Raw genomic sequence first — 56258 nt, forward strand, 5'->3', positions numbered from 1 at the left:
TTCCCATACCGAACACGGAAGTTAAGCTCTCTAGCGCCGATGGTAGTTGGGACCTTGTCCCTGTGAGAGTAGGACGTTGCCAAGCAACTAAAACACGAGTCAAATGACTCGTGTTTTTTTGTGTTTTATTTTATAATCCATAGTAATAAAAAAATGTGTTTAAAGTATTAATATTTTGATTAAATACAGGAGAATGTGGCTAGGATAGTGAATAAGCAAAAGAGTTGCAAATTTTATTAATACGTATATAATTAAAGTCAAAGATAGTCAAAGTCAATAAAGGTGGCGGATAAATGAGAAATATATCTGATATCATTGAGCAATATCTAAAGCAAGTTATTGACTTAAGCAATAATAATGTGATTGAAATTAAGAGAAATGAGATTGCGGATCGGTTCGAGTGCGTACCATCTCAAATCAATTATGTAATCAATACCCGTTTTACGTTAGAAAGAGGATTTGTAGTAGAAAGTAAACGTGGTGGAGGAGGTTACATTCGCATTATAAAAGTCAAACTGCATGACGATATAGACATTATTGATCAAATGCTTCATATGATTGATCATAGTGTTGCGCAAGGGAATGCAGAAAGCATGATTATACGTTTAATAGAAGAGGGAATCATAACAAATCGTGAAGCGAAACTGATGTTAAGCGTAATAGATCGTTCTGTATTATCAATGGATGTTCCTTCTCGAGATGAACTTAGGGCTCGAATATTATGCGCAATGTTAAGAACACTGAAATATAAATAAATATAGCTTTTGTAAAAGAATGATGACTAAGATAAAGCAGTTAAATGTTGTGGAAGTTTTGAAAAAGAACATGCACTTTTATTTAAACGGATTCAGGAAAGCGAACAATCTAGTAATGTATGAAAAGTATCATGAGATAGAGCGTTCCTGTTGTAAAGGTGGGGATAGTGATGACTTGTCAAAACTGTAATATAAGACCAGCGACTTTACATTATACAAAAGTAATTAACGAGAAGAAGGCGGAAGTTCATCTTTGTGAGCAATGTGCAGAGCAAAGTGGCTATACGTCTTTCTTTCAATCATCGCAGTCTAACTTTTCATTTCATGATTTATTTGCTGGTTTATTACACGGTGAATCAACAATGTTTGAAGAAGGAAAAAATGGATTTTCAAATGCAAATATAGTAAGATGTCCAGATTGTAAGATGACATATGAACAATTTACAAAAGTGGGACGTTTTGGCTGTTCTTCTTGCTACGATACATTTAAGGAGCATTTAAAGCCACTATTAAAACGTCTTCATGGTGGGCATACAGATCATTGTGGAAAAATTCCGGAACGTATAGAAGGAAATATCCACTTAAAGAAAGAATTAGATGAACTAAAACTCATTCTGAAACAATGCGTACAGAAAGAGGAATTTGAGAAAGCTGCAGAGGTAAGGGATAAGATTCGAGGTCTTGAAATACATCTTAGTGAGCATAGAGAGGGGGAATAGTTCTATGTCACTGGACAAAATTATGAATGAAGCGATTAGTCCATGGATGAAGGGGGATGGCCCTGATTCTGATATTGTTTTAAGTAGTCGAATTCGTTTGGCTCGTAATTTTAAACAATATCAATTTTCTACTATGCAAAACGAAGAAGAAGCTAAACAGATTCATGAATTATTTAAAAAGAAATTTATAAATAAAGCAGTAGGGTCCTTTGGGGAGTTTGGACTATTAAAGATGAATGAATTAACCCCTCTTCAAAGGAGAGTTTTAGTCGAAAAGCATTTAATTAGTCCAAATCTTGCAGGGACAGAATATGGAGCATGTCTACTATCAGAAAGTGAACATATTAGTGTTATGCTTAATGAAGAAGACCATATTCGGATTCAGTGCCTGTTTTCAGGATTACAGTTATCAGAGGCGCTTCAAAGCGCCAATCAAATAGATAATTGGATTGAGAAAGAAGTTGAATACGCTTTTGATGAATCACTTGGATATATTACAAGCTGTCCTACTAATGTTGGCACAGGGTTAAGAGCTTCTGTGATGATTCATTTACCGGGACTGGTTTTAACAAAAAGAATTAGCCGTATTATACAAGTAATTCAAAAATTAGGGTTAGTAGTAAGAGGAATATACGGTGAAGGTAGCGAAGCGTTAGGTAATATATTTCAAGTGTCAAATCAAATGACGCTAGGAAAGTCTGAAGAAGATATTATTGCAGATTTAAAAGGTGTCATTCAACAAATTATACAGCAAGAAAAAATGGCTAGAGAATTAATTGTACAAAATTCAAGTATTGAACTTGAAGATAAGGTTTATCGTTCTTACGGCATACTAGCAAACAGTCGTTTAATTCAATCTGCAGAAGCTGCTAATTGCTTATCAGATGTACGACTTGGTATTGATCTAGGATATATAAAAGGTATATCGAGAAATATTTTGACGGAGTTAATGGTTCTTACTCAACCGGGCATTTTACAACAATACGCAGGAGGACCTTTAGGGCCAGAAGAAAGAGATTATCGAAGATCAACCTTAATCCGTGAGCGATTACGTATTGAAAAAAACTAAGCGCAAGTAGGAGGCGATTTCTATGATGTTTGGAAGATTTACAGAAAGAGCACAGAAAGTATTAGCTTTATCTCAAGAGGAAGCAATTCGTATTGGGCATAATAATATTGGAACAGAACATATTTTACTTGGGCTTGTACGCGAAGGTGAAGGAATTGCAGCAAAAGCGTTAATTGCTCTTGGATTAAGTCCAGAGAAAGTTCAAAAAGAAGTAGAAGCGTTAATTGGGCGTGGAACAGAAGCTTCTCAAACTGTACATTATACACCTCGTGCTAAAAAGGTTATTGAATTATCTATGGATGAAGCGCGTAAGCTAGGCCATTCTTACGTTGGAACAGAACACATTTTACTCGGTTTAATCCGTGAAGGTGAAGGTGTAGCGGCACGTGTTTTAAATAATTTAGGTGTAAGTTTAAATAAAGCGAGACAACAAGTGTTACAACTTCTTGGAAGTAATGAAGCTAGTTCAGGTCATCAAGGTGGTTCAGCAACAAATGCAAATACACCGACACTTGACAGTTTAGCAAGGGACTTAACAGTTGTTGCACGTGAAAATCGCTTAGACCCTGTTATTGGACGTGGTAAAGAAATTCAACGTGTAATTGAGGTGTTAAGCCGTAGAACGAAAAACAACCCAGTATTAATCGGTGAGCCTGGTGTAGGTAAAACGGCAATTGCAGAAGGATTAGCACAGCAAATTGTAAATAATGAAGTTCCTGAAACTTTAAGAGATAAGCGTGTTATGACACTAGACATGGGTACAGTAGTAGCTGGAACGAAATATCGCGGTGAATTTGAAGACCGTTTAAAGAAAGTGATGGATGAAATTCGCCAAGCAGGCAATATTATTCTATTTATTGATGAGCTTCATACATTAATTGGTGCAGGTGGAGCAGAAGGTGCAATCGATGCATCGAATATTTTAAAACCATCTTTAGCACGAGGAGAGTTACAATGTATTGGGGCGACAACTTTAGATGAGTATCGCAAATATATTGAAAAAGACGCGGCTTTAGAAAGACGTTTTCAACCAATTCATGTTGATGAGCCAAGTTTAGAAGAATCGATTCAAATCTTGAAAGGTTTACGTGACCGTTATGAGGCGCATCACCGTGTATCTATTACAGATGACGCTATTGATGCAGCTGTAAAACTTTCAGATCGTTATATTACAGATCGCTTTTTACCGGATAAAGCAATTGATTTAATTGATGAAGCTGCTTCAAAAGTTCGCTTACGTTCTTATACAACACCACCAAACTTAAAAGAGCTTGAAGTGAAGCTTGAGGAGATTCGAAAAGAAAAAGATGCGGCTGTACAAAGTCAAGAATTTGAAAAGGCTGCATCTTTACGTGATATGGAACAACGCTTACGAGAGAAGTTAGAAGATACAAAACGTCAATGGAAAGAGCAACAAGGAAAAGAAAATTCAGAGGTTACGGTAGAAGATATTGCAAATGTCGTTTCTACATGGACGCGTATCCCAGTTTCTAAACTTGCACAAACAGAGACTGATAAATTATTAAACTTAGAATCCATTCTTCATGATCGTTTAATTGGTCAAGATGAAGCGGTAGTAGCTGTAGCAAAAGCTGTTCGTCGTGCGAGAGCAGGATTAAAAGATCCGAAGCGCCCAATTGGTTCATTTATTTTCTTAGGGCCAACAGGTGTAGGTAAAACAGAACTTGCAAGAGCACTAGCAGAATCTATGTTCGGTGATGAAGATGCAATGATTCGCATCGATATGTCAGAGTACATGGAGAAGCATTCTACTTCCCGTTTAGTTGGTTCTCCTCCAGGATATGTTGGATATGAAGAAGGTGGACAATTAACAGAGAAAGTTCGTCGCAAGCCATATTCAGTTGTCTTATTAGATGAGGTAGAGAAAGCTCATCCGGATGTGTTTAATATTTTACTACAAGTATTAGAAGATGGTCGTTTAACCGATTCTAAAGGACGTACAGTAGATTTCCGTAATACAATTGTTATTATGACATCTAACGTTGGGGCAGATGCATTAAAACGTAATAAGTATCTTGGATTTAACGTACAAGATGAGAGCCGCGATTATTCGGATATGAAAGGTAAAGTAATGGATGAACTGAAAAAAGCATTTCGTCCAGAATTCTTAAACCGTATCGATGAAATTATCGTATTCCATATGCTTGAGAAAAAACATATTCAAGAAATTGTAACTCTTATGGTAAATCAGTTAGTGAATCGCTTAAAAGAACAAGAAATCGAATTGCAATTAACAGAAGGGGCAATTTCTGCTATTGCTGATAAAGGATTTGATCGTGAGTACGGTGCTCGTCCGCTTCGTAGGGCAATTCAGAAGCATGTAGAAGATAGACTATCTGAAGAACTTTTAAAAGGTGCTATTGAGAAAGGACAAAAAGTTATCTTTGATGTAGAAGGAGAATCATTTGTCATTCATAGTGCGGAAAAGGTAAAATAAGTATAGACAAACAAAGAGGGCTACGCGATAGCCCTCTTTCTTGTACGAGAAGGATAAACGTTTATAGACGAAAGTGAAGTGAACTATAAAAAGGTATGGCTAAAAAGAAAACGAAATTTATATGTCAAGAATGTGGTTATCAGTCACCGAAATATATGGGTAAATGTCCCGGATGTGGTCAATGGAATACACTTGTTGAAGAGATGGAACCAGTTGTATCATCAAGGCGCCTTAATTACGCGAATGCAATTCAAACGGAAGTAACAAAACCAAGACGTCTTACTGAAGTAGAAACAAAGTCTGAGGCACGTATTGAAACGGAATTTCAAGAGTTTAACCGTGTGCTTGGTGGCGGAATTGTAGATGGGTCCTTAGTACTTATTGGTGGAGACCCTGGGATTGGAAAATCAACATTACTATTACAGATTTCATCGCAATTAGCAGATTCTTCATATGATGTATTATACATATCGGGTGAGGAGTCGGCAAAGCAGATTAAACTTCGTGCAGATCGTTTGCATGTAAAGGGTAGCAATCTATTTGTTGTAGCAGAGACAGACCTGCAGCGTATTGCAGCACATATTGAAGAAATGAATCCAGCTTTTGTTGTTATTGATTCTATTCAAACGATACATTTACCTGAAGTGACGTCAGCACCAGGAAGTGTGGCACAAGTACGTGAATGTACAGCGGAATTAATGAAACTTGCAAAAACAAAAGGAATCCCTATTTTCATCGTCGGGCATGTGACAAAAGAAGGAGCAATTGCAGGACCTCGTATGTTAGAACATATGGTCGATGCAGTTCTCTACTTTGAGGGAGATCGACACCATACGTATCGTATTTTACGAGCTGTGAAGAACCGTTTTGGTTCCACGAATGAAATGGGTATCTTTGAAATGAAAGAGCTTGGTCTTGCGGAAGTTTTAAATCCTTCTGAAATCTTCCTTGAGGAAAGGCCGGTTGGTGTTGCAGGGTCAACAGTAGTTGCTTCAATGGAAGGAACAAGACCGGTTTTAGTAGAAATACAAGCTTTAATCTCCCCTACTAGTTTTGGAAATCCTCGAAGAATGGCGACGGGAATTGATCATAACCGTGTTTCGCTTATTATGGCAGTATTAGAAAAAAGAACAGGCTTACTATTGCAAAATCAAGATGCATATTTAAAAGTAGCTGGTGGTTTGAAATTAGATGAACCGGCAATTGATTTAGCAGTGGCTTTAAGTATAGCCTCAAGTTTTAGGGATAAATCTACGGCACCAACCGATGCAGTAATAGGAGAAGTAGGATTAACTGGAGAAATAAGAAGAGTATCAAGAATCGAACAACGTGTACAAGAAGCGGCTAAATTAGGATTTCAACGTGTTATTATTCCTAGAAAAAACTTAGGTGGATGGACAATTCCAGATGGGATTGAGGTTGTAGGTGTTTCTAATTTAGGAGAAGCGCTTCGTTTGACATTAGGAGGCTAGGCTATGGAAGAAAATAAGCAACGTGTCAAAAGTATGATTAATATTTTACAGCTCGTGGCCCCAGGGACACCACTGCGCGAAGGGATAGATAATGTACTTCGCGCACAAACAGGGGGACTAATTGTTCTTGGATATAATGAGCAGATTAAAAGTATTGTTGATGGCGGTTTTCACATTAATTGTGCATTCTCTCCTGCTAGTTTATATGAATTAGCAAAAATGGACGGGGCACTTATTTTAAATGAAACGGGAAGTAAAATTTTAATAGCAAATGCACAGTTAGTTCCAGAGGCATCTATTGATTCTATTGAAACAGGCATGCGTCACCGAACAGCAGAACGTGTAGCGAAGCAGACTGGTAGCCTTGTTGTAGCTATTTCACAAAGACGTAACGTAATTACGCTATATCAAGGGAACTTACGTTATACACTAAAAGATATAGGGGTTATTTTAACAAAGGCAAATCAAGCTATTCAAACGTTAGAAAAATATAAGGCTGTATGGAATGATGGTATTACGAATTTGGGCATTCTAGAATTTGAAGAGGTCGTTACAATGTCCGAGGTCGTTCACGTTTTACATAGTGTTGAAATGGTACTGCGTATTAAAAATGAAATATTGAGCTATATTCATGAGCTAGGAACAGAAGGTAGGTTAATCCGTTTACAACTTACAGAACTACTAGCTGATTTAGAGGCAGAGGCAGCATTATTAATCAAAGATTATCACCAAGAAAAAACACAAGACCATCATCAAATTTTGAAAAAGTTGCAGGACCTTGCAAATACACAACTTTTAGAGGATAGTGATTTAGTTAAATTACTTGGCTACCCAGGGCAAACGAGTTTGGAAGAAAGTGTGACGCCAAGGGGATATCGAATCACAAGCAAAATCTCTCGTGTTCCGCCACTTATCATTGAAAATTTAATTAATCGATTCAAAACGTTGCAAGGTGTTTGTCGCGCGACTATTCATGAATTGGATGATGTGGAAGGAATTGGAGAAGTAAGGGCGAAGAAAATACGAGAAGGCTTAAAAAGAATTCAAGAGCATCTCTATATGAGTAGACACAATTAAGAATATTACATTGATTCCATAATATAACGACACTAGAACATTTTTGGTATATGATATGATATATTGGTAAATAAAACTATTTATAAAAAAACACGTCCGCTTTTGCATTCGGCGTTTTGATTAGCGAAACAATGGTTAATAATGAGTAGGAGGTGGTTGGATGTTAAAACGGATCGTACAGCTCTTCTTTCTAGTAATCGGGGGAGCGTTAGGGATTTACTTAATCCCAAAAGTTATTAATGTATTAGACATCGGTGCTGTTCCTTTATTGGAAGGATCGTATGTTCGTGCAATTATTGGTGCAATTATTTTATTTTTAACAACATTTTGGCTTGTAGATTATATTGTTCAACTTATTAAGCATATTGAAGAGGCTCTTGTAAAGGCGCCTGTAGCAGATGTTTTATTTGGTACATTAGGGTTAATCTCTGGTCTCATTGTTGCATATTTAATTTTAATACCAATTCGTGAATTTACAATTCCGGTTATTAGCACAGTATTGCAAGTGTTCTTTACTCTTTTACTTGGATATTTAGGATTCCAAGTAGGATTTAAAAAGAGGAATGAATTGCTAGGATTATTTACATTACCCCAACGCGGAGGTAAGAAGAAAAACAATAGTGAGAACGAAGAGATAGAGGTAGAAAAATCTACGGCTCATTGGAAAATTCTCGATACGAGTGTAATTATTGATGGACGTATTGCTGATATTTGCCAAACGAAGTTTTTAGAAGGAACAATTGTAATTCCACAATTCGTATTAGAAGAGCTTCAGCATATTGCCGACTCCTCCGATGCTTTAAAGCGTAATCGTGGTCGCAGAGGACTAGACATTTTAAATCGTATTCAAAAAGAGATGCCGATTCCGGTAGAAATTTATGAAGGCGATTTCGAGGATATCCAAGAGGTGGATAGTAAACTTGTAAAGTTAGCTAAAATCACCGGTGGAACTGTAGTAACGAATGATTTTAACTTAAATAAAGTTTCTGAACTACAAGGAGTAACGGTGTTAAACATTAATGATTTAGCTAATGCAATTAAACCAGTTGTACTCCCTGGCGAAGAATTAAGTGTTTATGTTGTGAAAGATGGTAAAGAGCAAAACCAAGGTGTTGCGTACTTAGATGATGGTACGATGATTGTAGTAGAAGATGGTAGAGAGTATGTAGGTTCGCAACTTAATGTACTAGTTACTAGCGTATTACAAACATCGGCTGGTCGTATGATTTTCGCAAAACGTAAATTATTAGAAAAAGCATTATAGGTAGAGGATTATTAATATGTATACATTAATTATTCCGGCAGCCGGTCAAGGAAAGCGGATGGGTGCTGGCAAAAATAAGTTGTTCTTACTTATAAATGAAGTACCGATTATCGTGCATACATTACGTGCTTTTGAAAGAGATAAGGCGTGCAAAAGTATTGTTATGGCAATTAACGAAGAGGAACGCCCGTATTTTGAAGAATTAATGCAGAAGTATCCGATTGAAAAACAGGTGCAATTTATTCAAGGCGGGGCTGAAAGACAAGATAGTGTATATAACGCGATTCAGCATGCAAGTGATGTGGAATACGTTCTTGTGCATGACGGAGCGCGCCCATTCGTAACGAATAAAGTGATTCAAGATGTATTAACAGCAGCAGAAAAATATGGAGCTTCCATTTGTGCAGTGCCAGTAAAGGATACAGTGAAGAAAGTAGAGCAAGGTGTTGTTGTCGAAACGGTAGAACGATCTCAGCTTAAGGCTGTACAAACACCGCAAGGGTTCTCTGTTTCGCTTTTGTTAGAAGCTCATAGAAGTGCAAAACAGAGCTGTTTTCTTGGTACAGATGATGCAAGTCTCGTAGAACGCATTGGTAAGCAAGTAGGTGTAGTAGAGGGGAGTTACTATAATATTAAAGTGACGACTCCAGAGGATTTACTAATTGCTGAAAGTTTCCTTCATGTTCAGAAAAAATAGCCGTGATGGTGTATAACAAAGGAAAGCTCGGCAATAGCCGGGCTTTTCTTTGTAAGGATATCGATATAATATAGAGTCATAAAGCTCAGTGGTTTAGCTCAAGGAGGATGTAAAGAATGTTTCGAATTGGACAAGGTTTTGATGTACATGAATTTGCGGAAGGTAGACCGTTAATTATCGGCGGAATTACAATTCCTCATGAGAAGGGATTAATCGGTCACTCAGATGCGGATGTATTGTTACATACGATTGCTGACGCATGTCTAGGAGCAATTGCAGCAGGAGATATTGGAAAGCATTTTCCTGATACTGATCCTGCCTTTAAAGATGCAGATTCAGCTATATTACTACAAAAGGTTTGGGAATTTGTACGCGAACAAGGTTACGAGCTAGGAAATCTAGATTGTACAATTATTGCTCAAAAGCCAAAAATGGCACCGCATATTGAAAGTATGCGTAAACGTATTAGTGAACTGTTAGAAACGTCTATAGATAACATTAATGTAAAGGCAACAACAACAGAAAAATTAGGATTTACAGGTAGAGAAGAAGGAATTGCTTCTCAAGCAGTGGTATTATTACAGAAAAAATAATGGTTTTTAATTCGTAAGATGGATAATCACATTTTTTTGTTGTACAATTATAGAATGTGTTGACATTAAGAATGGAAGGTGTACCAATTATGGAAAAGCAAGTGAGAGTGCGCTATGCGCCAAGTCCAACAGGACACTTACATATCGGAAATGCGCGTACGGCATTATTTAATTATTTATTTGCTCGTCATCAAGATGGTAAGTTTATTATTCGTATTGAAGATACTGATGTAAAACGTAATGTTGCAGGTGGAGAAGAAAGCCAATTAAAATACTTGAAATGGCTCGGTATGGACTGGGATGAAGGTGTTGATGTTGGTGGTGAATTCGGACCATATCGTCAAACAGAGCGTTTAGATATTTATAAAAAATTATATCTAGATTTATTAGAGCGTGGTTTAGCTTACAAATGTTATATGACAGAAGAAGAGCTGGAAGCAGAGCGTGAAGGACAAATTTCTCGTGGTGAAACACCTCGTTATGCAGGTAACCATCGTGATTTAACTGAAGAACAAATGAAAGAATTTGAAGCTGAGGGACGTATTCCAAGTATTCGTTTCCGTGTACCAGCTGATCGTGATTACACATTCAAAGACATCGTAAAAGATGAAGTTGCATTCCATTCAAATGATTTCGGTGATTTTGTTATCGTGAAAAAAGATGGAATTCCAACTTATAACTTTGCGGTAGCAGTAGATGATCACTTAATGGAGATTACACATGTGCTTCGTGGCGATGATCATATTTCAAATACGCCAAAACAAATGATGATTTATGAAGCTTTCGGTTGGGACATCCCACAATTCGGTCATATGACCCTAATTGTTAACGAAAGCCGTAAAAAGTTAAGTAAACGTGATGAATCTATTATTCAATTTATTGAGCAATATAAAGAGCTAGGATATCTTCCAGAAGCAATCTTTAACTTTATTGCACTACTAGGTTGGTCGCCTGTAGGAGAAGAAGAAATCTTCTCTAAAGATGAGTTTATCAAAATGTTCGATGCAGCTCGTTTATCAAAATCACCTGCATTATTTGATTCTCAAAAATTAAAATGGATGAACAACCAGTATATGAAAAAGCAAGATTTAGATACGGTTGTAGAGTTAAGTTTACCGCATTTAGTGAAAGCTGGACGTGTGGGCGAAACTTTAAGTGAACAAGAACAAGCTTGGATTCGTGATGTAATTGCTTTATATCATGACCAAATGAGTTTCGGAGCTGAAATCGTAGAGCTTTCTGAAATGTTCTTTAAAGATCATGTTGATTATGAAGAAGAAGGACAAGAAGTGTTAAATGGTGAACAGGTACCTGAAGTACTTCGTGCATTTGCTGGTCAAATAGAAGCTCTAGAAGCGATGGAGCCTGCAGCGATTAAGGCAGCTATTAAAGCAGTTCAAAAGGAAACAGGGCATAAAGGTAAAAACTTATTTATGCCAATCCGTGTTGCTACTACTGGTCAAACACATGGTCCAGAGCTTCCTAATGCGATTGCACTTCTTGGGAAAGAAAAAGTTTTAAATCGTCTTCAAAAAGTAATTGGTTAACATTTTCTAGGTTTAGAAATATAATAAGTATACTTAAAATCTAATAAGGAAAAGCGACGAGAAGGAGAAGTAGAAAATCAGGCTTTTTACAGAGAGAACCACCTTTAGGCTGGAAGTGGTTTATAAGCGGATTTTTGAAATGCCCCTTCGAGTCTTCTGCTGAACAACGAATTGTTTCGTGAAATGTCTTAGGGCGTAAAGTAAGCAGAAGCGGTGTACACCGTTATCATGGATGAGTTTGAGGCTTTTTTATTAGCCTAAACAGAGTGGAACCGCGCTTAAAAGGCGTCTCTGTCAATATGACAGAGGCGTCTTTTTTTATACCGTAAAAGTGGGTATAAGTATAAGTTTGATCTCCTTGTATAAAGATTTAGAGGATAAGTGGGGAGTTAAGGGAGTTAGTTCACTCGAAAAAGCAGCCCATAAAGGGGAGGGGACATCGATGTTTAAGAGGCTTCGGGAAGATATTGAAGTCGTTTTTGAACAGGATCCAGCGGCACGAAGTTATTTCGAAGTCATTTTGACTTACTCTGGATTACATGCAGTTTGGGCCCATCGAATTGCACATGCTTTTTATAAAAAGAATTTCTTTTTTATTGCACGTTGGATTTCACAAGTTAGTCGGTTTTTTACTGGCATTGAGATTCATCCAGGAGCAACAATTGGTCGTCATTTTTTCATTGACCATGGAATGGGGGTTGTAATTGGAGAAACGTGTGAGATTGGTGATAATGTAACAATTTATCAAGGTGTTACATTAGGTGGTACGGGAAAAGAAAAGGGAAAGAGGCACCCTACAATTCAGGATAATGTATTAATTGCAACAGGTGCTAAAGTACTAGGCTCAATTACTGTTGGAGAGAATTCTAAAATTGGAGCAGGATCCGTTGTATTAAAAGAAGTCCCTGCGCATTCTACAGTTGTAGGTATACCTGGCCGAGTCGTTATTCAAAATGGAGTGAAGATTGGTCAAGAGTTAAATCATTCCGATCTTCCGGATCCGATTTTTGATAAATTAAAGGTTATGGAAGCAGAGCTTGATAAATTGAAAAAGCAACTTGAAGTAAAGGTAGAAAGGAAGGATAAAAATGACTATTCACATTTATAATACGCTAACACGTCAAAAGGAAGAGTTTATTCCATTAGAAGAAAATAAGGTAAAGATGTATGTTTGCGGTCCTACAGTATATAACTACATCCATATTGGGAATGCGAGACCTCCTATGGTGTTCGATACAGTACGCCGTTATTTAGAACACAAAGGGTACGAAGTGCAGTATGTATCTAACTTTACTGACGTAGATGATAAATTAATTAAAGCAGCAAATGAATTAGGTGAAGATGTACCGACAATTGCTGACCGTTTCGTTGAAGCATATTTTGAAGATGTAACCGCACTAGGTTGCAAACATGCAACAGTTCATCCGCGTGTAACAGAAAATATGGATATTATTATTGAATTTATTCAAGAACTTGTGAATAAAGGGTATGCATATGAATCAGAAGGTGATGTGTACTTTAGAACGAAAGAATTCGAAGGTTACGGTAAATTATCGCATCAGCCAATTGCTGATTTACGTCATGGTGCACGTATTGAAGTAGGAGAAAAGAAACAAGACCCTCTTGACTTTGCTTTATGGAAAGCTGCAAAAGAGGGAGAAATCTTCTGGGAAAGCCCTTGGGGGAAAGGACGTCCAGGGTGGCATATTGAATGCTCAGCGATGGCACGTAAGTACTTAGGGGATACAATTGACATTCATGCTGGTGGTCAAGACTTAGCATTTCCTCATCATGAAAATGAAATTGCGCAGTCCGAGGCGTTGACTGGAAAAACATTTGCACGTTACTGGATGCATAATGGATATATTAATATTGATAATGAGAAGATGTCTAAGTCACTTGGAAACTTCATTTTAGTTCACGATATCATTAAGCAATATGATCCACAGTTAATTAGATTCTTTATGCTATCAGTACATTACCGTCATCCAATTAACTTTAGTGAAGAGTTATTACAAAGTACGAATAACGGGCTAGAAAGAATTAAAACAGCTTACGGTAACTTAAAGCATCGTATGGAAAGTAGCGCGAATTTAACAGATCATAATGAGAAATGGTTAGCTGAGATGGAAAAATTCCAGGCTGCATTTGAAGAAGCAATGGATGATGACTTCAATACTGCTAATGCGATTACTGAATTATATAATGTAGCAAATCACGCAAATCAATATTTATTAGAAGAACATACTTCTAAAGTTGTAATTGAAGCATACGTGAAACAACTTGAAACATTATTCGATATTTTAGGATTAGAATTAGCAAAAGAAGAATTGCTTGATGAGGAAATTGAGGCGCTTATCCAAAAGCGTATTGAAGCTCGTAAAAATCGTGATTTCGCATTATCTGATCAAATTCGCGATGATTTAAAAGAACGTAATATTATTTTAGAAGATACCGCACAAGGTACAAGATGGAAAAGAGGATAAGAATGATTGATGCAAAGCAATTAAACAGCTTAGCGTTAGCATATATGGGTGATGCGGTATATGAACAATATATCCGCTATCACCTCCTTCAAAAAGGAAAGGTTCGTCCTAATCAATTACATCGCTTAGGGACGAGCTTTGTTTCGGCAAAAGCACAGGCGAAAGTTGTTTATCATTTATTAGAGACGTCATTTTTGACAGAGGAAGAAGAGGCGGTATTAAGAAGAGGGCGTAATGCAAATTCAGGTACCGTTCCGAAAAATACGGATGTACAAACATATCGACATAGTACAGCCTTTGAAGCGCTAATTGGTTATCATCACTTATTAAATAATCGTGAAAGATTAGACGAAATTGTATATAAGGCAATTGCAGTTTTAGAAGAAAAGGAAGGGGGCACATCATCATGAGTAGTGAATATATTATCGGACGTAACCCTGTAATTGAAGCGTTACGATCAGGGAGAGATATTAATAAAATTTGGATCGCGGAAGGTGCTGCCAAAGGGCAAGTGCAGATTGTACTAGCATTAGCGAAAGAAAATAAGATTATTTTACAACATGCACCAAAGAAGAAGTTAGATCAATTAGTTGAGGGTAATCATCAAGGTGTAATTGCTCAAGTAGCTGCATACCAGTATGCTGAATTAGAAGATTTATTCAAAGTAGCAGAAAAACGTAATGAAGATCCATTCTTCTTAATCTTAGATGAAATTGAAGATCCGCATAACCTAGGTTCTATTATGCGTACTGCTGATGCCACAGGAGCTCATGGGGTTATTATTCCGAAAAGAAGGGCTGTAGGACTTACAGCATCAGTTGCAAAAGCATCAACAGGAGCAATTGAATATATTCCAGTTGCGCGCGTAACAAACTTATCTCGCACAATTGATGAATTGAAGGAACGCGGACTTTGGATTGCTGGTACAGATGCCAAAGGAAAAACGGATTACCGTAATTTAGATGGTAAAATGCCGATTGGATTAGTAATTGGTAGTGAAGGAAAAGGTATGAGTCGTATTATTGGTGAAAAGTGTGATTTCTTAATTACTTTACCGATGGTTGGTAAAGTTACATCCTTAAATGCTTCAGTAGCCGCAAGTTTGTTAATGTATGAGGTATATCGTAAACGTCACGAAATTGGTAAATAAAAAATGAACGATATTTTAATCGTTGACGGTTACAACATTATCGGAGCTTGGGGAGACTTGAAAAAACTACGGGATGTAGATTTGCAATCATCAAGAGACGCGCTTATTGATAAGATGGCGGATTATCAAGGATATACAGGAACGAAAGTAATGATAGTCTTTGATGCCTATACAGTCCACGGTATTGAAAAAAAGATGAAACAATCGCGGGTGGAAGTAATATTCACGCGCAAAAATCAAACTGCGGACGAAAAGATAGAGAAACTTGCGATTGAGCTTAGAAATATAAATACACAAATATATGTTGCGACTTCTGATTATACGGAACAATGGGTTATATTTGCGCAAGGTGCCCTTCGGAAATCTGCGCGTGAATTAGAGTTAGAAGTACAAGCGATGGAACAACAAGTAAGAAGACGTACAAAAGACACGAAAGAAAAGCAACCTGCCATGCGAAAGATATTTAGTGAGGATATTACAGAAAAATTAGAAAAATTAAGAAGAGGAGAGCGTTGAAGCATTGACGCTCTTTGTCTTTTTACTGTATAATATTGCTAAATAAATAGCGGTCGGAGGGATCAAGGTGGAAGCAGGCTTCGTAAGTGTAGGCGACGTTACATTTCGTGATTTAGAGGATGAGGCAATCGTTGAGTTAGTTCGAAAAGGTAATACTGACGCTCTAGAATATTTAATTCATAAATATAAGAACTTTGTTCGCGCGAAATCAAGATCTTATTTCTTAGTGGGTGCCGATCGAGAAGATATTGTTCAAGAAGGTATGATTGGATTGTTTAAAGCAATTCGTGATTATAAAGAGGACAAGCTGTCTTCGTTCAAAGCATTTGCTGAACTGTGTATTACTCGACAAATTATTACCGCTATTAAAACAGCAACAAGACAAAAACATATTCCTTTAAATTCGTATGTGTCTTTAGATAAGCCGATTTACGATGAGGAATCTGATCGAACGTTATTGGATGTTATTTCCGAAGCGAAGGTGACTGATCCTGAAGAGATGATCATTAGTCAAGAAGAATATACCGACATAGAGTCTAAAATATCTGAATTATTAAGCGATTTAGAAAGGAAAGTACTTTCTTTATACTTAGATGGTCGCTCTTATCAAGAGATTTCGGAACAGTTAAACAGACATGTGAAATCTATTGATAACGCTTTACAGCGGGTGAAGAGGAAATTGGAACGATATATGGAAATGAGAGAGAGTACAACTTTAAATTCATAGAAAGTAACGCAGGTGTAAATTAATTCACCTGTTTTCTTTTTGTAACGAGAGTGGGAGTCATGACATTGACATTGTCTTTTGTTGTATGATACATTTTTAGGGACATAATGTTACAAGGCTGGTGTAACTAATGAGGAAAAAAGTTGTACTCTCATGTGAAGAGTGTAAAAATCGAAACTACTCTACGATGAAAGATACGAGCTCAGTAGAGCGACTTGAGATAAAGAAGTTTTGTAAAACATGCAATAAGCATACAGTTCACAAGGAAACAAAATAAATAATACACTGGAGGTCCCGCAGATGCGTTTAACGAACTTTTTCGGCGATGTAGGTCGCGAAATGAAAAAAGTAAGTTGGCCTAAAAAAGATGAATTACTCCGCTCAACAGCGACTGTTATCGCTACAGTTGTGTTCTTTGCGATTTTCTTCGCAGTAGTTGATATGGGCATTTCTTCTTTAATTCGGTTAATTCTTGGTTAATTCTTGAATAAGAAGCACTTATCCATGATATAATGTTATTTATAAGAACTGTGTAAAAGCCCGGTGAACGGGTTTTTTCATTTGCGCAAAAAAATGTACGTCAGGGAGGGAAGGACGCTCGTCCTAAATGAATGGAAAAAAGTTGGTATGTTGTCCATACTTATTCTGGATATGAAAATAAAGTAAAGGCAAACCTAGAGAAACGTGTAGAATCAATGGGTATGCAAGATAAAATTTTCCGTGTTGTTGTCCCGGAAGAAGTAGAAGTAGAAATGAAAAATGGTAAAGAAAAAATAATGAAAAGAAAAGTGTTCCCAGGTTACGTGTTAGTGGAACTAATCATGACTGATGACTCTTGGTATGTTGTTCGTAATACACCGGGTGTAACAGGTTTTGTTGGTTCTTCAGGTTCTGGATCTAAACCATCTCCTCTATTAGAAGAGGAAGTTGTTACCATTATGAAGCATATGGGAATGGACAATGAAGTGGTTGATTTCGACTTTGAACTTCATGAGACAGTACGTGTAAATGAGGGACCATTCGCAGATTATACAGGTGCTATTGAAGAAATTGATGTGGAGAAGAAGAAAGTTAGTGTGCTTGTAGATATGTTTGGTCGCGAGACTCCAGTTGAACTTGACTTCCATCAAATTGAAAAATTATAAAATGAAACTTGAAATGAATTGTAAAAAGTGATAATATCTTTTAAGTCAGTACGTCTTCGTTATCGGAGACGTTTTTTGAAAGATTTTATCGTTACAGATAAAATATGACGTGGGAGGGCAAATCACTGTCCAATTGACCACATCACGGACTTAAGGAGGTGTGTCTCGTGGCTAAAAAGGTAATTAAAATGGTAAAGCTTCAAATTCCTGCAGGTAAAGCTAACCCAGCTCCACCAGTTGGTCCAGCATTAGGACAAGCAGGTGTTAACATCATGGGCTTCTGTAAAGAGTTTAACGCTCGTACAGCAGATCAAGCTGGTCTTATCATCCCTGTTGAAATTACGGTATTTGAGGACCGTTCATTCACTTTCATTACTAAAACTCCTCCTGCTGCTGTTCTTCTTAAGAAAGTAGCTGGTATTGAGTCTGGTTCTGGTGAACCAAACCGTAATAAAGTGGCAACTGTTAAGCGTGATAAAGTACGCGAAATCGCTGAAACTAAAATGCCTGACCTAAACGCTGCTAGCGTAGAAGCTGCAATGCGTATGGTTGAAGGTACTGCACGCAGTATGGGCATCGTTATCGAAGACTAATTCGATTTGTTTTTAAAAAAGGTTGCGGGTCTGGAATTCCAATTCGCAACCTTTATTATCGTAAATGATTATCGTTTTTTAAAATAAAAGGATGGCGCGCATCCTCAGGTTATCCCTGGAAAAAAAGCGTAAACGTGGGAGGTTATTCCGCTAAAACCACATTCGAGGAGGAAATAAAAATGGCTAAAAGAGGTAAAAAGTACGTAGAAGCTGCGAAGCTTGTTGATCGTGCAACTGCTTACTCTGCAACAGAAGCAGTAGAATTAGTAAAGAAAACAAACACAGCTAAATTTGATGCAACTGTAGAAGCTGCATTCCGTTTAGGTGTTGACCCTAAGAAAGCTGACCAACAAATTCGTGGCGCAGTTGTTCTTCCACACGGTACTGGTAAAGTACAACGTGTATTAGTATTCGCTAAAGGCGAAAAAGCAAAAGAAGCTGAAGCTGCTGGCGCTGAATTCGTAGGCGATGCTGATTACATCGGTAAAATCCAACAAGGTTGGTTCGATTTCGATGTAGTAGTAGCAACTCCTGACATGATGGGTGAAGTTGGTAAACTTGGTCGCGTATTAGGACCTAAAGGTTTAATGCCAAACCCTAAAACTGGAACAGTTACTTTCGATGTAACTAAAGCTGTTAACGAAATCAAAGCTGGTAAAGTTGAATACCGCGTTGATAAAGCTGGTAACATCCACGTTCCAATCGGTAAAGTATCTTTCGAAGATGCTAAACTAGTAGAAAACTTCAAAACAATTGCTGACACGCTACAAAAAGCTAAGCCAGCTGCTGCAAAAGGTACTTACATGAAGAATGCAACTGTTGCTTCTACAATGGGACCTGGCGTACGCGTAGACGTTTCTACACTTGCGTAAAAATTGGAAGTTGACTTCATAAAGAAGTTTTAATATAATCATTTATGTTGTGAATTTAAATAGTGTACCGTAGACAGTAGGTGTCATTCGACTTAATTTCCTACCTAGGTGTTAATATACGAAGCGGAATCTTTTTTCTGTGACTATATGCCTCCATGTCTACAAGTTGGGCATGGAGGTTTTTAGTGCACTTTCGGTACATCTTCTATATAATCTACAGGAGGTGTAATAACATGAGCAAAGTAATCGAAACTAAACAACAAGTTGTAACTGAAATCGCGGACAAACTTCGCGCTAGTAAATCTACAATCGTTGTTGACTACCGTGGTTTAACAGTTTCTGAAGCAACAGAATTACGTAAGCAATTACGTGAAGCTGGCGTTGAGTTCAAAGTTTACAAAAACTCTTTAACTCGTCGTGCTGCAGAGTCTGCTGAAATGGCTGAGTTAAACGAATTCTTAACAGGACCAAACGCAATCGCGTTCAGTAACGAGGATGTAGTTGCTCCTGCGAAAGTATTAAACGACTTCGCTACAAAACATGAAGCTTTAGAAATTAAAGCGGGCGTAATCGAAGGTAAACTTGTAACACTTGATGAGGTTAAAGCTATCGCTACTCTTCCATCACGTGAAGGCTTACTTTCTATGCTTCTTAGCGTTCTTCAAGCTCCAATCCGTAATCTTGCACTTGCTACTAAAGCAGTTGCAGAACAAAAGGAAGAGCAAGGCGCTTAATTTTTTAAAAGATAATTACTTGTTATCTATAAAACAATACAAACCTATTTAAGGGAGGATATTTACAATGACTAAAGAACAAATCATTGAAGCAGTTAAATCTATGACTGTATTAGAACTTAACGACTTAGTAAAAGCTATCGAGGAAGAATTCGGCGTAACTGCTGCTGCTCCTGTAGCTGTAGCTGGTGGCGCTGGTGAAGCTGCTGCTGAGAAAACTGAATTTGACGTAGTACTTGCAAGTGCTGGCGCTCAAAAAATCAAAGTTATCAAAGCTGTACGTGAAATCACTGGTCTTGGCTTAAAAGAAGCTAAAGAATTAGTTGACAACACTCCAAAAGCAATCAAAGAAGGCGTTTCTAAAGAGGAAGCTGAAGAAATGAAAGCTAAACTTGAAGAAGTTGGCGCTGCTGTAGAAGTTAAGTAATTAACTTTTGATGCTTTAAAAAGCTCGCTCTCATGCGAGCTTTTTTTTTAACTGTAAAGAAAAGAGGTGGCCATATGGCAGACCATTATTTTTCTAACGACCCTTCTAGTAAGAGTGATCGTAAACGATGGGAATTTACGCTTCGTGAATCTCGATTTACTTTTTTATCTGACCATGGGGTGTTCTCGAAAAACGAAGTGGACTTTGGTTCTCGTCTTTTAATTGAAGCGTTTCAAATGCCAGATGTTAAAGGTAATGTGTTAGACGTAGGGTGTGGGTACGGTCCAATCGGTTTGTCGTTAGCGAAAGAGTTTCAAGATCGTGAAATTCACATGGTGGATGTGAATGAAAGGGCCTTGGGGCTTGCAAAAGAAAATGCCGCTAATAACAAAATTGAAAATGTACGTATTTTGCAAAGTAGTGTCTATGAAAATGTAGATGGCAAGTATGCTGTTATTCTATCTAATCCTCCAATTCGTGCTGGTAAAGATATCGTGCATGAGATTTTAGAAAAAGCTGTAGAGTATTTAGTTTCAGGTGGAGAATTGTGGATTGTTATTCAAAAGAAACAAGGTGCACCATCTGCACTAAAAAAACTAGAAGAAGTATTTTCTGAAGTTGAAGTTGTAGAAAAGAAAAAAGGATATTATATCATAAAATCAAAAAAGCGTTGACGGTTATTTTTGGCTATGTTAACATTATACAATGCCAATATATGATTTTCTGCGTTGAGAAAAGATGTATATTTTTGTTTCTCTTGGAAAAGATAGTAAAATCAGCAGATTATGAAACAGAATGATGGTTTTCTTAAAGAAGCCATTTTTCTTTTTGAGCAGGTAGAAAGACTCAACGTATCTATCTTTAAGAGAAAAAAACTACGCTAATAGCAGTAGTTGTATTTATTTGTGATTTTGCACAAATTTTTTTGTGCATTTATAATACTCATGATTTGAGGGGTGAAGCAGTTGACAGGTCAACTAGTTCAATACGGACGCCACCGCCAACGAAGAAGTTATGCCCGTATTAGTGAAGTATTAGAGTTACCAAATCTTATCGAAATTCAAACCTCTTCTTATCAGTGGTTTCTTGATGAGGGTTTGCGAGAAATGTTCCAAGACATTTCTCCGATCGAAGACTTTACGGGAAATCTATCGCTTGAATTTATCGACTACAGCTTAGGTGAACCTAAATACTCTGTAGAAGAATGCAAAGAGCGTGATGTGACGTATGCAGCACCACTTCGTGTAAAAGTGCGTCTAATCAACAAGGAAACTGGTGAAGTAAAAGAACAAGATGTGTTCATGGGAGATTTCCCACTCATGACAGAGACTGGAACATTCGTAATTAACGGTGCAGAACGTGTTATCGTTTCCCAGTTAGTTCGCTCTCCAAGCGTATACTATAGTGGCAAAGTGGATAAAAACGGAAAACGTGGTTTTACTGCTACTGTAATTCCAAACCGCGGGGCTTGGTTAGAGTATGAGACAGATGCTAAGGATGTTGTATATGTACGTATTGACCGTACTCGTAAACTTCCTGTAACTGTTTTGTTACGCGCATTAGGGTTTGGCTCTGATCAAGAAATCACCGAGCTTTTAGGTGATAACGAATACTTAAGCAACACATTAGAAAAAGACAACACAGATAGCACAGAAAAAGCATTGCTTGAAATTTATGAGCGTCTACGCCCTGGTGAACCACCAACAGTAGAAAATGCAAAGAGCTTACTTGTGTCTCGTTTCTTTGATCCGAAGCGCTACGACTTAGCAAATGTAGGTCGCTATAAGATCAACAAAAAGCTACACATTAAAAATAGATTGTTTAACCAACGTTTAGCTGAAACACTGGTGGATCCAGAAACTGGTGAAATTTTAGCGGCAGAAGGAACAGTCTTAGATCGTCGTACGCTTGATCGCATTCTACCTTACTTAGAGAAAAACATTGGATTCAAAACAGCGAAACCAATGGGTGGAGTGGTAGCAGGCGATGTTGAGCTGCAATCTATTAAGATTTATGCTCCTGAGTCAGAAGGCGAACGCGTAATTAACGTAATTGGTAATGCAAATATTACTCGTGATATAAAACATATTACACCAGGTGATATCCTTGCTTCTATCAGCTACTTCTTCAACCTACTATACAAAGTAGGGGACACAGACGATATCGACCACTTAGGAAACCGTCGTTTACGTTCAGTAGGAGAGCTTTTACAAAACCAATTCCGTATCGGTCTTTCTCGTATGGAACGTGTTGTTCGTGAGAGAATGTCGATTCAAGATACAAATGCAATTACACCACAGGCGTTAATTAACATCCGTCCTGTTATTGCATCTATTAAAGAGTTCTTCGGAAGTTCTCAGTTATCTCAGTTCATGGACCAAACAAACCCATTAGCAGAGTTAACTCACAAACGAAGACTATCTGCATTAGGACCCGGTGGTTTAACGCGTGAGCGCGCAGGCTTTGAAGTGCGTGACGTTCACTACTCTCACTACGGTCGTATGTGTCCGATTGAAACACCAGAGGGACCAAACATCGGTTTGATTAACTCATTATCTTCGTTCGCGAAAGTAAATGAGTTTGGTTTCATTGAAACACCATACCGTCGTGTTGACCCAGAAACTGGTCTTGTAACAGGGCAGGTTGATTATTTAACAGCAGATGAAGAAGATAATTATGTTGTAGCCCAAGCGAATATGAAATTATCTGAAGAAGGAGAATTCCTTGATGAAGATATCGTAGCTCGTTTCCGTGGTGAAAACATTGTCACAAATAAAGAACGTATCGACTATATGGATGTATCTCCAAAGCAAGTAGTGTCGGCAGCGACAGCTTGTATTCCGTTCTTAGAAAACGATGACTCTAACCGCGCACTTATGGGAGCGAACATGCAACGTCAGGCGGTTCCGTTAATGAATCCGGAATCACCGATTGTAGGTACAGGTATGGAGTACGTATCAGCAAAAGACTCAGGTGCTGCAGTAATCTGTAAACACCCTGGTGTTGTTGAACGCGTAGAAGCACGTGAAGTTTGGGTACGTCGCTATGTAGAAGTTGACGGTCAAACAGTAAAAGGCGACTTAGATCGCTACAAAATGCAAAAATTCATTCGTTCTAACCAAGGAACTTGCTACAACCAACGTCCAATCGTAAGTGTTGGAAATGAAGTTGTAAAAGGTGAAATCCTTGCGGATGGTCCTTCTATGGAATTAGGTGAACTAGCACTTGGACGTAACGTGCTTGTTGGCTTCATGACATGGGACGGTTATAACTATGAGGATGCGATCATTATGAGTGAGCGCCTTGTAAAAGATGATGTGTACACTTCTATTCATATTGAAGAATATGAGTCAGAAGCTCGTGATACGAAGCTTGGACCAGAAGAAATTACACGTGATATTCCAAACGTCGGAGAAGATGCACTTCGTAACCTTGATGAGCGTGGTATTATTCGCGTCGGTGCTGAAGTAAAAGATGGAGATCTACTTGTTGGTAAAGTAACACCTAAAGGTGTAACAGAACTAACAGCAGAAGAACGTCTATTACATGCAATCTTCGGTGAAAAAGCACGTGAAGTACGTGATACATCACTACGTGTACCACATGGTGGTGGCGGTATTATCTTAGACGTAAAAGTATTCAACCGTGAAGATGGCGATGAATTGCCACCGGGCGTGAATCAACTTGTACGTGCGTATATCGTTCAAAAACGTAAAATTTCTGAAGGTGACAAGATGGCAGGACGTCACGGTAACAAAGGTGTTATCTCTCGTATTTTACCAGAAGAAGATATGCCTTACTTACCAGATGGTACGCCAATCGATATCATGTTAAACCCATTAGGGGTACCATCTCGTATGAATATCGGTCAGGTATTAGAGCTTCATCTTGGTATGGCAGCAAGATACCTTGGCATTCACATTGCAACACCAGTATTCGATGGTGCTCGTGAGGAAGATGTATGGGGCACAATTGAAGAAGCTGGTATGGCAAATGACGCGAAAACAATCCTGTATGACGGACGTACTGGTGAACCATTCGATAACCGCGTATCTGTTGGTGTCATGTATATGATCAAACTTGCGCACATGGTTGACGATAAACTTCATGCTCGTTCTACTGGACCATACTCACTTGTAACGCAGCAACCTCTTGGAGGTAAAGCTCAGTTCGGTGGACAGCGTTTCGGTGAGATGGAGGTTTGGGCACTTGAAGCTTATGGTGCTGCTTATACTCTTCAAGAAATCTTAACAGTGAAGTCTGATGATGTTATCGGACGTGTTAAGACGTATGAAGCAATTGTTAAAGGTGAAAATGTTCCAGAACCAGGCGTTCCTGAATCATTCAAAGTATTGATTAAAGAACTGCAAAGTTTAGGTATGGACGTTAAAATGATGTCTAGCGACGATAAAGAAATCGAAATGCGTGATACAGAAGATGACGACGATCATCAATCAGCAGATAAATTGAATGTCGAAGTTGAGACAACTAAGGAATAATTGGGATAACCTGTAGACTAAAAGGGAGGTAGGCCCCTTGATAGATGTAAATAACTTTGAATATATGAAGATTGGACTTGCTTCACCTGACAAGATTCGTTCTTGGTCATACGGTGAAGTTAAGAAACCAGAAACAATTAACTATCGTACGTTAAAGCCTGAAAAAGATGGCTTGTTCTGTGAGCGTATTTTCGGACCACAAAAGGACTGGGAATGTCATTGCGGAAAATACAAACGTGTACGTTATAAAGGTGTAGTTTGTGATCGATGTGGCGTTGAAGTAACGCGTGCAAAAGTTCGTCGTGAACGTATGGGTCATATCGAATTAGCTGCTCCTGTATCTCATATTTGGTATTTCAAAGGTATCCCGAGCCGCATGGGACTTGTCTTAGACATGTCCCCTCGCGCGCTTGAAGAAGTAATTTATTTCGCTTCTTATGTTGTAACAGAAAGTGGAGATACACCACTTGATAAGAAGCAATTACTTTCTGAAAAAGAATACCGTGCATATCGTGATCGATATGGTAGCACATTCCAAGCTGCTATGGGTGCAGAAGCGATTAAAAAGCTACTACAAGATATCGATTTAGATAAAGAAGTAGACTTCTTAAAAGAAGAATTAAAAACAGCACAAGGACAACGCCGTACTCGTGCTATTAAACGTCTAGAAGTATTAGAAGCATTCCGTAACTCTGGAAATCACCCATCTTGGATGATCCTAGATGTTCTTCCAGTTATCCCACCAGAACTACGCCCAATGGTACAGTTGGATGGTGGACGTTTTGCTACTTCTGATTTAAACGACTTATACCGTCGTGTAATTAACCGTAACAACCGTTTAAAACGTCTATTGGACTTAGGTGCACCAAGCATCATCGTTCAAAACGAAAAACGTATGTTACAAGAAGCTGTAGACGCATTAATCGATAATGGTCGCCGTGGCCGTCCAGTTACTGGACCAGGTAACCGTCCATTAAAATCTCTATCTCACATGCTTAAAGGTAAACAAGGACGTTTCCGTCAAAACTTATTAGGTAAACGTGTTGACTACTCTGGTCGTTCAGTAATCGTTGTAGGACCGAACTTAAAGATGTACCAATGTGGATTACCGAAAGAAATGGCGCTTGAACTGTTCAAACCTTTCGTTATGAAAGAGTTAGTTGAAAAAGGTTTAGCACACAACATTAAGAGTGCTAAACGTAAAATCGAGCGTGTACAACCTGAAGTTTGGGACGTTTTAGAATCTGTGATTAAAGAACATCCAGTACTTCTAAACCGCGCACCAACACTTCACCGTCTTGGTATCCAGGCGTTTGAACCTACACTAGTAGAAGGTCGTGCAATCCGTCTTCACCCACTTGTATGTACTGCATACAACGCGGACTTTGACGGTGACCAAATGGCGGTTCACGTTCCGTTATCATCAGAAGCACAAGCAGAAGCTCGTATTCTTATGTTAGCGGCACAAAACATCTTGAATCCAAAAGACGGAAAACCAGTTGTTACTCCATCTCAGGATATGGTATTAGGTAACTACTACTTAACACTTGAGCGTGAAGGTGCAATCGGTGAAGGTATGGTCTTCAAAGATGCCAACGAAGCAATACTTGCATACCAAAATGGATATGTACATCTGCACACGCGTGTTGCAGTTGCTGCAAGTTCAGTAAATAATGTAACGTTTACTGAAGAGCAAAAAGGTAAGCTTCTATTAACAACAGTTGGTAAATTAATATTTAACGAAATCTTACCAGAGTCGTTCCCTTATATTAACGAACCAACAAACTCAAACCTTGAAAAAGAAACACCAGCGGAATATTTCGTTGAAAAAGGTGCGAACATTAAAGAAATTATTGCTAGTCGCGAAGAAGTGGCACCATTTAGCAAGAAGATTCTTGGTAACATCATTGCGGAAGTATTCAAGCGTTTCAAAATTACAGAGACGTCTCGCATGCTTGACCGTATGAAGAACTTAGGATTTAAATACTCTACAAAAGCTGGTATTACAGTTGGGGTATCTGACATTCTTGTATTAGGTGAAAAAGATGAAATTCTCCACGAAGCACAAGCAAAAGTAGATAATGTAATTAAACAATTCCGTCGCGGTTTAATCACGGAAGAAGAACGTTACGATCGTGTTATCTCTATTTGGAGTAATGCAAAAGACGTTATCCAAGGAAAACTGATGAAGTCCTTGAATAAACGCAATCCAATCTTCATGATGAGTGATTCCGGTGCCCGTGGTAACGCATCTAACTTCACTCAGCTTGCTGGTATGCGTGGTCTGATGGCCAATCCATCTGGTCGTATCATTGAACTTCCGATCAAATCAAGTTTCCGTGAAGGTTTAACAGTACTTGAGTACTTCATCTCTACGCATGGTGCTCGTAAAGGTCTTGCCGATACAGCACTTAAGACTGCCGATTCTGGTTACTTAACACGTCGTCTTGTAGACGTTGCACAAGATGTAATTGTTCGTGAAGATGATTGTGGAACAGATCGCGGTTTACTAATCGGTGCGATTAAAGAGGGTAATGAAGTAATTGAGTCATTATATGATCGTCTTGTTGGACGTTTTGCAAGAAAAACTGTAAAACATCCTGAAACAGGTGAAGTATTAGTTGCTGAAAATCAATTAATTACTGAAGATATCGCTCATATCGTTGAAAATTCGGGTGTTGAAACTGTAAACATTCGTTCAGCGTTTACGTGTAACACTCGCCATGGTGTATGTAAGAAGTGTTACGGTCGTAACTTAGCAACTGGTACAGACGTAGAAGTAGGAGAAGCGGTAGGTATTATCGCGGCTCAATCTATCGGTGAGCCAGGTACACAGTTAACGATGCGTACGTTCCATACAGGTGGGGTTGCCGGTGATGATATCACACAAGGTTTACCTCGTATCCAAGAGATCTTTGAAGCTCGTAATCCGAAAGGTCAGGCAGTTATCAGTGAAATCGACGGTGTTATCGCAGCGATCAACGATGTTAAAGATCGCCAAGAAGTAGTTGTACAGGGTGAGGTTGAAGCTCGTACGTATGCTATTCCTTACGGTGCTCGTCTGAAAGTAACGCCAGGACAGCCAATTAGCCACGGTAAAGAGTTAACAGAAGGTTCTATTGATCCAAAAGAATTACTAAAAGTAACGGACATTACGGCAGTTCAAGAATACTTATTACGTGAAGTTCAAAAAGTATACCGTATGCAAGGGGTAGAAATTGGTGACAAACACGTAGAGGTAATGGTACGTCAAATGCTACGTAAAGTTCGTGTAAGTGATGCAGGTGAAACAGATGTATTACCAGGAACATTACTAGATATCCATCAGTTTACTGATGCGAATGCGAAGGTGTTACTGCAAGGTAAACAACCAGCAACGGCTAGACCTGTTCTACTTGGTATTACAAAAGCTTCACTTGAAACTGATTCATTCTTATCTGCAGCATCATTCCAAGAAACAACTCGTGTCTTAACTGATGCAGCAATTAAAGGTAAACGTGATGAGCTTCTAGGACTGAAAGAGAACGTTATTATCGGTAAACTTGTTCCTGCTGGAACAGGTATGAATCGTTATCGCAAAGTGGATCTTGTAAAAACAACACAAGATGACATGAATGTAGAAAACGATGAGATTTATGTGGAACAGTAAAATTTTCCGTCGTAAATTTTGTATAAAAACATCTAATCCTAGTTGACATTGTATGAGTCAAAATGTTACTATAATCAAGGTTGCTCCTGAACGATGCTTTGGAGGATATTTATATGTCTTATCAAAAAGTGTCAAATGCTGAAAATGTAGTCGTTGGTCATAAACGAACATTGGAAGCAATCAAAAATGGTATAGTTAAAGAAGTTGTTATTGCAGAAGATGCTGATGTGCGGTTAACCCATATTATCATTCGCACTGCTTTGCAACATAACATACCCATAACCAAAGTTGAATCAGTTCGTAAGCTTGGAAAAGTTTCGGGGATTCAAGTGGGAGCTTCAGCAATAGGAATAATAAGTTAAAACTGTTTTTGTGAGGAGAGAGCATTTGCTCTTCCTTGCAAAAACTTTGTTTTCAACTAATAATGAACCACCTGGATATGTGGTCATACAAACATGCGAAGGGAGGATAATCAAATGCCTACTATTAACCAATTAGTGAGAAATGGTCGTACTGATAAAGTATGGAAATCTAAATCACCTGCGTTAAACAAAGGTTTTAACTCTTTAAAGAAAAAATCAACTGATATCTCTGCACCTCAAAAACGTGGTGTATGTACTCGTGTTGGTACAATGACTCCAAAGAAACCTAACTCAGCGTTACGTAAATACGCTCGTGTACGTTTAACAAACGGTATTGAAGTTACAGCTTACATCCCAGGTATCGGTCATAACCTACAAGAGCATAGCGTAGTATTAATTCGCGGTGGTCGAGTAAAGGATTTACCAGGGGTACGTTACCACATCGTTCGTGGAGCGCTTGATACAGCTGGTGTTGACAAACGTATGCAAGGACGTTCTAAATATGGTACTAAGCGACCAAAACCTGCTAAAAAATAATAAACTTATAATGAAAGGAGGAACTCAATATGCCTCGTAAAGGACCTGTTGCGAAACGTGACGTGTTACCTGATCCAATGTACAATTCTAAACTTGTAACACGCCTAATCAACAAAATGATGGTTGACGGTAAAAAAGGTAAATCTCAAACAATTCTTTATAACGCTTTCGATATCGTTCGTGAACGTTCAGATAAAGAACCAATGGAAGTATTCGAGCAAGCTCTTAAGAACATCATGCCTGTTCTTGAAGTACGCGCTCGTCGTGTTGGTGGTGCTAACTACCAAGTTCCAGTTGAGGTTCGTCCAGAACGCCGTACAACTTTAGGTCTTCGCTGGTTAGTAAACTATGCTCGTCTTCGTGGTGAAAAAACTATGGAAGAGCGTCTAGCTTACGAAATCTTAGATGCAGCTAACAACGCTGGTGCATCTGTTAAGAAACGTGAAGACACTCATAAAATGGCAGAAGCTAACAAAGCATTTGCTCATTACCGTTGGTAGGATTCAACGTAAAATAAATGTAAGCATAAACCGCTTTATTTGTCGCTTATGGAAGTGTGGAGAGGGAGAATGCCTCTCCCTTTCGTTGGGCGCTCGTTTTACATAATGAGGGTACTGGACACTGGCATATGTAACAATATAAAGTGGCTTTTTTGCTACTTAAAATAAAAAAATCCAATCCATATATGGAAGGAGCAAGACACCAAATGACAAGAGAGTTCTCTTTAGAAAACACTCGTAATATTGGTATCATGGCTCACATCGATGCTGGTAAAACTACAGCAACTGAGCGTATTCTGTATTACACAGGACGTATTCATAAAATCGGTGAAACTCATGAAGGTGCATCTCAGATGGACTGGATGGAGCAAGAGCAAGAGCGTGGTATCACAATTACTTCTGCTGCAACTACAGCTCAATGGAAAGGTCACCGTGTAAACATCATTGACACTCCAGGACACGTAGACTTCACAGTAGAAGTAGAACGTTCTTTACGCGTACTTGATGGTGCGGTAGCAGTACTTGATGCACAATCTGGTGTAGAACCACAAACAGAAACTGTTTGGCGTCAGGCTACTACTTACGGTGTACCTCGTATCGTATTCGTTAACAAAATGGATAAGATCGGTGCAGATTTCTTATACTCTGTAGGAACAATCCACGATCGTTTACAAGCAAACGCACATCCAATTCAGTTACCAATCGGTGCTGAAGATGAGTTCAATGGTATCATTGACCTTGTTGAAGAGTGTGCTTACATGTACGGTAACGATTTAGGAACAGACATCGAGCGTGTCGAAATTCCTGAAGAGCACAAAGAACTAGCTGAAGAATACCGTGGAAAGCTTATTGAAGCGGTAGCTGAGCTTGATGAAGAAATGATGATGAAGTACCTAGAAGGTGAAGAAATCACTGTAGAAGAGCTTAAAGCTGGTATCCGTAAGGCTACAACTTCTGTAGAATTCTTCCCAGTAATCTGTGGTTCTGCATTCAAAAACAAAGGTGTTCAAATTCTGTTAGACGCAGTTATCGACTACCTACCATCTCCATTAGATGTACCTGCTATTAAAGGTACTCTTCCGGATACAGAGGAAGAAGTAGAACGTAAGTCTAGCGATGAAGAACCATTTGCAGCTTTAGCATTCAAAATCATGACTGACCCTTATGTTGGTAAGTTAACATTCTTCCGTGTGTACTCTGGTGTGTTAAACTCTGGATCATACGTGAAAAACTCAACTAAAGGTAAGCGTGAGCGTGTAGGTCGTATCCTACAAATGCACGCTAACAGCCGTGAAGAGATTTCAACAGTTTACGCTGGTGACATCGCTGCTGCTGTAGGTTTAAAAGATACTACTACTGGTGATACTCTTTGTGACGAGAAGAGCCTTGTTATCCTTGAGTCTATGGAATTCCCAGAGCCAGTTATCTCTGTAGCTATCGAACCAAAATCTAAAGCTGACCAAGATAAAATGGGTACAGCATTATCTAAGCTTTCTGAAGAAGATCCAACATTCCGTGCTCACACTGACCAAGAAACTGGCCAAACAATCATCGCTGGTATGGGTGAACTTCACCTTGATATCATCGTTGACCGTATGCGCCGTGAATTCAAAGTTGAAGCAAACGTTGGTGCTCCTCAGGTAGCATACCGTGAAACTTTCCGCGCTGCTGCGAAAGTTGAAGGTAAGTTCGCTCGTCAATCTGGTGGACGTGGACAATTCGGTCACGTTTGGATTGAGTTTGCACCTAACGAAGAAGGTAAAGGATTTGAATTCGAAAACAAAATCGTCGGCGGTGTAGTTCCACGTGAATACATCCCAGCTGTTGGAGCGGGTCTTGAAGACTCACTTAAAAATGGTGTACTAGCTGGTTACCCACTAGTTGACATTAAAGCAGCATTAGTTGACGGTTCTTACCATGATGTCGATTCATCTGAGATGGCGTTCAAAATCGCTGCATCTATGGCACTTAAAGCTGCGGTTTCTAAATGTAACCCAGTAATTCTTGAGCCAATGATGAAAGTTGAAGTTGTAATTCCTGAAGAATACATGGGAGACATCATGGGAGACGTAACATCTCGTCGTGGACGTGTAGAAGGTATGGAAGCTCGCGGTAACGCACAAGTTGTTCGCGCTATGGTTCCACTTTCTGAAATGTTCGGTTATGCGACAGCATTACGTTCAAACACTCAAGGACGCGGAACATTCTCAATGACATTTGATCATTATGAAGAAGTACCGAAGTCAGTTTCAGAAGAAATTATTAAAAAAAATAAAGGTGAATAATTGATTTTTATCGATTGTTCAAGTATAACTACTTATGTAAGCTTAGAAAGTGAGACTTCGGTTTCGCTTTCTAGTCTAAATATAAAATAACCTATATAAACTAAGGAGGAATTTAGAATGGCTAAAGCTAAATTCGAACGTTCTAAACCCCATGTTAACATCGGTACAATCGGCCACGTTGACCATGGTAAAACTACATTAACTGCTGCGATCACTACAGTTCTTGCAAAAGCTGGTGGTGCTGAAGCACGCGGATACGATCAAATCGACGCTGCTCCAGAAGAAAGAGAGCGCGGAATCACAATCTCAACTGCACACGTTGAGTACGAAACTGAAACTCGTCACTATGCACACGTTGACTGCCCAGGTCACGCTGACTATGTTAAAAACATGATCACTGGTGCTGCTCAAATGGACGGCGGTATCTTAGTAGTATCTGCTGCTGATGGCCCAATGCCTCAAACACGTGAGCACATCCTTCTTTCTCGTCAAGTAGGTGTACCTTACATCGTTGTATTCTTAAACAAATGCGACATGGTAGACGACGAAGAATTATTAGAATTAGTAGAAATGGAAGTTCGTGACCTATTATCTGAATACGGATTCCCAGGCGACGACATTCCTGTAATCAAAGGTTCTGCTCTTAAAGCTCTTCAAGGAGAAGCTGATTGGGAAGCAAAAATCATTGAATTAATGACTGAAGTTGATGCTTACATCCCAACTCCAGAACGTGAAACTGACAAACCATTCTTAATGCCTATCGAGGATGTATTCTCTATCACAGGTCGTGGTACAGTTGCAACTGGTCGTGTAGAGCGCGGAATCGTTAAAGTTGGTGACGTAGTAGAAATCATCGGTCTTGCTGAAGAGAATGCTTCTACAACTGTAACTGGTGTAGAAATGTTCCGTAAACTTCTTGACCAAGCTCAAGCTGGAGACAACATCGGTGCTCTTCTTCGTGGGGTTGCTCGTGAAGACATCCAACGTGGACAAGTTCTTGCTAAAACTGGCTCTGTAAAAGCACACGCTAAATTCAAAGCTGAAGTTTTCGTATTATCTAAAGAAGAAGGTGGACGTCACACTCCATTCTTCGCTAACTACCGTCCTCAGTTCTACTTCCGTACAACTGACGTAACTGGTATCATCCAATTACCAGAAGGTACTGAAATGGTAATGCCTGGTGACAACATCGAAATGACTATCGAACTTATCGCTCCAATCGCTATCGAAGAGGGAACTAAATTCTCTATTCGTGAAGGTGGACGTACAGTAGGTTACGGCGTAGTTGCAACTATCGTTGAGTAATCTTAACTGATATAAAAACCCAAGGGATTCTCCCTTGGGTTTTTTGTTTGTGTTTATATAATGAGTAAGATTATATTTTTATGTTTTGACGAGTTTCTTCTATAGTAATATAAAACCAACAAAACGAAACCCAGAAACTGTAAAATGAATTCTGTTAGATGAAAACTTGAAATTCTTTAAAGTGCCATGTATAATAGCAAAAGTAGAGAAAAGCAGATGCAAACAAAAAGATGCTTGCATCTAGACGAATAACATTGTATAATAGACAATGTTGGTCTTTGACTGCGATGAAGTGGAAGGTTGCTGACACACCCGGCCGCTTTGCCATGGCATGGTGTGGGGAAATTTCCATGGAGAAGGTCTATTTTAGAAATAGGCGAACGAAGGAGGGAAAATAATGGCAAAAGAAAAAATTCGTATCCGTTTAAAAGCTTATGATCACCGTATTCTTGATCAATCAGCTGAGAAAATTGTAGAAACAGCTAAGCGTTCTGGGGCAACAGTTTCTGGTCCGATCCCATTACCAACTGAGAAGACTATTTACACAATTCTTCGTGCTGTTCATAAGTACAAAGATTCTCGTGAGCAATTCGAAATGCGCACACACAAACGTTTAATCGATATCGTGAGTCCTACTCCACAAACAGTAGATTCATTAATGCGTTTAGACTTACCGTCTGGTGTAGATATCGAAATCAAACTATAAATTATATAACTTAAAAATGTAGGAGGTGTAACTCATGACCAAAGGAATCTTAGGAAGAAAGATCGGTATGACTCAAGTATTTGCTGAGAACGGTGAGTTAATCCCAGTAACAGTTATCGCTGCTAATCCAAACGTTGTTCTTCAAAAGAAAACAACTGAAACTGATGGCTACAATGCAATCCAGTTAGGATTTGAAGATAAACGTGAAAAGTTAACTAACAAACCTGAACAAGGCCACACTGCTAAAGCATCTACAACTCCTAAGCGCTTCATTCGCGAAATCCGCGATGCAGACGTGGACGGATTAGAGGTTGGTCAAGAGGTAAAAGTTGAAGTTTTCGCTGCAGGTGAAATCGTTGACGTAACAGGAATTTCTAAAGGTAAAGGTTTCCAAGGTGTTATCAAACGCCACGGACAATCTCGCGGACCTATGTCTCATGGTTCTCGCTATCACCGTCGTCCAGGTTCAATGGGCCCAGTTGCTCCGAACCGTGTATTCAAAGGTAAAAAACTTGCTGGACGTATGGGTGGAGACCAAGTTACTATCCAAAACTTAGAAATCGTTCAAGTTGACACTGAGCGCAACTTATTACTAGTAAAAGGTAACGTTCCAGGTGCTAAGAAATCTCTTGTAGTTGTTCAAGGCGCTGTGAAGGTTAGCAAATAATTCACAATAGGAAGGAGGAATTCCAATGCCAAAAGTTACTGTATATAACCAAACTGGTTCACAGGTTGGTGAAATCGAATTAGCTGAAGCTATTTTCGGTATCGAACCAAATGAAGCTGTACTTTTCGAAGCTGTAATGATGCAACGTGCATCTTTACGTCAAGGTACACACAAAGTAAAAACTCGTTCTGAAGTTCGCGGTGGTGGTCGTAAACCATGGCGTCAAAAAGGAACTGGACGTGCTCGTCAAGGGTCTATCCGCTCTCCTCAATGGCGTGGTGGTGGTACGGTATTCGGACCTACACCAAGAAGCTATGCGTACAAACTTCCTAAGAAAGTTCGTCGTTTAGCAATCAAATCTGCATTAGCTACTAAAGTAGTTGAGAACAACATTGTAGTTCTTGAAGACCTAGTGTTAAATGCACCAAAAACAAAAGATATGCTAGCAGTACTTAAAGGATTAACTGTTGAGAAGAAAGCTCTTATCGTAACTGCTGATGCAAACGAATCTGTAGAGTTATCTGCTCGCAATATCCCTGGAGTAACAGTAATCACTGCTGATGGCGTAAACGTTTTAGACGTGCTTCATCATGATAAGCTAATCATGACAAAAGCGGCAGTGGAAAAAGTAGAGGAGGTGCTTGCATAATGAGAGATCCTCGTGATATCATTAAGCGCCCAGTTATCACTGAACGTTCTATGGAAATGATGGCTGAAAAAAAATACACGTTCGATGTGGACGTTAAATCTAATAAAACAGAAGTTAAAGATGCTCTTGAAGCGATCTTTGGTGTTAAAGTAGAAAAAGTGAACATCATGAACTACAAGCCGAAAGCAAAACGCGTTGGTCGTCACGCTGGTTTTACTAGCCGTCGTCGTAAAGCAATCGTTAAGCTAACTGCTGACAGCAAAGAAATCGAAATCTTCCAAGGCGTTTAATTCTTACTAAAGAAGGAGGGAAATTGAGATGGGAATTAAAAAGTATAATCCAACTACTAACGGTCGTCGTAATATGACTACGAATGATTTCGCTGAAATCACGACTGACAGACCCGAAAAGTCATTACTTGCTCCTTTAAGCAAGAAGGCGGGTCGTAATAACCAAGGTAAAATTACTGTACGTCATCAAGGTGGCGGACATAAGCGTCAATACCGTATCATCGACTTTAAGCGTAACAAAGATGGAATTCCAGGACGCGTTGCTACGATCGAATACGATCCAAACCGCTCTGCGAATATCGCATTAATTAACTACGTTGACGGTGAAAAACGTTACATTCTTGCTCCTAAATCTTTAGAAGTAGGTATGGAAGTTATGTCTGGCCCAGAAGCTGACATTAAAATCGGTAACGCATTACCATTAATCAACATTCCAGTAGGTACTGTTGTTCATAACATCGAGCTTAAGCCTGGTCGTGGCGGACAATTAGTTCGTTCTGCTGGTACATCTGCTCAAGTACTTGGTAAAGAAGGTAAATACGTACTTGTACGTTTGACTTCTGGTGAAGTACGTCTTGTATTATCTGCTTGTCGCGCTTCAATCGGTCAAGTAGGTAACGAACAACACGAACTTATCAAAATCGGTAAAGCTGGTCGCTCTCGCTGGTTAGGTAAACGCCCAACAGTTCGTGGTTCTGTAATGAACCCGGTTGATCACCCACACGGTGGTGGTGAAGGACGTTCTCCAATCGGACGTAAGTCTCCAATGTCTCCATGGGGTAAACCAACTCTTGGATTCAAGACTCGTAAGAAAAATAAAGCGTCTGATAAATTTATCGTTCGTCGTCGTAAAAAATAATGGGATTGTAGTACGGTTCATTTCTAGAACCGTACGCCAATCACGAAGGGAGGCACCAAAATGGCTCGTAGCTTAAAAAAAGGACCATTTGTCGATGATCACTTAATGAGCAAAATGGAAAAATTAGTTGCATCTGAGCAAAAACAAGTTGTTAAAACTTGGTCTCGCCGTTCAACAATCTTCCCTCAGTTCATCGGACACACAATCGCTGTATATGATGGTCGTAAACACGTACCTGTGTACATCACTGAGGATATGGTTGGCCATAAGTTAGGTGAATTCGCACCAACTCGTACGTATAAAGGTCACCTTGCTGACGATAAGAAAACTAGAAGATAATGAGAGGAGGCACTTCAATGCAAGCTAAAGCAGTAGCGAGAACAGTTCGTATTGCTCCTCGTAAAGTTCGTTTAGTAGTAGACTTAATCCGAGGTAAGCAAGTGGGTGAAGCGATTGCTATCCTTAACCACACACCAAAAACTGCTTCTCCAGTTGTAGAAAAAGTTTTAAAATCTGCAATCGCAAATGCAGAGCACAATTATGAGATGGATATTAACAACCTAGTTGTTGAAAAAGTTTTCGTTGACGAAGGTCCAACGTTGAAACGTTTCCGTCCACGTGCAATGGGTCGTGCAAGCCAAATTAACAAACGCACAAGCCACATCACAGTTGTGGTATCAGAAAAGAAGGAGGGATAATCGATGGGTCAAAAGGTTAATCCAATTGGTCTTCGTGTCGGTGTTATCCGTGACTGGGAATCTCGTTGGTTCGCTGAGAAAGATTACGCTACATTATTACATGAAGACATCAAAATCCGTGAGTACATTACTGTACGCTTAAAAGATTCTGCTGTTGCTAAAGTAGAAATCGAACGTGCAGCAAATCGTGTAAATGTTACAATTCACACTGCAAAACCTGGTATGGTAATTGGTAAAGGTGGTACTGAAGTTGAAGCACTTCGCAAAGCTCTTAACCAATTAACAGGCAAGCGTGTACACATCAACATTTTAGAAGTTAAGAGAGCTGATCTTAACGCTAAATTAGTAGGCGAAAACATCGCTCGTCAATTAGAAAACCGTGTATCATTCCGTCGTGCACAAAAGCAAGTTATTCAACGTGCTATGCGTGCAGGTGCTAAAGGTATTAAAACACAGGTTTCTGGTCGTCTTGGCGGAGCTGATATCGCTCGTGCAGAATCTTACAGTGAAGGAACTGTTCCACTTCATACACTTCGCGCTGATATTGACTATGCAGCAGTTGAAGCTGATACAACATACGGTAAATTAGGCGTAAAAGTATGGATCTACCGTGGAGAAGTCCTTCCTACAAAAAAGAAAGCTTCTGAGGAAGGAGGAAAATAATATGTTAATGCCAAAACGCGTAAAATATCGTAGAGAGCATCGTGGTAAAATGCGTGGTCGTGCAAAAGGTGGAACTGAAATTGCTTTCGGTGAATTCGGTTTACAAGCACAAGCTGCTTCATGGATTACAAACCGTCAAATCGAAGCTGCTCGTCGTGCAATGACTCGTTACATGAAACGTGGCGGTAAAGTATGGATTAAAATTTTCCCTTCTAAGCCTTACACTGCAAAACCTCTAGAAGTACGTATGGGTTCCGGTAAAGGGGCACCAGAAGGCTGGGTAGCAGTAGTAAAACCTGGGAAAATTATGTTCGAAATCGCGGGTGTATCTGAAGAGGTAGCACGCGAAGCATTACGTCTTGCAGCTCACAAGTTACCTGTGAAATGTAAATTCGTAAAACGTGAAGAAAATGGTGGTGAATCTAATGAAAACTAATGATATTCGTGAATTAACCACTGCCGAAATCGAAACAAAAGTTAAAGCTTTAAAGGAAGAGTTGTTTAATCTTCGCTTCCAACTTGCTACAGGACAATTAGAGAATCCAACTCGCATTCGTGAAGTGCGTAAAGCAATTGCTCGTATGAAAACTGTAGTTCGTGAAAGAGAGATCGGAATTAATCGATAAATTGAGGGGAGGTTTGCATAGTGAGCGAACGTAACCAACGCAAAGTTTATACTGGTCGTGTAGTGTCTGACAAAATGGACAAAACGATTACAGTTTTAGTTGAAACTTACAAAACTCATTCCTTGTACGGAAAACGTGTTAAGTATTCTAAGAAGTACAAAGCCCATGATGAGCAAAACCAAGCGAAACTTGGCGATATCGTTAAAATCATGGAAACTCGCCCGCTTTCTGCTACTAAGCGTTTCCGTTTAGTTGAAATCGTTGAAGAAGCGGTTATTATCTAAATAGACGAATCGGAATTTTTAGTCCGAAGGGAGGTTTCATAACATGATCCAACAAGAATCTCGTTTGAAAGTTGCTGACAACTCTGGTGCACGTGAACTTTTAACAATTAAAGTATTAGGCGGCTCTGGTCGTAAATATGCTAACATTGGTGACATTATCGTTGCTACGGTAAAACAAGCAACACCAGGTGGCGTTGTTAAAAAAGGTGACGTTGTTAAAGCAGTAGTAGTACGTACGAAGAGCGGAGCTCGTCGTCCGGACGGTTCTTACATCAAATTTGATGAAAACGCAGCGGTTATCATTAAAGACGATAAGAGCCCACGTGGTACTCGTATCTTCGGACCAGTAGCTCGTGAATTACGTGATAGCAACTTCATGAAGATCGTTTCTTTAGCTCCAGAAGTTCTATAATTTAAGGTATTGCCTTGCTAAGGAGGTGCAGAATTAAGATGCATGTAAAAAAAGGTGATAAAGTACAGGTAATCACTGGTAAAGACAAAGGAAAACAAGGCGTTATCCTTGTGGCTTTCCCAAAGCAAAACCGTGTTATCGTTGAGGGTGTCAATATCGTTAAGAAGCACTCTAAGCCATCTCAATTAAATCCACAAGGTGGAATTATTACTAAAGAAGCACCTATTCACGTTTCTAACGTTATGATTTTAGATCCGAAAACAGGTGAACCTACTCGTGTAGGCTTCAAAGTAGAAGATGGTAAAAAAGTTCGTATTGCAAAAAAATCTGGTGAATTATTAGATAAATAATTTTCTTAAGAAAGGAGGTCACTTCATTGAATCGCCTTAAAGAGAAGTTCCAAAAGGAAATTACTCCTGCTCTAGTGAGCAAGTTTAACTATAAATCTGTGATGGAAGTACCGAAAATCGAAAAGATCGTAATCAACACTGGTGTTGGTGACGCGGTATCTAACTCAAAAGCTTTAGACAATGCAGTAGAAGAATTAACACAAATCGCAGGTCAAAAACCTGTTGTAACTCGTGCTAAAAAATCAATCGCTGGTTTCCGTCTTCGTGAAGGTATGCCAATCGGTGCGAAAGTAACTTTACGCGGCGAGCAAATGTATGAGTTCTTCGACAAATTAGTGTCAGTTTCTTTACCACGTGTACGTGATTTCCGTGGTGTTTCTAAGAAATCATTCGATGGTCGTGGGAACTACACATTAGGTGTTAAAGAGCAACTTATCTTCCCTGAGATCGATTATGATAAAGTAAGCAAAGTCCGCGGTATGGACATCGTAATCGTTACTACAGCGAAAACTGATGAAGAAGCTCGTGAACTTTTAACACAATTCGGTATGCCATTCCAAAAATAATGGAAGCCAACGCTAAGTAGAGGAGGCGAAAACGTGGCTAAAAAATCTATGATAGCGAAACAAAAGCGTACTCCTAAGTTTAAAGTACAAGAGTATACACGTTGCGAACGCTGCGGTCGTCCGCATTCTGTATACCGCAAATTTAAACTTTGCCGTATTTGTTTCCGTGAACTTGCATATAAAGGTCAAATTCCTGGTGTTAAAAAAGCTAGTTGGTAAAACCCACAAATGGGAAGGAGGTAAAACACATGGTGATGACAGATCCAATTGCAGACATGCTTACTCGCATCCGTAATGCGAACATGGTACGTCATGAGAAATTAGAGGTTCCTGCTTCTAAAATCAAAAAAGAGATCGCTGAACTTTTAAAACGTGAAGGTTTCATTCGTGATGTAGAATACATCGAGGATAACAAACAAGGTATCCTTCGTATTTTCCTGAAATATGGTGCAAACAATGAACGTGTAATCACTGGATTAAAACGTATCAGTAAACCTGGCTTACGCGTTTACGCTAAAGCTGATGAAGTACCACGTGTACTTAACGGATTAGGTATCGCTCTTGTTTCTACATCTAAGGGAGTAATGACAGACAAAGATGCTCGTCAATTACAAACTGGTGGAGAAGTAGTAGCATACGTTTGGTAATATATATTTAAAACGAACGGAGGTGTGACCACATGTCTCGTATTGGTAAAAAGATTCTTGAAATCCCTGCAGGTGTTACTATTACAATTGCAGAAGACAATACTGTAACAGTAAAAGGCCCTAAAGGTGAATTAACTCGTAAATTCAATGCTGATATGTCTATCAAAATTGAAGAAAATACACTAACAGTTGAGCGTCCATCTGAACAGAAGGAACACCGTGCATTACACGGTACAACTCGTGCTTTAATCGGAAACATGGTTGAAGGTGTAACTACAGGTTTCGCACGCGGACTTGAATTAGTCGGTGTTGGTTACCGTGCTCAAAAACAAGGAGATAAACTTGTATTAAGCGTAGGTTATTCTCATCCAGTAGAAATGACTCCGGAAGCAGGTATCGAAGTTGAAGTACCTGCACCAACTAAAATCGTAATTAAAGGTATCGACAAGCAACGTGTTGGCGAATTTGCTGCTAACATCCGTGCTGTACGTGCTCCTGAGCCATATAAAGGTAAAGGTATTCGTTACGAAGGCGAAGTTGTTCGTCGTAAAGAAGGTAAAACTGCTAAGTAAACCCGTTAGGTGAGAGAAAGGAGTGACAAGAATGATCACTAAAGCTGATAAAAATGCGACTCGTAAGAAAAGACATGCACGTGTACGTGCTAAACTTACTGGTACTGCAGAACGTCCACGTTTAAACGTGTTCCGTTCTAACCAACATATTTACGCTCAAGTTATTGATGATGTGAATGGTGTAACGTTAGTAAGTGCATCTACTCTTGATAAAGACCTTGCTCTTAACGGTACTAGCAATACTGAAGCTGCTACGAAAGTTGGAGAATCAGTTGCTAAGCGTGCTGTAGAGAAAGGCGTTAAAGAAGTAGTATTCGATCGCGGTGGTTACTTATACCATGGCCGTGTTAAAGCTCTAGCTGAAGCTGCTCGTGAGGCTGGATTACAATTTTAATGGTCAAAGGAGGGAAAATTGATGCATCGCATTGACCCAAGTAAATTAGAACTTGAAGAACGTGTAGTTACGATAAATCGTGTCGCGAAAGTTGTTAAGGGTGGTCGTCGTTTCCGCTTTGCTGCACTAGTTGTAGTTGGCGATAAAAACGGTCATGTTGGATTCGGTACTGGTAAAGCACAAGAGGTACCAGACGCAATTCGCAAAGCTATCGAAGACGCTAAGAAAAACTTAATCGCTGTACCATTAGTTGGTACAACAATTCCACACACAATCAACGGTCATTTTGGAGCTGGTGAAGTATTCTTAAAACCTGCTGCTGAAGGTACTGGTGTTATTGCTGGTGGACCTGTTCGTGCGGTACTTGAATTAGCTGGTGTACAAGATATTCTTTCGAAATCTCTTGGTTCTAACACACCAATCAACATGATTCGCGCTACTGTGAACGGATTAAGCGAACTTAAGCGCGCTGAAGATGTTGCAAAATTACGCGGTAAATCTGTAGAAGAGCTACTAGGTTAAGGAGGGAAAACAAATGGCGAAAAAGTTAGAAATTACCCTCACTCGTAGTGTAATTGGTCGTCCACAAGATCAACGTGCGACGGTAGAAGCTTTAGGTCTTAAAAAGTTGAATTCAACTGTAGTTAAGGAAGAAACTCCTGCTATTCTTGGTATGATCAACAAAGTTTCTCACCTTATAACTGTAAAAGAAGCTTAAGGATAACTCATTAATATAAGGAGGTGCCTGGGAATGAAACTTCATGAATTAAAACCTGCAGAAGGTTCTCGTAAAGTACGTAACCGTGTCGGTCGTGGTATCGGTTCTGGTAACGGTAAAACTGCTGGTAAAGGTCATAAAGGACAAAACGCACGTTCTGGTGGCGGTGTTCGTCTTGGCTTCGAAGGTGGTCAAACTCCATTATTCCGTCGTTTACCAAAACGCGGCTTCACAAACATTAACCGTAAAGAGTTTACTATTGTAAACTTATCAACGTTAAATCGTTTTGAAGATGGTACAGAAGTAACACCTGAATTATTGCTGGAAACTGGCGTTATCAGCAAGTTAAACGACGGTGTTAAAATTCTTGCAAGCGGAGCAGTAGAGAAAAAATTAACTGTTAAAGCGCACAAGTTCTCTTCAAGTGCTAAAGAAGCAATTGAAGCAGCTGGCGGATCAGTTGAGGTGATCTAATGTTTCGTACAATCTCCAACTTTATGCGCGTTGCTGAGATAAGACGTAAAATATTATTCACTTTAGCGATGTTAATCGTATTCAGGATTGGCACGTTTATCCCAGTGCCATTTACAAATGGAGACGTACTGAAAGCACAAGATCAATTAAATGCCTTAGGTATCCTAAATACATTTGGCGGTGGCGCCTTGAAAAACTTCTCCATCTTCGCGATGGGAATCATGCCGTATATTACAGCATCCATCATCGTGCAATTATTGCAGATGGATGTTGTTCCTAAATTTTCGGAATGGTCGAAGCAAGGTGAAATGGGCCGTCGTAAACTAACGCAATTCACGCGTTACTTTACAATTGTTCTTGCGTTTATTCAGGGGTTTGGTATGTCAATCGGTTTTAACGGTATGGTAGGTGGGCAATTAATTTTGAATCCTGGTTGGAGCACTTATTTATACATTGCTACGGTACTGACTGCTGGTACTGCATTTTTAATGTGGTTAGGTGAACAGATTACAGCTAAAGGTGTAGGTAATGGTATTTCCATCCTTATCTTTGGTGGTATTGCCGCAGCGATCCCAAGTGTTATATCTCAAGTGTATCAACAACAGTTTCAAAATATCGGAGATCAATTGTTCATGAGTATCGTTAAAGTTGTATTGATCTTACTAGCTGTGCTAGCGGTTATTGTTGGTGTTATTTTCATTCAACAGGCTGTTAGAAAGATCCCAATTCAATATGCGAAGCGTGTAACAGGAGCGAATGGGAATCATGCTGGAGCACAAAACACTCATTTACCACTTAAGGTAAATAGTGCGGGTGTTATTCCAGTCATTTTTGCTGTTTCATTCTTAATTACGCCTCCAACTATTGCACAGTTCTTCCCGAAACATGATGTATCGCAGTGGATTATTGCAAACTTTAACTATTCTCACCCAGTGGGAATGATCATATATGTTGCGCTCATTGTAGCCTTCACATATTTCTATGCATTTGTTCAGGTTAATCCAGAGCAAATGTCAGAGAATCTAAATAAGCAAGGTGGATATGTTCCAGGTATTCGTCCGGGTAAGAATACGGAACAATATTTAACAAAAATCTTGTATCGTTTGACCTTTGTAGGATCAATTTTCCTAGCAGCGATTGCAATCTTACCAGTTATCTTTACGAAATTGGGAAATCTTCCTCCATCTGCACAGATCGGTGGAACGAGTATGTTAATCGTTGTCGGCGTTGCTTTAGAAACAATGAAGCAGCTAGAAAGCCAACTGGTAAAACGCCATTACAAAGGGTTTATCAAGCAATGAGTAAGTGGGAAGGCTTGTCTTCCCTACATGCTCATGTACTGAGGGGGAACAAGGATGAACTTAATTTTAATGGGGCTTCCTGGTGCTGGTAAAGGTACACAAGCCGAACAGATTGTTGCCAAGTATAACATCCCTCACATCTCAACAGGAGATATGTTCCGTGCAGCTATGAAGGCTGAAACTGAAATGGGTTTACAAGCAAAATCTTTTATTGATAAAGGTGCTCTTGTTCCAGATGAAGTTACAATCGGAATCGTTCGTGAACGTTTAAGTCAAGAAGACTGTGTAAAAGGATTCTTATTAGATGGTTTCCCACGAACTGTTGCACAAGCATCAGCTCTTGAAGAGATTATGAAAGATCTTGGCAAAAAAATCGACTATGTTTTAAACATTAATGTGGATTCAGGGTTGTTATTAAAACGCCTTACAGGCCGTCGCATTTGTAAAGAGTGCGGTGCGACTTACCACTTAGAATTCAATCCACCAGCAAACGCTGATGTGTGCGATAAATGTGGTGGCGATTTATATCAACGCTCTGATGACAATGAAGAAACTGTAGCAAATCGTTTAGATGTAAATATTAAGCAAACAAAACCTTTGCTTGATTTTTATGAGGAGCTTGGTTACTTGCAAAGCATTAATGGTGAGCAAGACATCAATAAAGTATTTGCTGATATCGATGTTCTCATCGGAGGCTTAGCGTAATGATCATCTGCAAAACTCCTCGCGAGATAGAAATCATGCGAGAAGCTGGCAGGATCGTTGCTTTAACTCATCAAGAGTTGAAACAGCATATTACTCCAGGAATTACAACGAAAGAGCTCGATCAAATAGCGGAAAAGACGATTCAAAAATATGGTGCTACGCCATCTTTTAAAGGATACAACGGATTTCCGGGGAGCATATGTGCTTCTGTAAATGAAGAGCTTGTACACGGAATTCCAGGGAAGCGAAAGCTCGAAGAGGGCGATATCATCAGTATCGATATTGGTGCGAAATACAATGGGTACCATGGAGATTCTGCATGGACGTATCCAGTTGGAAACATTTCTGAATCTGTTCAAAAGCTACTTGATGTCACAGAAAAATCGTTGTATCTTGGTTTAGAACAAGTAAAACCAGGCGAAAGATTATCAAATATCTCACATGCGGTTCAAACCCATGCTGAAGAGAACGGATTCTCGATCGTTAGGGAGTATGTTGGTCACGGAATCGGGCAAGACTTACATGAGGACCCTCAAATCCCGCACTATGGTCCTCCAAATAGAGGCCCTAGATTAAAGCCGGGAATGGTCATCTGTGTTGAGCCGATGGTGAATCAAGGAAGACGATATGTAAAAACACTATCTGATGACTGGACAGTGGTAACGGTAGATGGTAAATGGTGTGCCCATTTTGAGCACACGATTGCTCTTACAGAAGCAGGATACGAAATCCTTACCACTTTATAAGTAGCTGGCTCTCCGGAATTTCAGAGCAGTGTAAAATGTTACTGATTTGAAGAAGGGAGAACTATTGAATGGCTAAAGATGATGTAATTGAAGTCGAAGGTACCGTTCTTGAAACGTTGCCAAATGCTATGTTCAAAGTAGAATTAGAGAATGGGCATGTCGTATTGGCTCACGTTTCTGGTAAAATCCGTATGAACTTCATTCGTATTTTACCAGGAGACAAAGTTACGGTAGAATTATCTCCGTACGATTTAAATCGTGGTCGTATTACGTACCGTTTTAAATAATATAGCACTCCGTAATCTTTAAGGAGGTTCGAGACATGAAAGTAAGACCGTCAGTTAAACCAATCTGCGAAAAATGTAAAGTTATTCGTAGACGTGGAAAAGTAATGGTTATTTGTGAAAACCCTAAACATAAACAAAAACAAGGTTAATCAGAAGGAGGTGCATTCAGAATGGCACGTATCGCAGGTGTAGATATTCCTCGAGACAAACGCGTTGTTATTTCTTTAACTTACGTATTCGGCATTGGTCGCACAACTGCTGAAAAAATTCTTACTGAAGCTGGTATTTCTTCAGAAACACGAGTTCGTGATTTAACGGAAGACGAACTAGGACGTATCCGTGATGTTATCGATAGCATTAAAGTTGAGGGAGACCTTCGTCGTGAAGTATCTCTTAACATTAAACGTCTAATGGAGATCGGTTCTTACCGTGGTCTTCGTCACCGTCGTGGTTTACCAGTTCGTGGTCAAAACTCTAAAAACAATGCTCGTACACGTAAAGGTCCACGTCGTACAGTAGCAAATAAAAAGAAATAATAAGTAAAGGAGGTTGAACTAACAATGGCACGTAAAACAAACACTCGTAAAAAACGTGTGAAAAAGAATATTGAAGCTGGTATAGCTCATATTCGTTCTACTTTCAACAACACAATCGTAACACTTACAGATACTCATGGTAACGCACTTTCTTGGTCTAGTGCTGGTGCACTTGGTTTCCGTGGATCTCGTAAGTCTACTCCATTCGCTGCGCAAATGGCTGCTGAAGCTGCTGCTAAAGTTGCAATGGAGCACGGTTTAAAAACTTTAGAGGTTACTGTTAAAGGTCCTGGTGCTGGTCGTGAAGCTGCAATTCGTGCTCTTCAAGCTGCAGGTCTAGAAGTAACAGCAATTAGAGATGTTACTCCAGTTCCTCATAATGGATGTCGTCCACCAAAACGTCGTCGTGTGTAATTTTTCTGTATAGAATTTTCCCTTTTGTCTATAATGGATATGATGCATTATCGAGAAATTTCGTACAGAAACATCGCTTGTTGTGCACAATCGGGAACTGCCTAAGGGGGACTTTCGGTTAATCAAAGGGGTATACCTTTGTTTAACCGGGGTTTCGACGTTTTGAAGGAGGGTTTAGTTAATGATTGAAATCGAAAAGCCGAAAATCGAAACGGTTGAACTTAACGAAGATGCTAAATATGGTAAATTCGTAATTGAACCGCTTGAGCGTGGATATGGTACTACTTTGGGTAACTCCTTACGTCGTATTCTTTTATCCTCACTCCCTGGTGCCGCTGTTACTGCTATCCAAATCGATGGCGTATTACATGAATTTTCAACAGTTGAGGGCGTAGTAGAAGACGTTACGACGATCATCTTAAACTTGAAAAAGTTAGCTCTTAAAATCTACTCTGAAGAAGAGAAGACGTTGGAAATTGATGTGCAGGGCGAAGGTATTGTCACAGCTGCTGATATTACTCACGATAGTGATGTAGAAATCTTAAATCCAGATTTACACATTGCAACGTTAGCAAAGGATGCGCATTTCCGCGTGCGTTTAACTGCAAAGCGTGGCCGTGGGTATACGCCAGCTGATGCAAATAAAAGCGAAGATCAACCAATAGGAGTAATTCCTATTGATTCTATTTATACTCCAGTATCACGTGTAACTTACCAAGTGGAAAAGACACGTGTCGGACAAGTGGCTAATTATGATAAGCTTACGCTTGATGTATGGACGGATGGAAGCATCGGGCCAAAAGAAGCTATCTCTTTAGGGGCCAAAATCTTAACTGAGCATTTAAATATCTTTGTTGGTTTAACTGATGAAGCACAAAATGCTGAGATTATGGTCGAGAAGGAAGAAGATCAAAAAGAGAAAGTTCTTGAGATGACTATCGAAGAACTAGATCTTTCTGTTCGTTCTTATAATTGCCTAAAACGTGCAGGAATTAATACTGTACAAGAGCTTGCGAACAAAACAGAAGAAGATATGATGAAAGTTCGTAACTTAGGACGTAAATCCTTAGAAGAAGTTAAACATAAACTTGAGGAATTAGGTTTAGGTTTACGTAAAGACGACTGAGGATTTAAACCCATCAACAAAGGAGGGAACTACGAATGGCATACAGAAAATTAGGCCGTACAAGTGCGCAACGTAAAGCTATGTTACGTGATTTAGCTACTGATTTAATTATCAACGAGCGCATCCAAACGACAGAAACTCGTGCAAAAGAACTTCGTTCTGTAGTGGAAAAAATGATCACTTTAGGTAAACGCGGAGATCTTCACGCTCGTCGTCAAGCAGCAGCTTTCATTCGCAATGAAGTTGCTAACGCTGAGACTGGTCAAGATGCACTTCAAAAATTATTCGCTGATGTAGCTCCACGCTATGCTGAGCGCCAAGGCGGATACACTCGTATTGCAAAAATTGGTCCACGTCGCGGAGACGCAGCACCAATGGTAATTATCGAGTTAGTATAATGATAATTAAAAGGGCAGGACAGTTCTTTTCAAGTAACTGGTCATGGCCCTTTTTTTTTAAATATAAAAAAGGCTAACTTGGCGAAGGAAAGGGTGCCTTGTATTGAAAAAAGAGAAACTTCGGACAGAAAATGTATCATTTCAATATCCTGGGGCAGCCTCGTATGCATTAAAAGATGTTTCGTTTTCCTTATATGAAGGAGAATGGGTATCTGTTATCGGACAAAATGGTTCAGGTAAATCTACACTTGCAAAATTATTGAATGGTTTGTTTTTGCCGGAATCAGGGACAATTACTGTAAATGATACAATGGTTTTATCAGAAGAAACGGTATGGGATGTTCGAAAACAAATTGGAATGGTATTTCAAAATCCAGATAATCAATTTGTTGGAACGACAGTACAAGATGACGTTGTATTTGGCTTAGAAAATATCGGAATGCCAAAGGAACAGATGGTAGAAAGATTAGAACAAGCCCTGCGACTTGTCCGTATGGAAGATTTTCTTAATGATGAGCCCCATTCGTTATCTGGTGGGCAAAAGCAGCGAGTTGCAATAGCAGGTGTTTTAGCACTTCAGCCATCTATTTTAATACTAGATGAAGCAACGTCAATGTTAGACCCTCAAGGGAGACGTGAAGTAGTAGAAACGGTTAGACAGCTTGTTAATCAAAAAGGTATTACCGTATTATCAATTACGCACGATTTAGAAGAAGCGGCACAGTCAGACCGTGTCATTATTTTAAACAAGGGAGAAATATTAGAGGAAGGGACCCCAAAGCAAATTTTCAAGTCCTCTCATATGCTCCAAGAAATTGGGTTAGATGTACCTTTTTCAGTAAAAATAGCAGAATTATTAAAAAGAAGTGAAATTCTTTTGCAAAATACGCATCTTACAATGGAAAGTTTGGTGAACGAACTTTGGAGATTACATTCCAAAAAGTAGAACATCGTTATCAATATAAAACTCCATTTGAAAGACGCGCGCTTTATGATGTAGACGTGTCGTTTCCAAGTGGAGGCTATTATGCCATTATCGGTCATACTGGTTCAGGTAAGTCGACGATGATTCAACATTTAAATGGTTTATTGCAGCCGACAAATGGTACGGTTCAAATTGGTGAACATTTAATTTCAGCAGGGAAGAAAGAGAAGAAGCTTAAGCCACTACGAAAAAAAGTAGGGGTTGTCTTTCAGTTCCCAGAACATCAGTTATTTGAAGAGACAGTGGAGAAAGATATTTGTTTTGGGCCTACTAATTTCGGTTTATCTGAAGAAGTGGCAAAGCAAAAGGCAAAAGATGCCATTCAGCTTGTTGGATTGGATATAGAGTTATTAGCACGTTCTCCGTTTGAATTAAGCGGTGGGCAAATGAGGCGTGTTGCAATAGCGGGCGTACTTGCGATGGAACCCGAAGTACTTGTATTAGATGAACCTACAGCGGGGCTTGATCCGAAAGGACAGCACGAGCTTATGGAGATGTTTTATAGTTTGCATAAGGAGCAGGGGCTTACAGTCATTCTTGTTACCCATAATATGGAGGATGCCGCTAAGTATGCAGATCAAATTGTGGTCATGCATAAAGGAACGGTCTTTTTGCAAGGAAGTGCAGAGGAAGTATTTTCACATGCTGATGAACTAGAACAAATTGGTGTGGACCTTCCGATGTCTTTAAAGTATAAACGTGCAATTGAAGAGAAGTTTGGTATTTCAATTCCAAAGGCTACCTTATCTTTAGAGGATCTTACTCATGAAGTTGTACAGGTGTTACGAAAAGGTGGTCATGAATCATGCAGCAGTTGATTATTGGGAGATACATTCCAGGTAAGTCACTCATTCATCAACTTGATCCTCGTACGAAGCTGTTGATTGTCTTTTTATATGTATTTGTTGTTTTCTTAGCAAATAATGCGATTTCATATGGATTTTTATTTTTATATGCACTCATTGCTTTATTTTTTGCAAAAGTGCCGATTCGTTATGTACTTTCGGGCTTAAAACCAATTTTATGGATTTTTCTTTTTACATTTTTCCTGCATATCTTCACAACTAAAGAAGGGGATGTACTATTCCAGCTTGGTTGGTTTTCAATACATGAAAAGGGATTAGAGCAAGGGATATACATTTCTATACGATTCTTTGTTATTATTTTAATGACGACATTATTAACGTTAACAACGACACCTATTGAGATTACAGATGGTTTGGAGACGTTATTAAAGCCGTTGAAGCGTATAAAGGTTCCTGTTCATGAAATCGCATTAATGATGTCTATTTCTCTTCGTTTTATTCCGACATTAATGGATGAAACGAGTAAAATTATGAAAGCACAAGCGTCACGTGGTATTGATTTTGCTGGAGGTCCGATAAAAGATAGGATGAAGGCAATTATTTCACTACTCGTTCCACTTTTTATTAGTGCTTTTAAGCGTGCTGAGGATTTAGCAATTGCGATGGAAGCACGTGGATATCGAAATGGTGAAGGACGAACTAAATTTAGGCAACTACGCTGGAAAATGAGCGATACAGTAACAATTATAAGTTTACTTTGTCTAGCTTGTATTTTAGTATGGTTGCGATTGTAATGGAGAACGGAAAGATGGAAAGAATAAAATGTACAGTTGCATATGATGGCATGCATTTTTGTGGTTACCAAATTCAACCACAGCATCGTACTGTTCAACAAGAAATAGAGAAGGCATTACAGAAATTGCATAAGGGTGAACTTGTTCGTGTTCAGGCATCAGGCAGAACGGATTCTACCGTTCATGCGAAAGGACAAGTCATACACTTTGATACACCTTTGTCTCTTGAAGAGTGGCAATGGAGTAATGCTTTAAACACAATGTTGCCAGATGATATTGTTATCAGGCAAGTAGAGAAGAAAACAGAAGAATTTCATGCACGTTACGGTGTTGAGAGAAAAGAATATCGTTATCGTGTATTATTATCAAAGACTGCGGATGTATTCCGTAGAAATTACGTATATCAATATCCATATCCGCTTGAAATAAACTCTATAAGAAAAGCGATTCCTTATTTTATTGGAACGCATGATTTCACTTCTTTTTGTTCGGCAAAAACTGACAAAAAAGATAAAGTGCGAACAATTTTTGAAATCGAGTTAATTGAGCAAGATGATGAATTAATTTTTCGTTTTGTAGGTAATGGATTTTTATATAATATGGTCAGAATTATTGTTGGTACGTTACTTAACGTAGGGCAAGGAAAGCTTGATCCTGATAGCATTCCAGAGATTTTAGCAAAACAAAATCGCCAGTTTGCTGGAAAGATGGCTCCAGGTCATGGACTTTACTTATGGCAAGTAAACTATAACAACTAATCCTGGTGTAACATTTGCTTGACATTAGAAACTCAAAAGTATATCATAACATATGGTATTGTTTCTAAAACCACGATTAGCCCCGGAAGGAAATCGTGTTTAAGATAAACAATAGATTTTTTCTATGGAAAAGATAACGAGGAGGGAAACACATGCGTACGACTTTTATGGCAAAAGCTAACGAAGTTGAGCGTAAATGGTATGTGGTTGATGCTGAAGGTCAAACTTTAGGTCGCCTATCTACTGAAGTAGCATCCATTTTACGTGGTAAAAACAAACCTACATTTACACCACACGTTGACACGGGTGATCATGTAATTATTATTAACGCTGAGAAAATTCATTTAACAGGTAATAAATTAAACGATAAAATTTACTACCGTCACACTAACCACCCAGGTGGACTTAAGCAAAGAACAGCTCTAGAAATGCGTACAAACTACCCTGTACAAATGTTAGAGCTTGCAATTAAAGGGATGCTTCCAAAAGGACGTTTAGGACGTCAAGTATCTAAGAAATTAAACGTGTATGCTGGAGCAGAGCATCCACACCAAGCACAAAAACCAGAAGTTTACGAACTTCGCGGATAATTAATTAAAGGAGGGCTTACTTTGGCACAGGTTCAATACTATGGCACTGGACGTCGTAAGAGTTCAGTAGCGCGCGTACGCCTAGTTCCAGGCGAAGGACGCGTTATCATTAACGGTCGTGATTTTGAAAACTATATCCCATTTGCTGCATTACGTGAAGTAGTTAAACAACCTCTAGTTGCAACAGAAACTTTAGGTAACTACGATGTACTTGTAAACGTAAATGGTGGTGGATACACTGGTCAAGCTGGTGCTATTCGTCACGGTATTTCTCGCGCTTTATTAAAAGCTGATCCAGAATACCGTCTAACACTAAAACGTGCAGGTCTATTAACTCGTGACGCACGTATGAAAGAGCGTAAAAAATACGGTCTTAAAGGCGCACGTCGTGCACCTCAGTTCTCAAAACGTTAATTTTTGCGAACTACAAACCTCAACCATTTTGGTTGGGGTTTTTTTATGTTTAATTCCTCTTATTTATTTTTGAAGTTTGGAATATTTTAGTGCTACCGTCCCGCGTATGCTTCTTCTTTAGAAGTTTAGACTAATACGTATTAGGGAGGTTTTATAAGTACTATGAATGTCATTGTCAGCTTAAAAGAAAAACAAAAAGAAAAGCAATTAAAATACGAGCGGAAGATGCTACGAGAATTATCATTAAAAACGTTGCGTTCAAATATTCATGATGCCTTTCAGATGCAAGAGCTTCATCGTCAGTATGAAGATTACTGTATTGAACTAGGAATAGAATCTTATTTATTAGGAGCGAGATACAGTAAGTTTGGTTATTATGGCGAATCGTTCTTTGATGTGAAATATAGGGCTTTAGAAGAAGAGCAACAATTAACGGAAACACTATTTCAATTTTTAACGAGTATGACTATACGAGAAATTAAGTTAAAAGATGAGGAATTACTTTTTGAATCTTGTCAGCAGTTTATCGGATTGTGGTGGCAGGAAGGATATGAAAAAGGTGAAAGAAGATATCGTTTAAAGCTACATTAAGACAAGCATAAACTTTCCTCTTGTCCCATATAAGTAATTAGAGGGACTAGCTGGAGGAGGAAAGGTATGAAGAGAATTCGAATTATCTCTTTTGCGCTCGCTGCGGTTGTTTTGTTTTTTTTAGTCAAACAAGAATTTCAAATTACAAAATCGTGGCGAGCGTGGAATTTACCCTTATCAGGGAAAGTAATTGTATTAGACGCAGGGCATGGTGGACCAGACGGAGGAGCTGTTGGTGGAAAGGATATTATAGAAAAAGACATAACTCTTGAAATTACAAAAAAAGTGCAAGATTATTTGCAAGAGCAAGGTGCATTAGTTATTTTGACACGTGAAGGAGATTATGATTTAGCTAACAAAGATACAAAGTCGTATAGTAGACGTAAAGCAGAGGATTTAAGAAGACGTGTGGAGATTATTAATAAGCCAGATGTCGATTTCTTTGCAAGTATTCATTTAAATGCATTAACTAGTAGCGATTCTAAAGGAGCACAAACGTTCTACTATCGTTCTTTAACTGAAAATGAACGTGCTGCGAAGTTTATACAAGCTGAATTGAGAACGAGTTTAGAAAATACGAACCGTTCTGCTAAAACGATTCCTCATGTGTATTTATTAAAGTATGCGAAAACACCAGGCGCTTTAATTGAAGCTGGATTTTTATCGAATGTGAACGAAAGGTATATGTTAAATTCGGAAAAATATCAGCAAAAGGTAGCGGCTGCCGTATATCGAGGTATATTGCGTTATTTCACGGAAAAAGGAAATCCTCCAGAATAAGGGGGATTTTTTGAGTTTCTCTCGTTAACGAAGTTTTCGGAAAATATGTTATACTGAAAATGTAAACGCATTTATTTCAAGGATAAAGAGAGATAAATTCAATTAACATTACGTTATTTTTCATACAGGGGGCTGGGCTAATTATGGTAACGAAAGAGCAAGTAGTGGAAGCGTTAGAAGGGATTGTAGATCCGTTTTTACATAAAACGTTAAAAGAAACAAATGCAATTAAAGAGGTAACAGTCAAGCCGGAGAAGGAACATGTGAGTGTTAAAATTGCAATTGTAAAAACAGGTACTGCGGAACAAATGCAGTTGCAGTCGGGCATCGTAAAGTTAGTGAAGGAACTTGGGGCAGCAACAGTTGGACTTCGTTTTGCAGAATTTACAGAAGAGGAATTAGCTCAGTTTGTACCACCGCAAGAAGAAGAGCAAATTGAATCTTTATTGTCACCGAATTCAAAAACGACATTTTTAGCAGTTGCGAGTGGAAAAGGTGGAGTGGGAAAATCAACAGTCTCCGTTAACCTTGCCATTGCTTTAGCTCGTCTAGGGAAAAAAGTTGGTATCATTGATGCGGATATTTACGGTTTTAGTGTACCTGATATGATGGGGATAGAAAAACGTCCTATTGTAAGAGGAGATAAAATAATCCCAGTGGAGCGTCTAGGTGTAAAAGTAATCTCAATGGGATTCTTTGTGGAAGATAATGCACCGGTTATTTGGAGAGGACCTATGCTTGGGAAAATGTTAAATCATTTCTTCACAGAAGTAGAATGGGGTGATTTAGATTACTTAGTATTAGATTTACCGCCAGGTACAGGTGATGTTGCGTTAGACTTGCATTCCATGTTGCCGGCTTGTAAAGAGATTATAGTAACGACGCCTCATCCAACAGCGGCATTTGTAGCAGCGCGTGCTGGAGCGATGGCTTTGCGCACTGAACACAGTATTCTTGGTGTCGTTGAAAATATGGCGTATTTTGAAAGTAAAGTAACTGGTGAGAAGGAGTATGTATTTGGAAGAGGTGGAGGAGATAAATTAGCTGCCGAATTACAAACAGATGTAATAGGCCGCATTCCACTTCAACAACCTGATTGGAATAAAGAAGACTTCGCTCCTTCAGTATATGAAGATACGCATACAACGGGGATTATTTATCGCACGATAGCTGAAACAGTAATTGATAAAACAGCTGTCGCGCAAAAATAAAATAATAATGAGTGGACGATATATATTGTCCACTCATTATTATAGTTATTATTTTTTACTGTTGTTCCTTACTCCCGCTTTGGGAGCCACCTTCGCCACCTGCATCTTTTTTATCAGAGCCACCTTTTTCAGCCTTTTGCACACCTTTACTAATAATATCAATCATCTTAGCTTGGAAGAGTGGGCTTTCAGTAGTTTCTGTTAGTACTTGTTGTAAATATTGACGGTATTCTTTACTCTTCATTGTTTGCAACATCATTTTTTCTACTTCAGGGTTTTTCATGATCTCTATAACGCCTGCTTGGTATTCAGGGTCTTTTAGTAAGGTTTTCATTAAGTTTGTTTGTTCTTTCCCCATACTCTTAGCGAATTTTGATGAGAACTCAGGGTCTTTAAAGAGCTTTTCCCAGAATTGCTGCCCTTTGTCGGATACCATTGCATCTTCAATCGTTTTCTTTACTACTGTTTCATCTAGTATGAGTGCTTGTTTCATTTTTTCATCAGTTAATACATCTTGAATGGCCTTCTTACCTTGATCGGTTTTTAAAATATCAACAATCATTTTCTTTGTTTGATCGTAATCTAATTCGGATTTCGTTTCTTTTCCTTGTGCACATGCTACAAGTGCAATAAGTAGAAAAGAAGAAACGAAAACGAGTAGTATCCGTTTCATAAGTTGGAACTCCTTTCAACACAGTTCTCTCTTTTTAATATAAATATCTTTAAGGAATTTATACATGAACATGGCTAGCTTTTTGAAATTGTCATTGATACAATTTAATTAGAAATATAAGGATAATGGG

General features: G+C 39.0%; 71 protein-coding genes, 1 rRNA gene and 2 other annotated features. Of the genes, 71 read left to right on the forward strand and 1 reads right to left on the reverse strand.

The window, feature by feature from the left end; genetic code table 11:
• The 71 genes from rrf to JDS95_RS25935 form a co-directional block, all read left to right on the forward strand.
• Window positions 1–85 (forward strand): 5S ribosomal RNA (rrf, locus tag JDS95_RS32220); the annotation flags it as partial.
• Window positions 86–293: 208 nt separating this feature from the next.
• Window positions 294–755, forward strand: coding sequence for a transcriptional regulator CtsR (gene ctsR / locus JDS95_RS25590; protein ID WP_001244560.1), 462 nt, complete (start codon window positions 294–296; stop codon window positions 753–755).
• 170 nt (window positions 756–925) lie between these two features.
• A complete protein-coding gene (locus tag JDS95_RS25595) occupies window positions 926–1474 on the forward strand; it encodes a protein-arginine kinase activator protein McsA (protein ID WP_000128388.1) in 549 nt (182 codons plus the stop codon).
• A gap of 4 nt (window positions 1475–1478) precedes the next feature.
• A complete protein-coding gene (locus JDS95_RS25600; RefSeq protein WP_000050835.1) occupies window positions 1479–2543 on the forward strand; it encodes a protein-arginine kinase McsB in 1065 nt (354 codons plus the stop codon).
• 22 nt (window positions 2544–2565) lie between these two features.
• Window positions 2566–5001, forward strand: a complete 2436-nt coding sequence (gene clpC, locus JDS95_RS25605) for an ATP-dependent protease ATP-binding subunit ClpC (RefSeq protein WP_000971171.1) — start codon at window positions 2566–2568, stop codon at window positions 4999–5001.
• Between the two features lie 95 nt (window positions 5002–5096).
• Window positions 5097–6473, forward strand: coding sequence for a DNA repair protein RadA (gene radA, locus JDS95_RS25610; protein WP_001085199.1), 1377 nt, complete (start codon window positions 5097–5099; stop codon window positions 6471–6473).
• A 3-nt stretch (window positions 6474–6476) separates the two neighbouring features.
• Window positions 6477–7550 carry a DNA integrity scanning diadenylate cyclase DisA gene (gene disA, locus JDS95_RS25615; protein ID WP_000392164.1) on the forward strand — a complete coding sequence of 358 codons (1074 nt, stop codon included), beginning with the start codon at window positions 6477–6479 and terminating at the stop codon, window positions 7548–7550.
• Between the two features lie 160 nt (window positions 7551–7710).
• Window positions 7711–8814: a PIN/TRAM domain-containing protein gene (locus JDS95_RS25620; protein WP_000919680.1), complete on the forward strand. Its 1104-nt coding sequence runs from the start codon at window positions 7711–7713 to the stop codon at window positions 8812–8814.
• A 16-nt stretch (window positions 8815–8830) separates the two neighbouring features.
• Complete coding sequence (ispD, locus tag JDS95_RS25625; RefSeq protein ID WP_000288308.1) at window positions 8831–9511, forward strand: 2-C-methyl-D-erythritol 4-phosphate cytidylyltransferase; 681 nt, start codon at window positions 8831–8833, stop codon at window positions 9509–9511.
• Window positions 9512–9627: 116 nt separating this feature from the next.
• Window positions 9628–10104, forward strand: coding sequence for a 2-C-methyl-D-erythritol 2,4-cyclodiphosphate synthase (gene ispF / locus JDS95_RS25630; RefSeq protein WP_000488380.1), 477 nt, complete (start codon window positions 9628–9630; stop codon window positions 10102–10104).
• Between the two features lie 89 nt (window positions 10105–10193).
• A complete protein-coding gene (gltX, locus tag JDS95_RS25635; RefSeq protein ID WP_000415160.1) occupies window positions 10194–11651 on the forward strand; it encodes a glutamate--tRNA ligase in 1458 nt (485 codons plus the stop codon).
• A gap of 47 nt (window positions 11652–11698) precedes the next feature.
• Window positions 11699–11947, forward strand: a binding site (T-box leader).
• Window positions 11948–12093: 146 nt separating this feature from the next.
• Complete coding sequence (gene cysE / locus JDS95_RS25640; protein ID WP_000476498.1) at window positions 12094–12759, forward strand: serine O-acetyltransferase; 666 nt, start codon at window positions 12094–12096, stop codon at window positions 12757–12759.
• The gene (gene cysS / locus JDS95_RS25645) at window positions 12740–14137 is read left to right on the forward strand and encodes a cysteine--tRNA ligase (RefSeq protein ID WP_085451245.1); all 1398 of its coding nucleotides are present in this window, start codon (window positions 12740–12742) and stop codon (window positions 14135–14137) included. Before cysE ends, cysS begins: the two co-directional genes overlap by 20 nt.
• 2 nt (window positions 14138–14139) lie before the next feature.
• The gene (locus tag JDS95_RS25650) at window positions 14140–14547 is read left to right on the forward strand and encodes a Mini-ribonuclease 3 (RefSeq protein ID WP_000564265.1); all 408 of its coding nucleotides are present in this window, start codon (window positions 14140–14142) and stop codon (window positions 14545–14547) included.
• Entirely contained in the window at window positions 14544–15287 is a 744-nt protein-coding gene (rlmB, locus tag JDS95_RS25655) for a 23S rRNA (guanosine(2251)-2'-O)-methyltransferase RlmB (protein WP_000093761.1), read from the forward strand. The genes JDS95_RS25650 and rlmB overlap by 4 nt, the downstream gene beginning before the upstream one ends.
• Window positions 15288–15290: 3 nt before the next feature.
• A complete protein-coding gene (locus tag JDS95_RS25660) occupies window positions 15291–15803 on the forward strand; it encodes an NYN domain-containing protein (protein ID WP_000997879.1) in 513 nt (170 codons plus the stop codon).
• 67 nt (window positions 15804–15870) lie between these two features.
• Entirely contained in the window at window positions 15871–16530 is a 660-nt protein-coding gene (locus JDS95_RS25665) for an RNA polymerase factor sigma-70 (protein WP_000387198.1), read from the forward strand.
• 130 nt (window positions 16531–16660) lie between these two features.
• On the forward strand, window positions 16661–16807 hold the full coding sequence (gene rpmG / locus JDS95_RS25670; RefSeq protein ID WP_012260172.1) for a 50S ribosomal protein L33: 147 nt from the start codon (window positions 16661–16663) through the stop codon (window positions 16805–16807).
• Between the two features lie 23 nt (window positions 16808–16830).
• Window positions 16831–17010: a preprotein translocase subunit SecE gene (gene secE / locus JDS95_RS25675; protein ID WP_001241321.1), complete on the forward strand. Its 180-nt coding sequence runs from the start codon at window positions 16831–16833 to the stop codon at window positions 17008–17010.
• 131 nt (window positions 17011–17141) lie between these two features.
• On the forward strand, window positions 17142–17675 hold the full coding sequence (nusG, locus tag JDS95_RS25680) for a transcription termination/antitermination protein NusG (RefSeq protein WP_000415793.1): 534 nt from the start codon (window positions 17142–17144) through the stop codon (window positions 17673–17675).
• Window positions 17676–17842: 167 nt separating this feature from the next.
• The gene (rplK, locus tag JDS95_RS25685) at window positions 17843–18268 is read left to right on the forward strand and encodes a 50S ribosomal protein L11 (protein ID WP_001085872.1); all 426 of its coding nucleotides are present in this window, start codon (window positions 17843–17845) and stop codon (window positions 18266–18268) included.
• Between the two features lie 179 nt (window positions 18269–18447).
• A complete protein-coding gene (gene rplA, locus JDS95_RS25690) occupies window positions 18448–19140 on the forward strand; it encodes a 50S ribosomal protein L1 (protein WP_002093855.1) in 693 nt (230 codons plus the stop codon).
• A 49-nt stretch (window positions 19141–19189) separates the two neighbouring features.
• Window positions 19190–19334: a sequence feature (ribosomal protein L10 leader region), on the forward strand.
• A gap of 39 nt (window positions 19335–19373) precedes the next feature.
• Entirely contained in the window at window positions 19374–19874 is a 501-nt protein-coding gene (rplJ, locus tag JDS95_RS25695; protein WP_000048718.1) for a 50S ribosomal protein L10, read from the forward strand.
• A 67-nt stretch (window positions 19875–19941) separates the two neighbouring features.
• On the forward strand, window positions 19942–20301 hold the full coding sequence (rplL, locus tag JDS95_RS25700) for a 50S ribosomal protein L7/L12 (protein ID WP_000159737.1): 360 nt from the start codon (window positions 19942–19944) through the stop codon (window positions 20299–20301).
• Between the two features lie 74 nt (window positions 20302–20375).
• Window positions 20376–20975 (forward strand): class I SAM-dependent methyltransferase, encoded by a 600-nt coding sequence (locus JDS95_RS25705; protein ID WP_000763276.1) that lies wholly within the window; start codon window positions 20376–20378, stop codon window positions 20973–20975.
• Between the two features lie 291 nt (window positions 20976–21266).
• A complete protein-coding gene (gene rpoB / locus JDS95_RS25710; RefSeq protein ID WP_000147560.1) occupies window positions 21267–24800 on the forward strand; it encodes a DNA-directed RNA polymerase subunit beta in 3534 nt (1177 codons plus the stop codon).
• Between the two features lie 37 nt (window positions 24801–24837).
• Entirely contained in the window at window positions 24838–28449 is a 3612-nt protein-coding gene (rpoC, locus tag JDS95_RS25715; protein ID WP_000567945.1) for a DNA-directed RNA polymerase subunit beta', read from the forward strand.
• A 113-nt stretch (window positions 28450–28562) separates the two neighbouring features.
• The gene (locus JDS95_RS25720) at window positions 28563–28811 is read left to right on the forward strand and encodes a 50S ribosomal protein L7ae-like protein (protein ID WP_000121831.1); all 249 of its coding nucleotides are present in this window, start codon (window positions 28563–28565) and stop codon (window positions 28809–28811) included.
• 114 nt (window positions 28812–28925) lie between these two features.
• Window positions 28926–29348 (forward strand): 30S ribosomal protein S12, encoded by a 423-nt coding sequence (gene rpsL / locus JDS95_RS25725; protein WP_001142341.1) that lies wholly within the window; start codon window positions 28926–28928, stop codon window positions 29346–29348.
• 29 nt (window positions 29349–29377) lie between these two features.
• Window positions 29378–29848, forward strand: a complete 471-nt coding sequence (gene rpsG, locus JDS95_RS25730) for a 30S ribosomal protein S7 (protein ID WP_001137492.1) — start codon at window positions 29378–29380, stop codon at window positions 29846–29848.
• A gap of 206 nt (window positions 29849–30054) precedes the next feature.
• Window positions 30055–32133: an elongation factor G gene (gene fusA / locus JDS95_RS25735; protein ID WP_000196385.1), complete on the forward strand. Its 2079-nt coding sequence runs from the start codon at window positions 30055–30057 to the stop codon at window positions 32131–32133.
• A 117-nt stretch (window positions 32134–32250) separates the two neighbouring features.
• On the forward strand, window positions 32251–33438 hold the full coding sequence (gene tuf / locus JDS95_RS25740; protein ID WP_001029617.1) for an elongation factor Tu: 1188 nt from the start codon (window positions 32251–32253) through the stop codon (window positions 33436–33438).
• Window positions 33439–33835: 397 nt separating this feature from the next.
• The gene (gene rpsJ / locus JDS95_RS25745) at window positions 33836–34144 is read left to right on the forward strand and encodes a 30S ribosomal protein S10 (RefSeq protein WP_001040595.1); all 309 of its coding nucleotides are present in this window, start codon (window positions 33836–33838) and stop codon (window positions 34142–34144) included.
• A gap of 34 nt (window positions 34145–34178) precedes the next feature.
• Window positions 34179–34811 carry a 50S ribosomal protein L3 gene (gene rplC, locus JDS95_RS25750; RefSeq protein ID WP_000160209.1) on the forward strand — a complete coding sequence of 211 codons (633 nt, stop codon included), beginning with the start codon at window positions 34179–34181 and terminating at the stop codon, window positions 34809–34811.
• Between the two features lie 25 nt (window positions 34812–34836).
• Entirely contained in the window at window positions 34837–35460 is a 624-nt protein-coding gene (rplD, locus tag JDS95_RS25755) for a 50S ribosomal protein L4 (RefSeq protein ID WP_001127258.1), read from the forward strand.
• Entirely contained in the window at window positions 35460–35750 is a 291-nt protein-coding gene (gene rplW, locus JDS95_RS25760) for a 50S ribosomal protein L23 (RefSeq protein WP_001205558.1), read from the forward strand. Before rplD ends, rplW begins: the two co-directional genes overlap by 1 nt.
• Window positions 35751–35778: 28 nt before the next feature.
• Window positions 35779–36609 carry a 50S ribosomal protein L2 gene (rplB, locus tag JDS95_RS25765; protein WP_000511583.1) on the forward strand — a complete coding sequence of 277 codons (831 nt, stop codon included), beginning with the start codon at window positions 35779–35781 and terminating at the stop codon, window positions 36607–36609.
• A gap of 60 nt (window positions 36610–36669) precedes the next feature.
• Entirely contained in the window at window positions 36670–36948 is a 279-nt protein-coding gene (gene rpsS / locus JDS95_RS25770; RefSeq protein ID WP_000124454.1) for a 30S ribosomal protein S19, read from the forward strand.
• 17 nt (window positions 36949–36965) lie between these two features.
• Window positions 36966–37307 carry a 50S ribosomal protein L22 gene (gene rplV / locus JDS95_RS25775; protein ID WP_001148024.1) on the forward strand — a complete coding sequence of 114 codons (342 nt, stop codon included), beginning with the start codon at window positions 36966–36968 and terminating at the stop codon, window positions 37305–37307.
• Window positions 37308–37310: 3 nt separating this feature from the next.
• Window positions 37311–37970, forward strand: coding sequence for a 30S ribosomal protein S3 (gene rpsC, locus JDS95_RS25780; RefSeq protein WP_000529958.1), 660 nt, complete (start codon window positions 37311–37313; stop codon window positions 37968–37970).
• Window position 37971: 1 nt separating this feature from the next.
• Window positions 37972–38406, forward strand: a complete 435-nt coding sequence (rplP, locus tag JDS95_RS25785; protein WP_000928969.1) for a 50S ribosomal protein L16 — start codon at window positions 37972–37974, stop codon at window positions 38404–38406.
• Complete coding sequence (rpmC, locus tag JDS95_RS25790) at window positions 38396–38596, forward strand: 50S ribosomal protein L29 (RefSeq protein WP_000855718.1); 201 nt, start codon at window positions 38396–38398, stop codon at window positions 38594–38596. Before rplP ends, rpmC begins: the two co-directional genes overlap by 11 nt.
• Before the next feature lie 20 nt (window positions 38597–38616).
• The gene (gene rpsQ / locus JDS95_RS25795) at window positions 38617–38880 is read left to right on the forward strand and encodes a 30S ribosomal protein S17 (protein ID WP_000004106.1); all 264 of its coding nucleotides are present in this window, start codon (window positions 38617–38619) and stop codon (window positions 38878–38880) included.
• Window positions 38881–38923: 43 nt separating this feature from the next.
• Window positions 38924–39292 carry a 50S ribosomal protein L14 gene (gene rplN, locus JDS95_RS25800; protein ID WP_000615912.1) on the forward strand — a complete coding sequence of 123 codons (369 nt, stop codon included), beginning with the start codon at window positions 38924–38926 and terminating at the stop codon, window positions 39290–39292.
• Between the two features lie 38 nt (window positions 39293–39330).
• Window positions 39331–39642, forward strand: a complete 312-nt coding sequence (gene rplX / locus JDS95_RS25805; RefSeq protein WP_000558200.1) for a 50S ribosomal protein L24 — start codon at window positions 39331–39333, stop codon at window positions 39640–39642.
• 26 nt (window positions 39643–39668) lie between these two features.
• On the forward strand, window positions 39669–40208 hold the full coding sequence (gene rplE, locus JDS95_RS25810) for a 50S ribosomal protein L5 (protein WP_001080829.1): 540 nt from the start codon (window positions 39669–39671) through the stop codon (window positions 40206–40208).
• Window positions 40209–40241: 33 nt separating this feature from the next.
• Window positions 40242–40427 carry a 30S ribosomal protein S14 gene (rpsN, locus tag JDS95_RS25815; protein ID WP_001085700.1) on the forward strand — a complete coding sequence of 62 codons (186 nt, stop codon included), beginning with the start codon at window positions 40242–40244 and terminating at the stop codon, window positions 40425–40427.
• A gap of 29 nt (window positions 40428–40456) precedes the next feature.
• Window positions 40457–40855, forward strand: a complete 399-nt coding sequence (rpsH, locus tag JDS95_RS25820) for a 30S ribosomal protein S8 (protein ID WP_000245511.1) — start codon at window positions 40457–40459, stop codon at window positions 40853–40855.
• Window positions 40856–40887: 32 nt separating this feature from the next.
• The gene (rplF, locus tag JDS95_RS25825; RefSeq protein WP_000086552.1) at window positions 40888–41427 is read left to right on the forward strand and encodes a 50S ribosomal protein L6; all 540 of its coding nucleotides are present in this window, start codon (window positions 40888–40890) and stop codon (window positions 41425–41427) included.
• Window positions 41428–41458: 31 nt separating this feature from the next.
• Window positions 41459–41821, forward strand: a complete 363-nt coding sequence (rplR, locus tag JDS95_RS25830) for a 50S ribosomal protein L18 (protein ID WP_000628818.1) — start codon at window positions 41459–41461, stop codon at window positions 41819–41821.
• A 21-nt stretch (window positions 41822–41842) separates the two neighbouring features.
• Window positions 41843–42343 (forward strand): 30S ribosomal protein S5, encoded by a 501-nt coding sequence (gene rpsE / locus JDS95_RS25835; protein ID WP_000554646.1) that lies wholly within the window; start codon window positions 41843–41845, stop codon window positions 42341–42343.
• A 13-nt stretch (window positions 42344–42356) separates the two neighbouring features.
• The gene (gene rpmD, locus JDS95_RS25840) at window positions 42357–42539 is read left to right on the forward strand and encodes a 50S ribosomal protein L30 (RefSeq protein WP_001085231.1); all 183 of its coding nucleotides are present in this window, start codon (window positions 42357–42359) and stop codon (window positions 42537–42539) included.
• A 33-nt stretch (window positions 42540–42572) separates the two neighbouring features.
• The gene (rplO, locus tag JDS95_RS25845; RefSeq protein ID WP_000766083.1) at window positions 42573–43013 is read left to right on the forward strand and encodes a 50S ribosomal protein L15; all 441 of its coding nucleotides are present in this window, start codon (window positions 42573–42575) and stop codon (window positions 43011–43013) included.
• Window positions 43013–44314 carry a preprotein translocase subunit SecY gene (gene secY / locus JDS95_RS25850; protein WP_000490120.1) on the forward strand — a complete coding sequence of 434 codons (1302 nt, stop codon included), beginning with the start codon at window positions 43013–43015 and terminating at the stop codon, window positions 44312–44314. The genes rplO and secY overlap by 1 nt, the downstream gene beginning before the upstream one ends.
• A 54-nt stretch (window positions 44315–44368) precedes the next feature.
• Entirely contained in the window at window positions 44369–45019 is a 651-nt protein-coding gene (locus JDS95_RS25855) for an adenylate kinase (RefSeq protein WP_001048990.1), read from the forward strand.
• Complete coding sequence (gene map / locus JDS95_RS25860) at window positions 45019–45765, forward strand: type I methionyl aminopeptidase (RefSeq protein ID WP_000582534.1); 747 nt, start codon at window positions 45019–45021, stop codon at window positions 45763–45765. The genes JDS95_RS25855 and map overlap by 1 nt, the downstream gene beginning before the upstream one ends.
• A 68-nt stretch (window positions 45766–45833) precedes the next feature.
• Window positions 45834–46052, forward strand: a complete 219-nt coding sequence (gene infA / locus JDS95_RS25865) for a translation initiation factor IF-1 (RefSeq protein WP_001029884.1) — start codon at window positions 45834–45836, stop codon at window positions 46050–46052.
• 35 nt (window positions 46053–46087) lie between these two features.
• On the forward strand, window positions 46088–46201 hold the full coding sequence (gene rpmJ, locus JDS95_RS25870) for a 50S ribosomal protein L36 (RefSeq protein ID WP_000868344.1): 114 nt from the start codon (window positions 46088–46090) through the stop codon (window positions 46199–46201).
• Window positions 46202–46222: 21 nt separating this feature from the next.
• Window positions 46223–46588 (forward strand): 30S ribosomal protein S13, encoded by a 366-nt coding sequence (gene rpsM, locus JDS95_RS25875; protein WP_000090793.1) that lies wholly within the window; start codon window positions 46223–46225, stop codon window positions 46586–46588.
• A gap of 24 nt (window positions 46589–46612) precedes the next feature.
• Window positions 46613–47002 carry a 30S ribosomal protein S11 gene (gene rpsK / locus JDS95_RS25880; RefSeq protein WP_000101797.1) on the forward strand — a complete coding sequence of 130 codons (390 nt, stop codon included), beginning with the start codon at window positions 46613–46615 and terminating at the stop codon, window positions 47000–47002.
• A gap of 181 nt (window positions 47003–47183) precedes the next feature.
• The gene (locus tag JDS95_RS25885; protein ID WP_000569643.1) at window positions 47184–48128 is read left to right on the forward strand and encodes a DNA-directed RNA polymerase subunit alpha; all 945 of its coding nucleotides are present in this window, start codon (window positions 47184–47186) and stop codon (window positions 48126–48128) included.
• Between the two features lie 35 nt (window positions 48129–48163).
• Complete coding sequence (gene rplQ / locus JDS95_RS25890; RefSeq protein WP_000331490.1) at window positions 48164–48526, forward strand: 50S ribosomal protein L17; 363 nt, start codon at window positions 48164–48166, stop codon at window positions 48524–48526.
• Window positions 48527–48629: 103 nt separating this feature from the next.
• Window positions 48630–49472, forward strand: coding sequence for an energy-coupling factor ABC transporter ATP-binding protein (locus tag JDS95_RS25895; protein ID WP_000711785.1), 843 nt, complete (start codon window positions 48630–48632; stop codon window positions 49470–49472).
• Window positions 49448–50329, forward strand: a complete 882-nt coding sequence (locus tag JDS95_RS25900) for an energy-coupling factor ABC transporter ATP-binding protein (RefSeq protein ID WP_000406524.1) — start codon at window positions 49448–49450, stop codon at window positions 50327–50329. The genes JDS95_RS25895 and JDS95_RS25900 overlap by 25 nt, the downstream gene beginning before the upstream one ends.
• Entirely contained in the window at window positions 50317–51111 is a 795-nt protein-coding gene (locus tag JDS95_RS25905; RefSeq protein WP_001186520.1) for an energy-coupling factor transporter transmembrane component T family protein, read from the forward strand. Before JDS95_RS25900 ends, JDS95_RS25905 begins: the two co-directional genes overlap by 13 nt.
• A gap of 14 nt (window positions 51112–51125) precedes the next feature.
• Entirely contained in the window at window positions 51126–51869 is a 744-nt protein-coding gene (gene truA, locus JDS95_RS25910) for a tRNA pseudouridine(38-40) synthase TruA (RefSeq protein ID WP_000439681.1), read from the forward strand.
• Between the two features lie 152 nt (window positions 51870–52021).
• Window positions 52022–52459, forward strand: coding sequence for a 50S ribosomal protein L13 (rplM, locus tag JDS95_RS25915; protein WP_001260795.1), 438 nt, complete (start codon window positions 52022–52024; stop codon window positions 52457–52459).
• Between the two features lie 21 nt (window positions 52460–52480).
• Entirely contained in the window at window positions 52481–52873 is a 393-nt protein-coding gene (gene rpsI, locus JDS95_RS25920; RefSeq protein WP_000079986.1) for a 30S ribosomal protein S9, read from the forward strand.
• A 162-nt stretch (window positions 52874–53035) separates the two neighbouring features.
• Window positions 53036–53464, forward strand: a complete 429-nt coding sequence (locus tag JDS95_RS25925) for a DUF2521 family protein (protein WP_001100999.1) — start codon at window positions 53036–53038, stop codon at window positions 53462–53464.
• Between the two features lie 66 nt (window positions 53465–53530).
• Window positions 53531–54244, forward strand: a complete 714-nt coding sequence (cwlD, locus tag JDS95_RS25930) for an N-acetylmuramoyl-L-alanine amidase CwlD (RefSeq protein ID WP_085451244.1) — start codon at window positions 53531–53533, stop codon at window positions 54242–54244.
• Window positions 54245–54387: 143 nt separating this feature from the next.
• Window positions 54388–55455, forward strand: coding sequence for an Mrp/NBP35 family ATP-binding protein (locus JDS95_RS25935; protein WP_000256618.1), 1068 nt, complete (start codon window positions 54388–54390; stop codon window positions 55453–55455).
• A 55-nt stretch (window positions 55456–55510) separates the two neighbouring features.
• Here JDS95_RS25935 and gerD read toward each other — a convergent pair whose 3' ends face one another.
• On the reverse strand, window positions 55511–56128 hold the full coding sequence (gene gerD, locus JDS95_RS25940; protein WP_000821768.1) for a spore germination lipoprotein GerD: 618 nt from the start codon (window positions 56126–56128) through the stop codon (window positions 55511–55513).
• Between the last annotated feature and the right edge of the window lie 130 nt (window positions 56129–56258).

The sequence above is a fragment of the Bacillus cereus group sp. N24 genome, assembly GCF_016483345.1.
Taxonomy (GTDB): domain Bacteria; phylum Bacillota; class Bacilli; order Bacillales; family Bacillaceae_G; genus Bacillus_A; species Bacillus_A toyonensis.

Excerpts from the sequence above, each read along its gene's own strand:
- ctsR (WP_001244560.1), top strand. The coding sequence starts at position 294 with ATGAGAAATATATCTGATATCATTGAGCAATATCTAAAGCAAGTTATT.
- JDS95_RS25595 (WP_000128388.1), top strand. The coding sequence starts at position 926 with ATGACTTGTCAAAACTGTAATATAAGACCAGCGACTTTACATTATACA.
- JDS95_RS25600 (WP_000050835.1), top strand. The coding sequence starts at position 1,479 with ATGTCACTGGACAAAATTATGAATGAAGCGATTAGTCCATGGATGAAG.
- clpC (WP_000971171.1), top strand. The coding sequence starts at position 2,566 with ATGATGTTTGGAAGATTTACAGAAAGAGCACAGAAAGTATTAGCTTTA.
- radA (WP_001085199.1), top strand. The coding sequence starts at position 5,097 with ATGGCTAAAAAGAAAACGAAATTTATATGTCAAGAATGTGGTTATCAG.
- disA (WP_000392164.1), top strand. The coding sequence starts at position 6,477 with ATGGAAGAAAATAAGCAACGTGTCAAAAGTATGATTAATATTTTACAG.
- JDS95_RS25620 (WP_000919680.1), top strand. The coding sequence starts at position 7,711 with ATGTTAAAACGGATCGTACAGCTCTTCTTTCTAGTAATCGGGGGAGCG.
- ispD (WP_000288308.1), top strand. The coding sequence starts at position 8,831 with ATGTATACATTAATTATTCCGGCAGCCGGTCAAGGAAAGCGGATGGGT.
- ispF (WP_000488380.1), top strand. The coding sequence starts at position 9,628 with ATGTTTCGAATTGGACAAGGTTTTGATGTACATGAATTTGCGGAAGGT.
- gltX (WP_000415160.1), top strand. The coding sequence starts at position 10,194 with ATGGAAAAGCAAGTGAGAGTGCGCTATGCGCCAAGTCCAACAGGACAC.
- cysE (WP_000476498.1), top strand. The coding sequence starts at position 12,094 with ATGTTTAAGAGGCTTCGGGAAGATATTGAAGTCGTTTTTGAACAGGAT.
- cysS (WP_085451245.1), top strand. The coding sequence starts at position 12,740 with ATGACTATTCACATTTATAATACGCTAACACGTCAAAAGGAAGAGTTT.
- JDS95_RS25650 (WP_000564265.1), top strand. The coding sequence starts at position 14,140 with ATGATTGATGCAAAGCAATTAAACAGCTTAGCGTTAGCATATATGGGT.
- rlmB (WP_000093761.1), top strand. The coding sequence starts at position 14,544 with ATGAGTAGTGAATATATTATCGGACGTAACCCTGTAATTGAAGCGTTA.
- JDS95_RS25660 (WP_000997879.1), top strand. The coding sequence starts at position 15,291 with ATGAACGATATTTTAATCGTTGACGGTTACAACATTATCGGAGCTTGG.
- rpmG (WP_012260172.1), top strand. The coding sequence starts at position 16,661 with ATGAGGAAAAAAGTTGTACTCTCATGTGAAGAGTGTAAAAATCGAAAC.
- secE (WP_001241321.1), top strand. The coding sequence starts at position 16,831 with ATGCGTTTAACGAACTTTTTCGGCGATGTAGGTCGCGAAATGAAAAAA.
- nusG (WP_000415793.1), top strand. The coding sequence starts at position 17,142 with ATGGAAAAAAGTTGGTATGTTGTCCATACTTATTCTGGATATGAAAAT.
- rplA (WP_002093855.1), top strand. The coding sequence starts at position 18,448 with ATGGCTAAAAGAGGTAAAAAGTACGTAGAAGCTGCGAAGCTTGTTGAT.
- rplJ (WP_000048718.1), top strand. The coding sequence starts at position 19,374 with ATGAGCAAAGTAATCGAAACTAAACAACAAGTTGTAACTGAAATCGCG.
- rplL (WP_000159737.1), top strand. The coding sequence starts at position 19,942 with ATGACTAAAGAACAAATCATTGAAGCAGTTAAATCTATGACTGTATTA.
- JDS95_RS25705 (WP_000763276.1), top strand. The coding sequence starts at position 20,376 with ATGGCAGACCATTATTTTTCTAACGACCCTTCTAGTAAGAGTGATCGT.
- JDS95_RS25720 (WP_000121831.1), top strand. The coding sequence starts at position 28,563 with ATGTCTTATCAAAAAGTGTCAAATGCTGAAAATGTAGTCGTTGGTCAT.
- rpsL (WP_001142341.1), top strand. The coding sequence starts at position 28,926 with ATGCCTACTATTAACCAATTAGTGAGAAATGGTCGTACTGATAAAGTA.
- rpsG (WP_001137492.1), top strand. The coding sequence starts at position 29,378 with ATGCCTCGTAAAGGACCTGTTGCGAAACGTGACGTGTTACCTGATCCA.
- fusA (WP_000196385.1), top strand. The coding sequence starts at position 30,055 with ATGACAAGAGAGTTCTCTTTAGAAAACACTCGTAATATTGGTATCATG.
- tuf (WP_001029617.1), top strand. The coding sequence starts at position 32,251 with ATGGCTAAAGCTAAATTCGAACGTTCTAAACCCCATGTTAACATCGGT.
- rpsJ (WP_001040595.1), top strand. The coding sequence starts at position 33,836 with ATGGCAAAAGAAAAAATTCGTATCCGTTTAAAAGCTTATGATCACCGT.
- rplC (WP_000160209.1), top strand. The coding sequence starts at position 34,179 with ATGACCAAAGGAATCTTAGGAAGAAAGATCGGTATGACTCAAGTATTT.
- rplD (WP_001127258.1), top strand. The coding sequence starts at position 34,837 with ATGCCAAAAGTTACTGTATATAACCAAACTGGTTCACAGGTTGGTGAA.
- rplW (WP_001205558.1), top strand. The coding sequence starts at position 35,460 with ATGAGAGATCCTCGTGATATCATTAAGCGCCCAGTTATCACTGAACGT.
- rplB (WP_000511583.1), top strand. The coding sequence starts at position 35,779 with ATGGGAATTAAAAAGTATAATCCAACTACTAACGGTCGTCGTAATATG.
- rpsS (WP_000124454.1), top strand. The coding sequence starts at position 36,670 with ATGGCTCGTAGCTTAAAAAAAGGACCATTTGTCGATGATCACTTAATG.
- rplV (WP_001148024.1), top strand. The coding sequence starts at position 36,966 with ATGCAAGCTAAAGCAGTAGCGAGAACAGTTCGTATTGCTCCTCGTAAA.
- rpsC (WP_000529958.1), top strand. The coding sequence starts at position 37,311 with ATGGGTCAAAAGGTTAATCCAATTGGTCTTCGTGTCGGTGTTATCCGT.
- rplP (WP_000928969.1), top strand. The coding sequence starts at position 37,972 with ATGTTAATGCCAAAACGCGTAAAATATCGTAGAGAGCATCGTGGTAAA.
- rpmC (WP_000855718.1), top strand. The coding sequence starts at position 38,396 with ATGAAAACTAATGATATTCGTGAATTAACCACTGCCGAAATCGAAACA.
- rplN (WP_000615912.1), top strand. The coding sequence starts at position 38,924 with ATGATCCAACAAGAATCTCGTTTGAAAGTTGCTGACAACTCTGGTGCA.
- rplX (WP_000558200.1), top strand. The coding sequence starts at position 39,331 with ATGCATGTAAAAAAAGGTGATAAAGTACAGGTAATCACTGGTAAAGAC.
- rpsH (WP_000245511.1), top strand. The coding sequence starts at position 40,457 with ATGGTGATGACAGATCCAATTGCAGACATGCTTACTCGCATCCGTAAT.
- rplF (WP_000086552.1), top strand. The coding sequence starts at position 40,888 with ATGTCTCGTATTGGTAAAAAGATTCTTGAAATCCCTGCAGGTGTTACT.
- rplR (WP_000628818.1), top strand. The coding sequence starts at position 41,459 with ATGATCACTAAAGCTGATAAAAATGCGACTCGTAAGAAAAGACATGCA.
- rpsE (WP_000554646.1), top strand. The coding sequence starts at position 41,843 with ATGCATCGCATTGACCCAAGTAAATTAGAACTTGAAGAACGTGTAGTT.
- rpmD (WP_001085231.1), top strand. The coding sequence starts at position 42,357 with ATGGCGAAAAAGTTAGAAATTACCCTCACTCGTAGTGTAATTGGTCGT.
- rplO (WP_000766083.1), top strand. The coding sequence starts at position 42,573 with ATGAAACTTCATGAATTAAAACCTGCAGAAGGTTCTCGTAAAGTACGT.
- secY (WP_000490120.1), top strand. The coding sequence starts at position 43,013 with ATGTTTCGTACAATCTCCAACTTTATGCGCGTTGCTGAGATAAGACGT.
- JDS95_RS25855 (WP_001048990.1), top strand. The coding sequence starts at position 44,369 with ATGAACTTAATTTTAATGGGGCTTCCTGGTGCTGGTAAAGGTACACAA.
- map (WP_000582534.1), top strand. The coding sequence starts at position 45,019 with ATGATCATCTGCAAAACTCCTCGCGAGATAGAAATCATGCGAGAAGCT.
- infA (WP_001029884.1), top strand. The coding sequence starts at position 45,834 with ATGGCTAAAGATGATGTAATTGAAGTCGAAGGTACCGTTCTTGAAACG.
- rpmJ (WP_000868344.1), top strand. The coding sequence starts at position 46,088 with ATGAAAGTAAGACCGTCAGTTAAACCAATCTGCGAAAAATGTAAAGTT.
- rpsM (WP_000090793.1), top strand. The coding sequence starts at position 46,223 with ATGGCACGTATCGCAGGTGTAGATATTCCTCGAGACAAACGCGTTGTT.
- rpsK (WP_000101797.1), top strand. The coding sequence starts at position 46,613 with ATGGCACGTAAAACAAACACTCGTAAAAAACGTGTGAAAAAGAATATT.
- JDS95_RS25885 (WP_000569643.1), top strand. The coding sequence starts at position 47,184 with ATGATTGAAATCGAAAAGCCGAAAATCGAAACGGTTGAACTTAACGAA.
- rplQ (WP_000331490.1), top strand. The coding sequence starts at position 48,164 with ATGGCATACAGAAAATTAGGCCGTACAAGTGCGCAACGTAAAGCTATG.
- JDS95_RS25905 (WP_001186520.1), top strand. The coding sequence starts at position 50,317 with ATGCAGCAGTTGATTATTGGGAGATACATTCCAGGTAAGTCACTCATT.
- truA (WP_000439681.1), top strand. The coding sequence starts at position 51,126 with ATGGAAAGAATAAAATGTACAGTTGCATATGATGGCATGCATTTTTGT.
- rplM (WP_001260795.1), top strand. The coding sequence starts at position 52,022 with ATGCGTACGACTTTTATGGCAAAAGCTAACGAAGTTGAGCGTAAATGG.
- JDS95_RS25925 (WP_001100999.1), top strand. The coding sequence starts at position 53,036 with ATGAATGTCATTGTCAGCTTAAAAGAAAAACAAAAAGAAAAGCAATTA.
- cwlD (WP_085451244.1), top strand. The coding sequence starts at position 53,531 with ATGAAGAGAATTCGAATTATCTCTTTTGCGCTCGCTGCGGTTGTTTTG.
- JDS95_RS25935 (WP_000256618.1), top strand. The coding sequence starts at position 54,388 with ATGGTAACGAAAGAGCAAGTAGTGGAAGCGTTAGAAGGGATTGTAGAT.
- gerD (WP_000821768.1), bottom strand. The coding sequence starts at position 56,128 with ATGAAACGGATACTACTCGTTTTCGTTTCTTCTTTTCTACTTATTGCA.